Origin of the sequence: Streptacidiphilus cavernicola (genome assembly GCF_042510955.1) — a bacterium.
Taxonomy (GTDB): Bacteria; Actinomycetota; Actinomycetes; order Streptomycetales; family Streptomycetaceae; genus Streptacidiphilus; species Streptacidiphilus cavernicola.
Genome location: NZ_JBHFAB010000029.1, coordinates 55,911 through 106,149 on the forward strand (window position 1 = coordinate 55,911; position 50,239 = coordinate 106,149).

The 50,239-nt window shown below is 72.9% G+C and carries 47 protein-coding genes (1 of these 47 running past the window's edge); 22 read left to right on the forward strand and 25 right to left on the reverse strand.

Annotation, left to right across the window (positions count from 1 at the left end; translation table 11 throughout):
- Both ACEZDE_RS29370 and ACEZDE_RS29375 read left to right on the forward strand, forming a co-directional pair.
- On the forward strand, positions 1-152 hold the 3' portion of the coding sequence (locus ACEZDE_RS29370; protein ID WP_380542492.1) for a hypothetical protein. 40 nt of this gene lie to the left of the window's left edge; only the last 152 of its 192 coding nucleotides appear in the window; its start codon lies off the left edge, out of view; it ends in the stop codon at positions 150-152.
- Between the two features lie 267 nt (positions 153-419).
- Positions 420-1,469, forward strand: coding sequence for a fatty acid desaturase family protein (locus tag ACEZDE_RS29375; RefSeq protein WP_380542495.1), 1,050 nt, complete (start codon positions 420-422; stop codon positions 1,467-1,469).
- Between the two features lie 25 nt (positions 1,470-1,494).
- On the opposite strand, the gene ACEZDE_RS29380 is transcribed toward ACEZDE_RS29375, so the two are convergent.
- Positions 1,495-2,031 carry an NUDIX domain-containing protein gene (locus tag ACEZDE_RS29380; RefSeq protein WP_380542498.1) on the reverse strand — a complete coding sequence of 179 codons (537 nt, stop codon included), beginning with the start codon at positions 2,029-2,031 and terminating at the stop codon, positions 1,495-1,497.
- Positions 2,032-2,250: 219 nt separating this feature from the next.
- On the opposite strand from ACEZDE_RS29380, the gene ACEZDE_RS29385 reads away from it, so the two are divergent.
- Complete coding sequence (locus tag ACEZDE_RS29385) at positions 2,251-3,123, forward strand: ATP-grasp domain-containing protein (RefSeq protein WP_380542501.1); 873 nt, start codon at positions 2,251-2,253, stop codon at positions 3,121-3,123.
- 71 nt (positions 3,124-3,194) lie between these two features.
- Here the strand turns inward: ACEZDE_RS29385 and ACEZDE_RS29390 are convergent, their stop codons facing one another.
- The 3 genes from ACEZDE_RS29390 to ACEZDE_RS29400 form a co-directional block, all read right to left on the reverse strand.
- Complete coding sequence (locus ACEZDE_RS29390) at positions 3,195-4,052, reverse strand: SCO6745 family protein (RefSeq protein WP_380542504.1); 858 nt, start codon at positions 4,050-4,052, stop codon at positions 3,195-3,197.
- Between the two features lie 16 nt (positions 4,053-4,068).
- Positions 4,069-4,746 carry a lysophospholipid acyltransferase family protein gene (locus ACEZDE_RS29395; protein WP_380542507.1) on the reverse strand — a complete coding sequence of 226 codons (678 nt, stop codon included), beginning with the start codon at positions 4,744-4,746 and terminating at the stop codon, positions 4,069-4,071.
- 121 nt (positions 4,747-4,867) lie between these two features.
- Positions 4,868-6,412, reverse strand: a complete 1,545-nt coding sequence (locus ACEZDE_RS29400) for a SagB family peptide dehydrogenase (RefSeq protein ID WP_380542510.1) — start codon at positions 6,410-6,412, stop codon at positions 4,868-4,870.
- 269 nt (positions 6,413-6,681) lie between these two features.
- On the opposite strand from ACEZDE_RS29400, the gene ACEZDE_RS29405 reads away from it, so the two are divergent.
- Positions 6,682-7,065 (forward strand): DUF427 domain-containing protein, encoded by a 384-nt coding sequence (locus tag ACEZDE_RS29405; protein WP_380542513.1) that lies wholly within the window; start codon positions 6,682-6,684, stop codon positions 7,063-7,065.
- 68 nt (positions 7,066-7,133) lie between these two features.
- Here ACEZDE_RS29405 and ACEZDE_RS29410 read toward each other — a convergent pair whose 3' ends face one another.
- Together ACEZDE_RS29410 and ACEZDE_RS29415 are read right to left on the reverse strand one after the other, a co-directional pair.
- Positions 7,134-10,775, reverse strand: coding sequence for a discoidin domain-containing protein (locus ACEZDE_RS29410; RefSeq protein WP_380542516.1), 3,642 nt, complete (start codon positions 10,773-10,775; stop codon positions 7,134-7,136).
- Between the two features lie 181 nt (positions 10,776-10,956).
- Positions 10,957-11,967, reverse strand: a complete 1,011-nt coding sequence (locus tag ACEZDE_RS29415; protein WP_380542519.1) for a right-handed parallel beta-helix repeat-containing protein — start codon at positions 11,965-11,967, stop codon at positions 10,957-10,959.
- 208 nt (positions 11,968-12,175) lie between these two features.
- Here ACEZDE_RS29415 and ACEZDE_RS29420 point away from each other — a divergent pair, with 208 nt between their 5' ends.
- On the forward strand, positions 12,176-13,789 hold the full coding sequence (locus ACEZDE_RS29420; protein ID WP_380542522.1) for a cellulose binding domain-containing protein: 1,614 nt from the start codon (positions 12,176-12,178) through the stop codon (positions 13,787-13,789).
- 92 nt (positions 13,790-13,881) lie between these two features.
- On the opposite strand, the gene ACEZDE_RS29425 is transcribed toward ACEZDE_RS29420, so the two are convergent.
- Positions 13,882-14,379: a peptidylprolyl isomerase gene (locus tag ACEZDE_RS29425; protein ID WP_380542525.1), complete on the reverse strand. Its 498-nt coding sequence runs from the start codon at positions 14,377-14,379 to the stop codon at positions 13,882-13,884.
- A 37-nt stretch (positions 14,380-14,416) separates the two neighbouring features.
- A complete protein-coding gene (locus ACEZDE_RS29430) occupies positions 14,417-15,994 on the reverse strand; it encodes a glycosyltransferase family 2 protein (RefSeq protein ID WP_380542528.1) in 1,578 nt (525 codons plus the stop codon).
- Between the two features lie 214 nt (positions 15,995-16,208).
- Here ACEZDE_RS29430 and ACEZDE_RS29435 point away from each other — a divergent pair, with 214 nt between their 5' ends.
- The 4 genes from ACEZDE_RS29435 (at position 16,209) to ACEZDE_RS29450 (ending at position 20,780) form a co-directional block, all read left to right on the forward strand.
- Positions 16,209-17,249 (forward strand): glycoside hydrolase family 26 protein, encoded by a 1,041-nt coding sequence (locus ACEZDE_RS29435; RefSeq protein ID WP_380542531.1) that lies wholly within the window; start codon positions 16,209-16,211, stop codon positions 17,247-17,249.
- 164 nt (positions 17,250-17,413) lie between these two features.
- Complete coding sequence (locus tag ACEZDE_RS29440; protein WP_380542534.1) at positions 17,414-17,866, forward strand: nitroreductase family deazaflavin-dependent oxidoreductase; 453 nt, start codon at positions 17,414-17,416, stop codon at positions 17,864-17,866.
- A gap of 32 nt (positions 17,867-17,898) precedes the next feature.
- A complete protein-coding gene (gene recQ / locus ACEZDE_RS29445) occupies positions 17,899-19,911 on the forward strand; it encodes a DNA helicase RecQ (RefSeq protein WP_380542537.1) in 2,013 nt (670 codons plus the stop codon).
- Positions 19,912-20,000: 89 nt separating this feature from the next.
- Positions 20,001-20,780 carry an SDR family oxidoreductase gene (locus ACEZDE_RS29450; RefSeq protein WP_380542540.1) on the forward strand — a complete coding sequence of 260 codons (780 nt, stop codon included), beginning with the start codon at positions 20,001-20,003 and terminating at the stop codon, positions 20,778-20,780.
- Here the strand turns inward: ACEZDE_RS29450 and ACEZDE_RS29455 are convergent.
- The gene (locus ACEZDE_RS29455; RefSeq protein ID WP_380542543.1) at positions 20,758-21,888 is read right to left on the reverse strand and encodes a PP2C family protein-serine/threonine phosphatase; all 1,131 of its coding nucleotides are present in this window, start codon (positions 21,886-21,888) and stop codon (positions 20,758-20,760) included. The two genes, ACEZDE_RS29450 and ACEZDE_RS29455, sit on opposite strands and share 23 nt — an antisense overlap.
- Before the next feature lie 164 nt (positions 21,889-22,052).
- Here ACEZDE_RS29455 and ACEZDE_RS29460 point away from each other — a divergent pair, with 164 nt between their 5' ends.
- Positions 22,053-22,394, forward strand: a complete 342-nt coding sequence (locus tag ACEZDE_RS29460) for a hypothetical protein (protein ID WP_380542546.1) — start codon at positions 22,053-22,055, stop codon at positions 22,392-22,394.
- A 15-nt stretch (positions 22,395-22,409) separates the two neighbouring features.
- On the opposite strand, the gene ACEZDE_RS29465 is transcribed toward ACEZDE_RS29460, so the two are convergent.
- The gene (locus tag ACEZDE_RS29465; RefSeq protein ID WP_380542549.1) at positions 22,410-23,003 is read right to left on the reverse strand and encodes a transglycosylase SLT domain-containing protein; all 594 of its coding nucleotides are present in this window, start codon (positions 23,001-23,003) and stop codon (positions 22,410-22,412) included.
- Between the two features lie 423 nt (positions 23,004-23,426).
- Between ACEZDE_RS29465 and ACEZDE_RS29470 the strand changes: the two genes are divergently transcribed.
- Positions 23,427-23,708 (forward strand): hypothetical protein, encoded by a 282-nt coding sequence (locus tag ACEZDE_RS29470; RefSeq protein WP_380542551.1) that lies wholly within the window; start codon positions 23,427-23,429, stop codon positions 23,706-23,708.
- 64 nt (positions 23,709-23,772) lie between these two features.
- Here ACEZDE_RS29470 and ACEZDE_RS29475 read toward each other — a convergent pair whose 3' ends face one another.
- Entirely contained in the window at positions 23,773-24,219 is a 447-nt protein-coding gene (locus tag ACEZDE_RS29475; RefSeq protein WP_380542554.1) for a MarR family winged helix-turn-helix transcriptional regulator, read from the reverse strand.
- 52 nt (positions 24,220-24,271) lie between these two features.
- Between ACEZDE_RS29475 and ACEZDE_RS29480 the strand changes: the two genes are divergently transcribed.
- Positions 24,272-24,748 carry a universal stress protein gene (locus ACEZDE_RS29480; RefSeq protein WP_380542643.1) on the forward strand — a complete coding sequence of 159 codons (477 nt, stop codon included), beginning with the start codon at positions 24,272-24,274 and terminating at the stop codon, positions 24,746-24,748.
- Here ACEZDE_RS29480 and ACEZDE_RS29485 read toward each other — a convergent pair.
- Complete coding sequence (locus ACEZDE_RS29485; RefSeq protein ID WP_380542556.1) at positions 24,732-25,313, reverse strand: DUF998 domain-containing protein; 582 nt, start codon at positions 25,311-25,313, stop codon at positions 24,732-24,734. The two genes, ACEZDE_RS29480 and ACEZDE_RS29485, sit on opposite strands and share 17 nt — an antisense overlap.
- Before the next feature lie 218 nt (positions 25,314-25,531).
- Between ACEZDE_RS29485 and ACEZDE_RS29490 the strand changes: the two genes are divergently transcribed.
- Positions 25,532-27,577, forward strand: coding sequence for a phosphocholine-specific phospholipase C (locus ACEZDE_RS29490; RefSeq protein WP_380542559.1), 2,046 nt, complete (start codon positions 25,532-25,534; stop codon positions 27,575-27,577).
- Here the strand turns inward: ACEZDE_RS29490 and ACEZDE_RS29495 are convergent.
- Positions 27,567-28,178, reverse strand: a complete 612-nt coding sequence (locus ACEZDE_RS29495; RefSeq protein WP_380542562.1) for a TetR/AcrR family transcriptional regulator — start codon at positions 28,176-28,178, stop codon at positions 27,567-27,569. The two genes, ACEZDE_RS29490 and ACEZDE_RS29495, sit on opposite strands and share 11 nt — an antisense overlap.
- A 74-nt stretch (positions 28,179-28,252) precedes the next feature.
- Between ACEZDE_RS29495 and ACEZDE_RS29500 the strand changes: the two genes are divergently transcribed.
- Positions 28,253-29,530 (forward strand): MFS transporter, encoded by a 1,278-nt coding sequence (locus tag ACEZDE_RS29500; protein WP_380542565.1) that lies wholly within the window; start codon positions 28,253-28,255, stop codon positions 29,528-29,530.
- Between the two features lie 11 nt (positions 29,531-29,541).
- Here ACEZDE_RS29500 and ACEZDE_RS29505 read toward each other — a convergent pair whose 3' ends face one another.
- Together ACEZDE_RS29505 and ACEZDE_RS29510 are read right to left on the reverse strand one after the other, a co-directional pair.
- Positions 29,542-30,378, reverse strand: coding sequence for a CAP domain-containing protein (locus tag ACEZDE_RS29505; RefSeq protein WP_380542568.1), 837 nt, complete (start codon positions 30,376-30,378; stop codon positions 29,542-29,544).
- A gap of 175 nt (positions 30,379-30,553) precedes the next feature.
- Positions 30,554-31,114: a hypothetical protein gene (locus tag ACEZDE_RS29510; RefSeq protein ID WP_380542570.1), complete on the reverse strand. Its 561-nt coding sequence runs from the start codon at positions 31,112-31,114 to the stop codon at positions 30,554-30,556.
- A 35-nt stretch (positions 31,115-31,149) separates the two neighbouring features.
- Between ACEZDE_RS29510 and ACEZDE_RS29515 the strand changes: the two genes are divergently transcribed.
- Positions 31,150-31,872, forward strand: a complete 723-nt coding sequence (locus tag ACEZDE_RS29515) for a response regulator transcription factor (protein WP_380542573.1) — start codon at positions 31,150-31,152, stop codon at positions 31,870-31,872.
- Positions 31,869-33,368, forward strand: coding sequence for a sensor histidine kinase (locus tag ACEZDE_RS29520; protein ID WP_380542576.1), 1,500 nt, complete (start codon positions 31,869-31,871; stop codon positions 33,366-33,368). The genes ACEZDE_RS29515 and ACEZDE_RS29520 overlap by 4 nt, the downstream gene beginning before the upstream one ends.
- Before the next feature lie 148 nt (positions 33,369-33,516).
- Here ACEZDE_RS29520 and ACEZDE_RS29525 read toward each other — a convergent pair whose 3' ends face one another.
- The 3 genes from ACEZDE_RS29525 to ACEZDE_RS29535 form a co-directional block, all read right to left on the reverse strand.
- Positions 33,517-34,893 carry a ricin-type beta-trefoil lectin domain protein gene (locus tag ACEZDE_RS29525; RefSeq protein WP_380542579.1) on the reverse strand — a complete coding sequence of 459 codons (1,377 nt, stop codon included), beginning with the start codon at positions 34,891-34,893 and terminating at the stop codon, positions 33,517-33,519.
- A 197-nt stretch (positions 34,894-35,090) separates the two neighbouring features.
- Entirely contained in the window at positions 35,091-36,521 is a 1,431-nt protein-coding gene (gene rox, locus ACEZDE_RS29530; protein WP_380542645.1) for a rifampin monooxygenase, read from the reverse strand.
- A 156-nt stretch (positions 36,522-36,677) separates the two neighbouring features.
- Positions 36,678-37,439, reverse strand: coding sequence for an MBL fold metallo-hydrolase (locus ACEZDE_RS29535; RefSeq protein ID WP_380542582.1), 762 nt, complete (start codon positions 37,437-37,439; stop codon positions 36,678-36,680).
- Positions 37,440-37,490: 51 nt separating this feature from the next.
- Between ACEZDE_RS29535 and ACEZDE_RS29540 the strand changes: the two genes are divergently transcribed.
- The gene (locus ACEZDE_RS29540) at positions 37,491-38,186 is read left to right on the forward strand and encodes an alpha-ketoglutarate-dependent dioxygenase AlkB family protein (RefSeq protein ID WP_380542585.1); all 696 of its coding nucleotides are present in this window, start codon (positions 37,491-37,493) and stop codon (positions 38,184-38,186) included.
- A 76-nt stretch (positions 38,187-38,262) separates the two neighbouring features.
- Positions 38,263-39,105, forward strand: a complete 843-nt coding sequence (locus ACEZDE_RS29545) for an SAM-dependent methyltransferase (RefSeq protein WP_380542588.1) — start codon at positions 38,263-38,265, stop codon at positions 39,103-39,105.
- Positions 39,106-39,180: 75 nt separating this feature from the next.
- On the opposite strand, the gene ACEZDE_RS29550 is transcribed toward ACEZDE_RS29545, so the two are convergent.
- Positions 39,181-40,911 carry an MFS transporter gene (locus ACEZDE_RS29550; protein WP_380542591.1) on the reverse strand — a complete coding sequence of 577 codons (1,731 nt, stop codon included), beginning with the start codon at positions 40,909-40,911 and terminating at the stop codon, positions 39,181-39,183.
- Between the two features lie 237 nt (positions 40,912-41,148).
- On the opposite strand from ACEZDE_RS29550, the gene ACEZDE_RS29555 reads away from it, so the two are divergent.
- Both ACEZDE_RS29555 and ACEZDE_RS29560 read left to right on the forward strand, forming a co-directional pair.
- A complete protein-coding gene (locus tag ACEZDE_RS29555; RefSeq protein ID WP_380542594.1) occupies positions 41,149-42,060 on the forward strand; it encodes an SAM-dependent methyltransferase in 912 nt (303 codons plus the stop codon).
- Between the two features lies 1 nt (position 42,061).
- Positions 42,062-43,171, forward strand: coding sequence for a terpene synthase family protein (locus ACEZDE_RS29560; RefSeq protein ID WP_380542597.1), 1,110 nt, complete (start codon positions 42,062-42,064; stop codon positions 43,169-43,171).
- Here the strand turns inward: ACEZDE_RS29560 and ACEZDE_RS29565 are convergent.
- The 6 genes from ACEZDE_RS29565 to ACEZDE_RS29590 form a co-directional block, all read right to left on the reverse strand.
- Positions 43,140-44,588, reverse strand: coding sequence for a cytochrome P450 (locus ACEZDE_RS29565; RefSeq protein ID WP_380542600.1), 1,449 nt, complete (start codon positions 44,586-44,588; stop codon positions 43,140-43,142). The genes ACEZDE_RS29560 and ACEZDE_RS29565 overlap by 32 nt on opposite strands.
- Positions 44,585-45,202 carry a GTP-binding protein gene (locus ACEZDE_RS29570; protein ID WP_380542603.1) on the reverse strand — a complete coding sequence of 206 codons (618 nt, stop codon included), beginning with the start codon at positions 45,200-45,202 and terminating at the stop codon, positions 44,585-44,587. The genes ACEZDE_RS29565 and ACEZDE_RS29570 overlap by 4 nt, the downstream gene beginning before the upstream one ends.
- Entirely contained in the window at positions 45,183-45,590 is a 408-nt protein-coding gene (locus ACEZDE_RS29575; RefSeq protein WP_380542606.1) for a DUF742 domain-containing protein, read from the reverse strand. The genes ACEZDE_RS29570 and ACEZDE_RS29575 overlap by 20 nt, the downstream gene beginning before the upstream one ends.
- Complete coding sequence (locus ACEZDE_RS29580; RefSeq protein ID WP_380542648.1) at positions 45,587-45,973, reverse strand: roadblock/LC7 domain-containing protein; 387 nt, start codon at positions 45,971-45,973, stop codon at positions 45,587-45,589. The genes ACEZDE_RS29575 and ACEZDE_RS29580 overlap by 4 nt, the downstream gene beginning before the upstream one ends.
- 23 nt (positions 45,974-45,996) lie before the next feature.
- Positions 45,997-47,625: an ATP-binding protein gene (locus ACEZDE_RS29585; protein WP_380542609.1), complete on the reverse strand. Its 1,629-nt coding sequence runs from the start codon at positions 47,623-47,625 to the stop codon at positions 45,997-45,999.
- A gap of 191 nt (positions 47,626-47,816) precedes the next feature.
- The gene (locus ACEZDE_RS29590) at positions 47,817-48,257 is read right to left on the reverse strand and encodes a DUF5997 family protein (RefSeq protein WP_380542612.1); all 441 of its coding nucleotides are present in this window, start codon (positions 48,255-48,257) and stop codon (positions 47,817-47,819) included.
- 58 nt (positions 48,258-48,315) lie between these two features.
- On the opposite strand from ACEZDE_RS29590, the gene ACEZDE_RS29595 reads away from it, so the two are divergent.
- A complete protein-coding gene (locus tag ACEZDE_RS29595; protein ID WP_380542615.1) occupies positions 48,316-49,167 on the forward strand; it encodes a LysR family substrate-binding domain-containing protein in 852 nt (283 codons plus the stop codon).
- A 5-nt stretch (positions 49,168-49,172) separates the two neighbouring features.
- Positions 49,173-49,784 (forward strand): RNA 2',3'-cyclic phosphodiesterase, encoded by a 612-nt coding sequence (thpR, locus tag ACEZDE_RS29600; RefSeq protein ID WP_380542618.1) that lies wholly within the window; start codon positions 49,173-49,175, stop codon positions 49,782-49,784.
- The last annotated feature ends 455 nt before the right edge of the window (positions 49,785-50,239 follow it).

Below are 50,239 nucleotides of genomic sequence, written 5' to 3' on the forward strand. Positions count from 1 at the left end.
ACGGCCACGCCGACCACAGCGTCAAGGACGGCCGGACGAGCAAGGCCACGATGATCGACATGCACGAGGGCGACAGCAGCCCGGTGCTCACGCCGACCGCTGTGGTGCAGTCCGCGCCGCGGAAGAAGGAACGGCGCTACGGCCACAACTGACCCGGCCTGCCTGGTCTGACGCGGCTGTTGCGGCAGCGGCGAGGTGCGCGTCCTTGCGGGGACGCGCACCACAGGCATGTCAGGAGGGCGCCGCCGGCCGCGCGGGGGCCGTACGCGGGCCGTACGGGCTGGAGGGGGCTGGCCGCAGGGGGTTAACCCCCTGCGGGGGCGGGTGGGTGCTCCATGGTTCGGGGCGGGGGGTGATCCCTAGGTTGGCGAGGGCGGGGCGGCGGAGGGCCGTTGCGCTTGCCGATCGAGGAGATTCGGATGCCGACGCAGGTCAGTGCGACCCTGATCAGGGGTCAGGGGACCGATCGAAGCACGGACGAGGGCAGTGAGTTCAGTCCGCTGCTGCGGAGCGTCCGCGCGGCCGGGCTGCTGGAGCGGCGGACCGGCTGGTACACCCGCTCCATCGTGCTCAACCTGCTGCTGGTCGCCGCGACCTGGACCGCGGTCGCGCTGTTCGGCGGCTCCTGGTGGGTGCTGGCGCTGGCCCTGCCGGCCGCGGTGTTCGGCGCGCGGACCGCCTTCGTCGGGCACGACGCCGGGCACCAGCAGATCGCCGCGAGCCGCCGCGCCAACCGGGTGCTCGGCCTGATCCACGCCAACCTGCTGTTGGGGATGAGCGTCGGCTGGTGGACCGACAAGCACAACCGGCACCACGCCAACCCCAACCACGTCGACAAGGACCCGGACGTCGGCGTCGGCGCGCTGGTCTGGACCCAGCGCCAAGCGGCCGAGCGGGACGGCTTCGCCCGCTGGCTGACCCGGCACCAGGCCGGGCTGTTCTTCCCGCTGCTGCTGCTCGAAGGCGTCGCCCTCAAGCTGTCGAGCATCCTGGACCTGCGACGGCAGCGCGGGCGCGAACGGCTGGTCGAGGGCGGGCTGCTGGCCCTGCACCTGGCCGGGTACGCGACCCTGTTGCTGCTGGCGATGAACCCGCTGCAGGCGCTGGCCTTCGCCGCGCTGCACCACGCCCTGTTCGGGCTGCACCTGGGCTGCGCCTTCGCGCCCAACCACAAGGGCATGGAGATGCCGGACCCGGAAGGACCGCGACTGGGCCACCTCCGGCGCCAGGTGCTCACCTCGCGCAACGTCCGCGGCGGCCCGGTCACCGACTGGTTCCTCGGCGGTCTCAACTACCAGATCGACCACCACCTGTTCCCGAGCATGGCCCGGCCGAACCTGCGGGCTGCCCAGCCGCTGATCCGTTCGCACTGTGTCGCGCTGGGGCTCCCGTACACGGAGACCGGGCTGGTCGAGTCCTACCGGCAGGGGTTGCGGCACATGCACGAGGTCGGCGCCGAGCTTCGTTGACGATCAGTCAGTAATGGCCTTTCGGCTAGGCGTTGAGGGCGGCGAGGAGCAGTGCGGTGACGCTGCCGGCCTCGGTGACCGCGCCCTCGCGGACGGCGGCGACGGCCTCGGCGAGGGGGCGCCAGTGCAGGGTCATCCCCTCCTCGCCGGGCTCACGGGCCAGGACGCCGGGGGTGAGGTCGCGGGCGGTGAAGAGGTGGGCCCTGGCCGTTGTGGCGGTGGGGAGTTGGTCGATCACGCCGAGCGGCTCCAGGGTCCCGGCCCGCCATCCGGTCTCCTCCTCCAACTCGCGCCGGGCCGCCGCCGCGGGGTCCTCGGCGCGGTCGACGGCGCCGCCGGGGACCAGCAGCATCCGGCGCTGCTGGAGGTAGAACCGGTCCTCGACGAGGGCCACCCGGCCGTCCGGGTCGAACGCCACCACCCGGACCGCGTCGGACATCTCGAACCAGTCCCAACTGCCGGTGACCCCCTCGGAGATCAGCAGGTCGTCGCGGTAGGCACGGAGGAAGCGGCTCTCGGTGAGCTGGGTGCGGTTGGTCCTGGACCAGGGAGTACTGCTCATCGGCGGTGGCCGCCTTCCGGCTTCGGGGATCAGGGCCTGACCCGGAACGAGTCCAGGATCGACCAGGCCGGCCCCGGTGAACAGGTCGGCACCCGCGAAAGTCCTGGCAAAGACAGCAGAGGCGGGGTGCTGCGCCCGGCGGGTAGGTTGGTGTCGTACGGGTGGGTCGGGGCGGGTGACGTGGGACGGACGGAGAAGTCGATGGGCTCCGGTGGGCGTGTGGGGCGGGTGGTTCTGGCCACGTCGGCGGTCGGGCTTGAGCGGGATGTCGACCTTCCGCCGGTGCTGGACGCGCTGGGTGCGCTCGGGGTCTCCGCCGAGGCTGTGCGGTGGGACGACGAGGGCTACGACTGGGCGGCGTGCGACAGCGTGGTGATCCGCTCGACCTGGGACTACGCCGAGCGGCTGGACGAGTACCTCGGCTGGGTGGACCATGTCGCCGCCGTGGCCCGGCTGCACAATCCGGCCGAGGTGGTTCGCTGGAACAGCGACAAGCGGTATCTGCGCGACCTCGCCGCCCAGGGCCTGCCGATCGTGCCCACGGTCTTCCTCGCGCCGGGTGACCCGGTCGAACTGCCGGGCCACGAGCAGTTCGTGGTCAAGCCGTCGGTCTCGGCCGGGGCGCACGACACCGCCCGCTACACCGCCGACCAGGGCGCGCTGGCCGAGGCCCACATCCGCTCGCTGCAGGCCGCCGGGCGGACGGTGATGGTGCAGCCGTACCTGTCCCGGATCGCCGAGGGCGAGCGGGCGCTGGTGTTCCTCGGCGGGGAGTTCAGCCATGCCCTGCGCAAGGGTCCGGTGCTCACCGACATCGGCGTGATCGACAACGCCAGGGTGGCGCACCCGGATCTGGTGATCCATCAGCCGTCACCGGCAGAAAGGGAGTTGGCGGTGGCGGCGATCGCCGCCGCGCCCCGCTCCAAGGAGATCCTGATCGCCCGCGCCGACCTGGCGCTCGCCGACGACGGCACGCCGGTGGTGATGGAGCTGGAGTTGATCGAGCCGTTCCTCTTCTTCGGGCACACCCCGGAGGGGCTGGAGCGGTTCGCCCGGGTGGTGCGGGAGTGGACGGCCTCCGGGGTCGGCTGAGGCGGTCCACTCCCGCACCACCCGGTCAGGAGCGGGAGCAGCAGTCAGGGGCAGGAGCAGCAGAGCCCGGGTCAGCGGGTGGCGAAGACCCCGGGCGGGAAGGCGCCGTTGGCCAGCGCGGTCTGGGCGAGCCGCCCGGCGATCTCGGTCAGTCGGGCCACCCCGGCCTCGCCCAGGTGCTGGTACGGGCCGTGGCCGAGGGTGTCGGTGAGCGCCTCGACCTGGTGCCGCTGCTCCCGGCCCGGCTCGGTCGGCTTGCCCTCGGCGTCCAGCAGGCCGCGGTCGCGCAGCCGCTGCTCGCAGGCGCTCCACTCCTCCTCGGACCAGCCGCGGCTGGCGCGGGCGAACTCAGGGGTGAACGCCTTGCCGGTGGCGGTGTGGGTGACCAGCGCGTCGATGCCGTCCAGCTCGGCCGCGGTCAGCGCGGCCAGGTGGCCGTCGCCGCGGTGCTCGCGGAGCAGCGTGATCGCGTGCCACAGCGCCAGGTGCGGCTGGTCCGGGACGGGCAGTTCGGCGTGCGCCGCGTAGAGCGGGCGTCCGGCGGCGGAACAGGCGGTCGCGGCCTCCCCGGCCAGCTCCGCGGCCTCGGCCAGCGCCGGGTCGGCCAGCGCCTCCGCGCCGAACAGCCGGCGCAGGGCACGGTCGACGGCGCGCAGCCGGGCGTCCAGGACGGCGGCCGGCGCGGCCAGCTCCCAGGCCCGCGGGATGTGCTTGGCGACCAGCGCGGGGCTGAAGTTGAAGAAGGTGGCGGTCACCGTGCCGGGCCCGACCGCGCCCATGGCCGCGGACCGTCCGGCGAAGTAGCTCATCCGGCCGGGGCGCAGGCCGGCCGCGGTGAACTCCTCCTCGGCCTCCGGGGCGAAGTAGATCAGCGAGTGCAGCGGGTTGAGCGCCTGATAGCAGCGCCTACTCTCCAGTAGCGTCGTCATGGTGGCCACTCTAGGCCTACCGATGGCTGGCGCCGATGCCGGTGAGGCGGGCGGCGGCGACCCGGCGGGCCTCGGCAACGGCGGTGTAGGTCTGGGCGGTGGCCTCGGCCGCGGAACCGGTCAGCTGGATCGGCGCGCCGACGTGCACATGCAGCCGGGGACGGCGCAGCGGGGCGGTCAGCAGTCCGGCCCACTGCTTGGCGGTGCCGCCCGAGGTGATCCGGCGCGCGCCGACCTGACCCAGCGGGACCACCGGGGCGCCGGTGGCCAGCGCCAGCCGGGCCACCCCGGAGCGGAAGCCCTCCGGGTCGCGGTCGCCGGAGTCCAGCCGCCGCGGCAGCCGTCCCTCGGGGTAGATGACCACGACCCGTCCCTGCGCGATGGCTCGGGCGGCGGCGTCCAGCGCGTCGGCGGCCCTGCGGTCGCCCCGGTACACCGGGATGTGCCCCTCGGCCCTGAGCCTGCCGCTCAGCACCGGTATCCGCCACAGCCCGGCGGCGGCCAGCACCACCGGGCCGCGGACGCCGCGGCGGGCCAGCGCCGCGAGCACCACGCCCGGGTCGATCAGCGAGCTGTGGTTGGCGGCGACGATGCTGCCGGGCGCGATGCCGCTGGGCGCGGGGCCGGCGTCGTCGGCGGTGACGCGGAGGTGGCCGAGGACGGGGAGGACGCGGCGGGCGATGTCGCTGAGCATGGTGTCAGCGTGGCGCGTTCGCCGCCGCCGCACCTGAGCACGCGTACCCGAGTACCGCGCTCAGGAGTCGCAGGGCGTCGGCAGCGCCCGTCGCCGTCGCTGTCCGGCTGGTTCTGGCAGGTCAGTTGGCGCCCTCGCGGGATTCCGCGACCACGTCGGCGAAGCCCCGGCCGACCGCCCTCGGACCGTCCGGGCGGCTGCCGATCAGGAACTCGCCGACCGAGGACTCCGAGGTCCAGTCGAGGCCCAGTGCCCGCGCCGCCGCGTCGGTGTCGCCTGAACCGAGACCGCACGGGCCGAGCCCCATCGCCGTCGCCACCAGGTAGAGCGTCTGGTAGAGCACCCCGACGTGCTTGAGCGTCAGCGCGTAGGCGATCTGGCTGTACTTCCACGACAGCCTCCCGAACCGGGAGGTCACCGTGATCAGCACCTGCGGCTCGACCGTGCAGTCGGTCGCCCGCCAGGCCGCGGTCAGCAGTTCCCGGAACGCCGCCTCGTCAGCGGCGCCACTCCAGTGGCGCGGCTGCAGGCGGTGCGCCGCCGCGTCGTAGCGGTAGACACCCGGCTCCAGGCCTGCGCAGTCGGCGACCGAGAGGTAGACCTCCAGCTCGCCGGTGGAACCCCCGGCCGGGTAGGGCCGGTCGACGATGTCGTACGCGGTCGGCGACTCCGGGTCGCCGGGGATGATCCGGCGCACCCGGGCCGCCCGGTAGAGCAGCTCGCCGAGCTGATCCAGCGTCACCGGGGCGTCCCCGTAGGAGCGGACCGAGCGGCGGCCCTCCAACACCTCGCTGAACGCCGGGTCGCGGGCCACCACCTGGGCCCACTCCGGCACCGGCAGGTCCACGCCGGGACCGTCCTCGCGCGGTCCCGCGCCCGGGACGGCGGGCAGTTGCGGCTGGTCGGGGTGGGCGAAGACGCCGCCGCTCGGGTAGTCGTGCCGACCGGCCCGGCTGCGCGAGTGGAACAGCAGGTCGTGGAAGTCCCACAGCGCCGGGTCGTTGCCGGAGCCGGCCCCGGCCGCGGGCTCCAGGAAGCCGGTCCCGGCCAGCAGCCCGGCCAGCTGCTCCCCGGCGGCGACCGGCAGCCCGGCCACAGCCGAGGCCTGCGCCACGGTGCGCAGCGAGGTCAGCGCTGCCACGAAGGCCCCGGCCGAGGGCTGATGCAGGGTCACCCGGTAGTAGGCGAGCGGGGATTCCACCACGCAGGCGCCGGAGTTCTCCTCCGGAAGCCGGCGCAGGTAGGCGAACCGGGACAGCACCACCGGGGTCTGCGCCGGGACGTCCGGGGAGGCGGCGGGCGGCGAGGCAGCCGGTGACAGGGCGGCCGAGCGGGCGATCGGCACGGCGGTGGCCAGCGGGTTTCCGGCCGGGTCGGCCAGCACTGTGGTCACCAGGAACGGAAAGCGTTCCAGCAGTCGGGCCAGCCGTCCGCCGTCCGGGCCCTGGGCTGCGGCGTCGGCGTCCAGGTCCTGGGCGGCGAGCCGGGCCAGCCGGGTCACGGTGGCCGTGCCGAGGGCGCGCACCCGCTGGCGGCCCCACGGGTGGGTGAGTTCGACGTCGTCGCCGTCGGCCTCGACGACCACGTCGGGACGGAGCCGGAGCAGGCGGCGCAGCGGGGGGCCGCCGTCGGCGGCGGAGGAAAGCTGGTCCTGGGCGAGGGTCATGGCGCACCTCTCGGAGCGGTCGGCACGTGCGGTCCAGCCGGCCGGGCTTGACCGGAACGTCGTACAGCCTGCCAGGAGCGAACCGGGCCCAGAAGGGGCGCGTTCCGGGCACGACCGCCTTGGCCGCCGGAAGGCCCGCGTCAGGACGGGGCCGGGAGCCGCGCCGGGGCTGAGCGGCCGGGGCTGTGCTGAGCGGCCGGGCCGGGGCCGGGGCCGGGTGGCAGACTGGTGGGGCAACGGCATGTTCGCGCGACGGAGAGAGACCAGTCATGACCGACAAGCCCGTGCTCCAGCCCGGCCCGAACCACCCGATCACCGTCGACGCCAACCCGTCGCGGGTCGTCGTCACCGTGGCCGGCAAGGTCGTCGCCGACTCCCGCCGGGCGCTGACCCTGCGCGAGGGGAACTACCCCGCGGTGCAGTACCTCCCGATCGAGGACGTCGACCGCTCGCTGCTGGAGCGCACCGACACCAGCACCTACTGCCCGTTCAAGGGCGACGCGAGCTACTACAGCATCCCGGTCGGCGGGGAGCGCTCGGTGGACGCGGTCTGGGTCTACGAGCAGCCGCACCAGGCCGTCGCCGAGATCAAGGACCGTGTGGCCTTCTACTCCGACCGCGTCGACAGCATCGAGGAGCACCCCGCAGCCTGAACGGCAACGGCCGCCCACCCCTCCGGGTGGACGGCCGTTGCCGTGTCGCGCCGTGGATCAGCCGCGGATCAGGAGAAGATCTGCAGCTCGGAGAGCTGGGCCGCGGGCCAGCCGGTGTTGCCGGTGACGTTCAGCCGCAGGTAGCGGACCGAGGCGGTCGGCACGGTGATGGTGACGGTGTTTCCGGTGCTCGGGTCGAAGGTGTAGCCGGCCGAGGCCTTGAGCGTGGTCCAGTTGCTGCCGTCGGTCGAGCCCTGGACCGACAGGGTCTCGGTGCGGGTGGCCCAGGCCGCGGCCGGAGGCAGGTCCAGGACCAGCGTGGTGACGCTCTTGGCGCTGCCCAGGTCGGCCTGCAGCCACTGCGGGAAGGCGTTGTCGGTGCTCTCCCAGTAGCTACTGGTGTTGCCGTCGTTGGTGTTGCCGGGGGTGTAGTTCTGGGTGGAGCCGCTGGCCGACATGGTCGCGGCCAGCGCCAGGTCGGTCCCGGTGCCGCCGCCCCCGCCCGCCGCGTTGCCGGTGCCGCCGAGCGCGACCGTGAGCGGGCCCGCCGGGTCGTTCGAGGCGATGCTGACGGACCCGCTGCGGGCGCCCGCAGCGGGCGGCGTGGAGGTCCCGCTGACCGTGCAGGACGCGCCGACGGCCAGGCTCGCGCCGCAGGTGGTGGTGTCCTTGAAGTCACCGCTCGCGGTGACCGCGCCGAGGGTGGCCGCCGCGGTGCCGTGGTTGCTGACGGTGGTGCTCTGCGCCCCGCTGGTGCTGCCGACGGTCTGCCCGGCGAAGGACAGGCTGGTCGGCGCGGCCGACAGCGCCGGCGCGGTGGTGCCGCCGCCCCCGCCGCTGCTGCCGCTGCTGCCGCCGGGGAAGATCTGCAGCTCGGAAAGCTGGGCCGCGGGCCAGCCGGTGTTGCCGGTGACGTTGAGCCGCAGGTAGCGGGTGCTGGTCCCGCTCGGCAGGGCGATGGTGACGGTGTTTCCGGTGCTCGGGTCGAAGGTGTAGCCGGCCGAGGCCTTGAGCGTGGTCCAGTTGCTGCCGTCGGTCGAGCCCTGGACCGACAGGGTCTCGGTGCGGGTGGCCCAGGCCGCGGCCGGGGGCAGGTCCAGGACCAGCGAGCCGACCTGCTGCGACGAGCCGAGGTCGGCCTGCAGCCACTGCGGGAAGGCGTTGCTGTTGCTCTCCCAGTAGCTGCTGGTGCTGCCGTCGTTGGTGTTGGACGCGGGGAAGCCGCCGGTGCTGCTGCTGGCGGTCACGGTCGCGCCCGGCGCCAGGTCGGTGGTGGCGGAGACGCCGGTCCCGGAGAGCGTGGTGCCGACCGGGGTCGTGGTGGTGGAGTTGGCCACCGCCAGGGTGCCCGGCTGCGAGCCCCCCGCGGTCGGGGTGAAGGTCACGCTGACGGTGCAGGACGCGCCCGCGGCCAGGGTGCTGCCGCAGGTGTTGGTCTGCGCGTAGGGGCCGCTGACGGTGATCCCGGACAGCGTGGCCGCGGCCGGGCCCGGGTTGCTGACGGTCACCGTCTGCGCCGCGGTGGTGGTGCCGACCGGGACGCTGCCGAAGGCGAGCGAACCGGGGCTGGCGGAGATCGGGGTGTGCACCGTGCTGCCGCCGTCGGTGCCGATCAGCGCCACCGTGTGCGCGCCGCCGCTGTGGTTGTTCGGAACGGTCAGCGTGCCGGTGGTGATCCCCGAGGTGGGCGCGGTGTAGGAGACGTCGACCTGGCACCACATGCCCGGGTCGGTGTCGTTGGCCGCGTCCAGGCTGGTGCCGCAGGGCTTGGCCGGGTCCGGGGTGACGGTGAACCCGCCGGTGGCCGAGATGGCGCCGAGGGTCGCGGCCGAGCGGCCGGTGTTGTAAACGGTCACCTTCTGCACCGGGGTGGCCTGGCCGACCGCGGCGTTCTCGAAGGTCAGCACGCTGGGGAAGGAGGTGACCGGCGCGTTCGCGGGGAAGCCGCAGGTCGAGGTGGTGGACCAGCCGCTGTTGCCGCTACCGGCGTTGAGCGCGAAGCCGGAGGCGCAGTCCTCGACCCCGCCGACGCCGACGCCGGTCGCGGTGACCCCGGAGACGGTCGCCGAGCCCGAGGTCTGGTCCTGGAAGACATAGGTGCCGACGTTGGTCACGGTGTCGTTGCTGATGTTCACATTGCTGATCGGCTTGCCGCCCTCCAGCGTCCCCTGGAACTGGAACGCCTCGTAGGGGCTGTCGTCGATCTCGTTGCCGGTGACGTTGATGGTGCCGGTCATCGCCGAGTCCAGGGCGAAGAACCACATCGCGCCGACGCCGTAGTCCCAGCCGGGGTCGAACTGCCCGGTGCGGACCAGCTTGTTGCCGCTGATGGTGGTGGTCCCGGCCAGGGCGACCGCGCCGAACCGGTTGCCGACGTGGATGCCGCCGCCGCGGGTGACCGTGTCCTGGAGCAGGTTGTTGGTGGCGCTGTTGTCCGAACCGCCGTAGAAGGCGATGTTGTTGGCGAGCCCGGGGGAGTCCACGGTGTTGTGGTCGAAGACGTCGCCGCTGTCGTTGGTGGAGGACCACAGGGCCAGGCCGTCGTCCTGGGTGTTGCGCAGGAAGCTGTTGCTGACCGAGGAGTCGGCCACCCCGCCGTCGAAGTTGATGCCGTCGGCCAGGGTGTCCTGGATCCGCATGTTCTGCAGCTTCAGGTTGGTCGTCGCGCCGACGATCCACGCGCCGACCTTGGTGTTCTGGATCCACACGTTGGAGATGGTGGTGTTGTTGAAGCCGCCGTTGAAGCCGTTGACCGAACCGTCGCTGTCGTCACGGGTGTTGACGTTCCCGAAGATCGACAGGTCGTGCACGGTGACCCCGGTGGTCTGCCCGACGTTGCCCTGGAACTCCACGTTGTGGCCGGTCAGTTCGGTGTACCACTCGCCGGCCCCGGCCACCCCGACCTTGTTGAGCCCGATCGGCGCGGTGATCTTGTAGAGGCCCTGCGGCAGGTACACCCCGGTCCCGGCGGCGGAGGCGTCGTTGACCGCCTGCTGCAGCGCGGTGGTGGCGTCGGCGACCCCGGTCGGGTCGATGTCGTACGGCGCCTGGGTCACGTCCAGGTAGCCGGCCGGCTTGGGCAGCGGCGCGGCGACGTTCTCGAAGTCGGCGGTGTTGATCGCGTACCAGGGGGCGTTGTCGCCCGCGTCGACCTGGAGCTTGACCACGGTCCCGGCCGGCAGCACGGACGGGAACATGGTCCGCACGTTGTCGTAGAAGTCGTGCGGCACCGCGCTCTGCGGATCGCCCACGTCCGAGGGGGTGTTGGTGAAGGTGTAGGCCCCGTAGAGCCAGCTGTTCTTCGACGTCAGCTGGAGGTCCTGGGTCTTGGTGCCGTTGACGTAGACGCTCAGCGGGGCAGTCAGTCCGGCGCCGTCCAGCGAGTCCGGGATGGCGTAGTGGAAGTCCACCGCGTTGGCCGGCGCGGTCAGCGTGAACTGCACGTACTTGCCCTGGCCGACGAGTTGGACCGCCTGCCGGCCGGTCGCCTCGGAGGCGAGCGAACCGTAGGTGTAGTCGGGGGCGAGCACGGTGCCGTTGGTGGAGGCGTCGGCGGCCAGGTACTCGGTGAACGGGACTGCGGCCCCGGGCGGGGTGGCCGCGGCGGCCGTGGTGGCCGGCAGGGCCAGCAGCGGTGCCGCTGCGAGCAGCACCCCTGCGGTCAGTCCCGACGCCAGGCGTCGGAAGACACGGGCGGGTGCGTGGAACACGTACGGCTCCTCTGACTCGAGCCCTGCCGACACGGGTGGGGGACATCGGTCAGTGGCGGGAACACTAAACCATTTCTGACAGATGACGACAAGATGTCAATTATTCTTTGCAAGATATCGACAGTCTGTTGGGTATGGCTTTCGCCTGCCGAGTCGGGCCGAGTCAGGCCGGGCCGGGCCGTTACTGGCCGGGCGTCACCGGGACGGTGCTGACGCCCGATCCGGCGCCGGTGACGGTGTTGGACGCGTACACCGTGTTGGGGTTCCCGGCGCAGGCGGCCTGGTCGGTGATGTCGAAGCCGTAGCCGGGTGCGCCGCCCAGGTCCAGGATGTTCCGCGCGAAGGAGTTGCCGCAGCCGAAGCCGGGGTACAACTGCTCGACCAGGAAGCCCTGCTGGTAGGCGTGCTGGCCGGTGTTGCCGGTCACGGTGTAGTCGTTGCCCTTGACGTCGACCCAGGCGACCGCCGAGTTGGCGCCGGCCTCGCCGGTGGAGTCGAAGGAGTTCCCGGTGACGAAGCCGCCGGTGGTCCCCTCCTTGATGTCGATGTTCTCGGCGGTGATGTTCGGGCCGAGGGTGTTGCCGCTGATCGTGTCGCGGTCCGAGGCGTCCGGCAGGCCGCCGCTGTAGCTGCCCCAGTTGCTCTTGGCGGAGCCGACGTAGATGCCCTCGCCGTACCCGGCCTGGTACCTGCCGGTGTCGTGCACGCTGTTGTGCTCGATCAGGTCGTCGCTGCTGAACGCGCGCAGGTGGATGCCCTCGTCGCCGATGTTCGACACGGTCAGCCCGTCCACCGTGTCGTGGTTCGCGCCGTCCAGCACCACGCCCTTCTGGAAGGTGCTGACGCTGAAGCCGCGGAGGGTCACGTAGTCCGCCTCCAGGTGGATCCCGTAGGCGCTGGCGACACCGGTGCCGGTGATCACGGCGTCCGCCGGGCCCTGCAGGGTGATCGGCGCGGCGGCCGTCCCGCTGGTGCTGACGGTGAACTCCCCGGCGTAGCTGCCGGCCGCGAGCTGGATGGTCTCGCCCGGGACCGCGCTGTTCAGCGCCTGATGCAGCTGACTCCCGTTGGCCACCTGCACGGTGGCGTACGCGATGTCGCCGGGGTTGGCCAGTGGGACGGCCGTCGAGGCGGCGGCGGGTGCGCCGCCGACCGCTGCCAGCAGCCCGGCGGCGCCGGCGCTCAGTGCCACTGCGGTCGCGAACCTGCCCCGGTGCGTCATGGGCCAAGGATTGGTATGGACCATCCCGGCTGTCAAGTACCCGTCACTGCCCTTGACTCCGGGCATTGGTCTGGACCACCGTAGAGGGGCCGCGGCCGGTCGTCCCAGGGAGAACCCCCACATCTTCCCCTCAGCAGCACGGCTTCCGTGCTGCCCCCACGCCGAGGAGCACACGCCCATGAGGCGCGTCACCTTGCACGTCACCGCCGCCGCGGCGCTGTTCGCCGCCCCCCTGCTGGTCCCCGCCACCGCACACGCGGCCGGCGGGCTCACCGGGCTGATGGCGAACTTCGCCGTCACCTCGACCTGGGCCAGTGGCTTCGAGGGCACCTACACCGTCACCAACAACACCAACGCGACCGTCAGCACCTGGTCCCTCGGCTTCGACCTCCCCACCGGCGAAGCCGTCACCAGCACCTGGAACGGCACCCTCACCCAGTCCGGCAACCACTACACCGTCACCGCACCGAGCTGGGCCTCCCCACTGGCCCCCGGCGCCAGCGCGGACGTGGTCGGGATGGACTTCTCCACCGGGGCCACCCAGACCCCGCCGGCCAACTGCCTGATCAACAACGCCCCGTGCGCCGGCCTCCCGGCCGACACCGTCGCGCCGTCGGTCCCGACCGGACTGGCCGTCAGCGGCACCGGGCCCGGCAGCATCGCACTGTCCTGGCACGCGTCCACCGACAACACCGCGGTCACCGGCTACCACGTCTACGAGGGCACGGCCGTCGCCGCGACCGTCACCGGCACCACCGCGAACCTCACCGGACTGCTGGCCGGCAGCAGCCACACGCTCAGCGTCGCGGCCTTCGACGCGGCCGGCAACGAGTCGGCCAAGTCGGCGACGGTCACCGCCGTGGCGGGCAGCGGCACGGTGCCCGGCGCGTCCGCGCCCTACGTCGACCTCGGTTCCTGGCCCACCCCGAGCCTGCCCGCCATCGCGTCGGCGACCGGGCTGAAGCAGTTCTCACTGGCCTTCATCATCAACGGGGCCAGCCCCTGCACCGCCAGCTGGTTCGGCGCCTACGACCCGGCGACCGGCTGGGACAAGGCGGACATGGACGCGATCAGGGCGGCCGGCGGCGACGTCCGGCCCTCCTTCGGCGGGGCCAACGGCACCGAACTCGCCCAGTCCTGCACCACCGTGGCCAGTCTCGCGGCGCAGTACCAGAAGGTGGTGGACGTCTACGGCCTGGACCGGATCGACTTCGACATCGAGGGCGCCGCAGTGGTCGACCACGCCTCGGTCGACCGCAGGTCGGCGGCCATCGCCGCGGTCCAGGCCGCGCAGCGGGCCAAGGGCCGGGACCTCAAGGTCAGCCTGACCCTGCCGGTGCTGCCCACCGGGCTGACCGCGGACGGCGTCTACATCCTGCAGTCCGCCAAGAACGCGGGCGTCAACGTGGACGTGGTCAACGTCATGGCGATGGACTTCGGCGACTCGACCGCGCCCAACCCGGCCGGGAAGATGGGCGCCTACGCGATCCAGTCGGCGCAGTCGACCGAGGCCCAGATCGCCTCGGTCTGGACCGGTCTGACCACGGCCCAGGCCTGGCGGATGGTCGGGGTGACCCCGATGCTCGGGGTGAACGACAACACCAGCGAGGTGTTCGGGCTCTCCGACGCCCAGCAGCTGATCACCTTCGCCCAGCAGAACCACCTGGGCGAGCTTGCCTTCTGGGAGGTCACCCGGGACGCCCACGCCTGTCAGGGCGGGCTCTCCAGCTGCACCAACATCACGCAGACGCCGTACCAGTTCTCCAAGATGTTCGCCGGCTTCACCGGCTGAGTCGACCCGCACGACCGTTGACGCACGACCGCTGACACACGACCGCGGACGGCGGGGCCGGGCCCCGCCGTCCGCAGCGCGGAGCAGACGCGTCAGCTGGCGCCGGACTCGGAGATCACGATCTTGGCCTTGGTGGTGCCGCTGCGCGAGCCCAGGGCCTCGATCTTCTTGACCAGGTCCAGCCCGTCCTGGTCGGCGACCTCGCCGAAGACCACGTGCTTGCCGTCCAGCCACGGGGTCAGCACCGTGGTGATGAAGAACTGCGAGCCGTTGGTGTTGGGTCCCGCGTTGGCCATGGACAGCAGGCCCGGCTTGTCGTGCTTGAGGGTGAAGTTCTCGTCGGCGAACTTCTCGCCGTAGATGCTCTTGCCGCCGGTGCCGTCACCGCGGGTGAAGTCGCCGCCCTGCAGCATGAAGTCCGGAATGACCCGGTGGAACGCGGAGCCGGCGTAGCCGAACCCCTTCTCGCCGGTGGCCAGGGCGCGGAAGTTCTCCGCGGTCTTCGGGGCCACGTCGTCGAACAGGTTGAAGTTGATCCGCCCCGCGGGGGCGCCGTCAATGGTGATGTCGAAGTAGGCCTTGATCGTCATGTTCCTATCTTGGCATTGTCTGCTCCTCCTTCGAACATCATCGGGCTTCGGCGTTTCGGGGTGGGATCAACGCCCGGAACACGGTGGCGGCGTAGGCCAGGCCGGAGACGGTCAGCAACAGGAAGTCCTCCGGGCGCAGCGTGCACAGCCGCCACACCGCCGCCGAGAGCCACAGCAGCGCGGTGCTGCCGCTCCAGGCGGCCAGCCCGGTCCGCAGCCGGTCCTGGCCGCCCCGGGACGAGGCCGCCCCGGTCGGCTGCCAGCCCTCCGGCCTGCGGCGGAGCAGGTCGGTGATCGCGAAGACATGGGCCCAGCTGCAGATCAGCCGGGCCGACCAGGCCTCCAGCCGGTAGGAGCAGCGGTGCCACCAGGGGTAGACCACGGTGGTGTAGAGCAGTGCGGGCAGCGCCAGCAGCGAGCAGCGGAAGCTGACCTGGTGCGGCAGCGCGAGCAGCAGGGTCAGCGGGACCAGCGGCGCCATGAACACCGACACCGCGGTCTGCAGGTAGTGCATGAAGCCGGACAGGTAGCAGAGCCGGGCCACCGGCCGCAGCCTGGTGCGCCAGAACGCCGGGTTGGTCATCATCGACAGCGATCCGGTGCACCAGCGGTACTGCTGCCGGTAGAAGGCGGTGAGGTTGTCCGGGCACAGCCCGGTCGCCAGCACCAGCGGGATGTAGCGCAGCTTCCAGCCGGCCGCCCCGAGCGCGAAGCCGGTGTGCACGTCCTCGGAGTGCTCGATCAGCGCGGTGCCGCCGATCTCGTCCAGCGCGGCCCTGCGGTAGACCGCGCAGCTGCCGACGCAGATGGCGGCGCCGTGGTGCTGCCGGGAGACCTGCACGCTGCGGTAGAACAGCTCCTGGATCGCCCCGGCCCCGCGCTCGATCCAGTTCTGCTGTTCCCGTAGCACCCGGAAGTGCTGCGGGGACTGGACGATCCCGATCCGCGGGTCGGCGGCCAGGTAGGGCAGCATCTCGTCCAGCAGGTCGGCGCTGGGGGAGAAGTCCGCGTCCAGGATCAGGATGAAGTCGCCGTCGCTGTGGGCGAAGCCGTGGCGCAGGTTGCCGGCCTTCTTGAACCAGCCGCGGTTCGGGCGGGTGGTGTAGTCGAAGCCGAACTCCGCGGCCAGCTTGCGGACCGCGGCGGAGGCGGAGTCGTCCAGCACCAGCGGCCGTACCGGGCCCGGGTAGCGGTGCGCCAGCAGCCGTACGTGGTGCCAGGTGTTGCGCAGCACCGGCAGCGGCTCGCCGCAGACCGGGAGGAACACGTCGACCGAGGGGTGGACGTCGGGCTGCCAGGCCGCCGCCACCTCCTCGTGCGCGGACAGCCGGAAGCCGCGGCCGAAGGTGTTCACCCACAGCGAGGCCAGGTAGTACAGCGCGGTCATGGCGAAGAACGGCAGGAAGGCCAGCAGCCAGCGGGAGGTCCCCATGAAATGGATCTGGGACACCGCCAGGCAGCCGAAGCTGACGAAAGAGCAGAGTGCCAGAACGCCCGCGTTCCGGCGCAGATAGGTGAAGCGCTCGGCCACGCTCGGCGCCGGGAAGAGCGGCGCCGGTGCGGCCGGGACGGTGGTGCTGAATTCTGATGACGAGAGGTGAGTGTTGTCATCCACGCGCTCTTCCTATCAGGCGGATAAAAGATGGGGAGGAGTGTGCGGCGAGGGGCGGAGGAGAGTCACTCGCGTGGACCGCAGGGACGGGTCCCTTTGGCGGCACCGGGAAAATGTGATGATGGGATCGATGGAACAGGCCGGTGTCCGGGGAGAATTGACCTCCTTTTCGGGATACATTTCCGGGAAACCCGCCCCGATAGGGAAAGGACCACGGATGGCCCTGCTCGAACGAAGCCGCCGATGGGCCGTCGGCGTGTCCGCCGCGGTGCTGGCCGCCCTCGCCCTGGCCGTTCCGGCCCTGGCCGTTCCGGCCCTGGCTGTGCCCGCCCCGGCCGCGGGCGTCTCCGCCGCCCCGGCCTCCGGCCGGTCGGTGCCCGCGCCCACGCTGCTCGACCCCGCCGCGAAGTACCTGGGCCTGGCCCAGGACCGGGTCCCGCAGGACGCCGGGCTGCTCGCGGCGGCGGCGACCCGGCTCGGCAAGGCGCCCAACCTGCTGGAGTACTACGCGAGCTTCAACGAGGAGTTCAACGCCGCGGCGACCAGGAACGCCTGGAACAGCGGGGCGCTGACGCTGCTGACCTGGGAGCCGTACACCGTCTCGGTGGCCGACATCGCGGCGGGCAAGGACGACGCCTATCTGCGCAGGTTCGCCGGGCAGGTGCGGGCGGCTGACCTGCCGGTGGCGCTCAACTTCGGCCATGAGATGAACGGCGGGTGGTATCCGTGGGGCAGTGCCAAGTCCAAGCCCGCCGACTTCGTCGCCGCGTACCGGCATATCCACCAGGTATTCCAGCAGGCCGGTGCGAAGAAGGTCATCTGGGTCTGGACCGCGAATATCGTCAACCACGTTCCCGGGGTGCCGCTCGAACCGCTCTACCCGGGTGACTCCTATGTCGACTGGATCGGAATGTCCGGATACAACGAGGCCTGGGAGCACTGGACTTCCGCCGACGTTTTCGGGAAGACCGTCCAGGAGGTGCGCGGATTCAGCCGGAAGCCGCTGCTGATCGCCGAGACCGGCGTCGACGCGGGTCCCACCCAGGCGACCCGGATCAGTGAACTCTTCGACTACGTGGCCAAGAGCAGGGACGTCATCGGGCTGGTCTACTTCGACTACGACCAGCGCATGGACTGGCGCTTCGAGACCGCCGCCGACTCCCTGGCCGCGGTCCAGCGGGGCGCCGCCGCACCGCAGTTCGGCTTCGATGTCCGCACCACTGCGCTCCGCCCGGCGGCCAAGCACCTGACCAGGTAGTCCGGGGGCAGGGCGGGCGAGCGGCCGGAACAGCGGCGTCCCGTCCTGCCACGAAGCGGGGCGCCGCTGTGTGCATCCAGGGCCAAGTGGACACCCGCAGATAATGTCATGTACGCGGCTTGGTTGCCAGGGCCGTGCGGAACGATCTGACTAGGATGGTTGGTATGCCTCTTGACGGTGAGTACGAGCCGAGCCCGGAGAAGTGGGTGCGCGAGCAGGTCGCGCTGTACGAGGGTTCCGGTGGGACCGAGGGGACGACGATGCGCGGCATGCCCGTGATCGTCCTCAGCACCCGCGGCGCGAAGAGCGGGAAGATCCGCAAGAACCCGCTGATGCGGGTGGAGCACGACGGCGCGTACGCCGCCGTGGCCTCGATGGGCGGCGCCCCCAACAACCCGACCTGGTACCACAACGTGCTGGCCGACCCGCACGTGGAACTCCAGGACGGCCCGGTCCGGCAGGACATGACGGCCCGTGAGGTCACCGGCGCGGAGAAGCAGCTGTGGTGGGAGCGCGCCGTCGCGGCCTACCCGGACTACGCCGACTACCAGCTGAAGACGGACCGGCAGATCCCGGTCTTCGTGGTGGAGCCGACCCCGGCGGACCACGACCGCTGAGGACTGTCGGCGGGGCTCGTTACAATCGCCGGATGAGCGTTCCGAGCCCCGCCGAGACCGCCCCCGCCACCCCCGACGACGACGGCTTCCCCGACGAAGACAGCGCCTTCCCCGGTGAGGACGCCTTCCCCGAGGACGTCTACCCCGGCGACGACGCCGCCGCCGAGGCCCACGCCGTCTTCGCCGACGCCGCCGCCGCCCCGGCCGAGGCCGAGGGCGCCACCGCGCTCTCCGTGCTGCGCCGGGTCTTCGGCTACGACGCCTTCCGCGGCAGCCAGCAGGAGGTGGTCGAGCACGTCATCGGCGGCGGCGACGCGCTGGTGCTGATGCCGACCGGCGGCGGAAAGTCGCTCTGCTACCAGATCCCCGCGCTGGTGCGCCCCGGCACCGGCGTGGTGGTCTCGCCGCTGATCGCGCTGATGCAGGACCAGGTGGACGCCCTGCGCGCGCTCGGCGTCCGGGCCGGATTCCTCAACTCCTCGCAGGGCTACGACGAACGACGGCTGGTGGAGGCCGAGTTCCTGGCCGGTGAGCTGGACCTGCTCTACCTGGCGCCGGAGCGGCTCCGGGTGGAGGCCACCGTCCGGCTGCTGGAGCGGGGCGCCATCTCGCTGTTCGCGATCGACGAGGCGCACTGCGTCGCCCAGTGGGGCCACGACTTCCGGCCCGACTACCTGGCCCTGTCCGAGCTGCGGGCGCACTGGCCGGACGTGCCGCGGATCGCGCTGACCGCGACCGCCACCGAGGCCACCCACGCCGAGATCACCTCCCGGCTGGGCCTGGAGGACGCCCGGCACTTCGTGGCCAGCTTCGACCGCCCCAACATCCAGTACCGGATCGCGCCCAAGGACGAGCCCAAGAAGCAGCTGCTGCACCTGCTCCGGACCGAGCACCCGGGCGACGCCGGGATCGTCTACTGCCTCTCCCGGGCCTCGGTCGACAAGACCGCCGCCTACCTGGTCGAGCACGGCATCGACGCGCTGCCCTACCACGCGGGCCTGGACGGGCGGGTCAGGGCCGAGAACCAGTCCCGGTTCCTGCGCGAGGACGGCATGGTGATGGTCGCCACCATCGCCTTCGGCATGGGCATCGACAAGCCGGACGTGCGCTTCGTCGCCCACCTGGACCTGCCCAAGTCGGTCGAGGGCTACTACCAGGAGACCGGCCGCGCCGGCCGCGACGGGCTGCCGTCCACCGCCTGGCTGGCCTACGGGCTGCAGGACGTGGTGCAGCAGCGCAAGATGATCGACACCTCCGAGGGCGACCAGGCGCACCGCCGCCGGCTCGGCGCGTACGTGGACGCGATGCTGGCGCTGTGCGAGACGGTGGAGTGCCGCCGGGTCCGACTGCTGGACTACTTCGGGCAGAAGAGCGGCCCCTGCGGCAACTGCGACACCTGCCTGACCCCGCCCGACTCCTGGGACGGGACGGTGGCCGCGCAGAAGTTCCTGTCCACCATCGTGCGGCTGCAGCGCGAGCGGCGGCAGAAGTTCGGCGCCACCCAGATCGCCGACATCCTGATGGGCCGCAAGACCGCCAAGGTGATCCAGTTCGACCATGACGGACTGAGCGTCTTCGGCGTGGGCGCCGACCTCTCCGAGGCCGAATGGCGTTCGGTGGCACGGCAGTTGCTGGCCCAGGGGCTGGTCGCGGTGGAGGGCGAGTACGGCACGCTGGTGCTCACCGAGGACAGCGCCGAGGTCCTCGGCGGACGGCGCCCGGTCGCGCTGCGCCGCGACCCGGAGAAGGTCCGCGCCGCGAAGGCCAGGTCCGGCGGCGGCTCGGGCCGCAAGGCCGCGCCGGTGGACCTGCCCGCGGAGCTGCTGCCGGTGTTCGAGAGCCTGCGGGCCTGGCGTGCCGCCACCGCCAAGGAGCAGGGCGTGCCCGCGTACGTGGTGTTCCACGACGCGACGCTGCGCGAGATCGCGGCGTCCGCGCCGACCACCCTGGCCGAGCTGGCCGCGGTCGGCGGCGTCGGCGAGAACAAGCTGGCGACCTACGGCCAGCAGATCCTCGACCTGCTGGCCGACGGCCGGCAGGGCTGATGTCCCGCCGGGCTGATGTCACAGACCGCGGGGCTGTCCGGTCTTCCCCGCGGAGCAGCTGACACGGACGAGTCCGAGAGGGTGGCGGTATGAGGATCGCGGTGGCCGGCGGGACCGGTGTGGTCGGACGGCATGTGGTCGAGGCGGTGCGGGCGGCGGGCCATGACCCGGTGGTGCTGGCCCGTTCCACCGGGGTCGACCTGGCCACCGGGGCGGGCCTGGACCGGGCCCTGGCCGGGGTGGACGCCGTGGTCGACGTCAGCAACCGGATGACGGTGAGCCGGGCCAGGGCGGTCGCCTTCTTCGAGGCGGCGACCGGGAACCTGCTGGCCGCGGGGAAGCGGGCCGGGGTGGCGCACCATGTGGCGCTGTCGATCGTCGGCGTCGACCGGGTCGGCTACGGCTACTACCAGGGAAAACTGCGCCAGGAGGCGCTGGTGCTGGCCGCGGGCGAGTCCGTCGGCGTCCCCGGAAGCGTGCTCAGGGCCACCCAGTTCCACGAGTTCGCGGCGCAGATGCTGGAGCGCGGCGGCCCGTTCGCGGTCGCCCCGCGGATGCTGACCCAGCCGGTCGCCGCCCGCGAGGTCGGCGTCGCGCTGGCCGCGCTCGCCGCCGGGGAGCCGGTCGGCCTGGCGCCGGAGCTGGCGGGCCCGGAGCAGCACCAGATGGGCGATCTGATCCGTCGGCTGGTGCGGGCCCGCGGCCTGCGCAGGCTGGTCGTGCCGCTGTGGATGCCGGGCGCGGTCGGGAAGGCGATGACCGGTGGCGGCCTGCTGCCGACCGGCCCCGGGCCGCGCGGCAGCCAGACCTTCGACCAGTGGCTGGCCGACGACGCGGCGGGGTCTGTCAGCGGCGGCGCAGGGTCGTGATGGCGACCATCGCCGCGTCGTCGGCAAGCGGGCCGGTGACGTAGTCGTCGAGGTCGGCGTTGAGCCAGGCCAGTAGCTGGTCCGGGTCGCTCTCGGCGCCGTGTTCGAGCCGGTCCGGCAGCGGATAGAACCGCCCCGCCGGGTCGCGGGCCTCGGAGATCCCGTCGGTGTAGAGCAGCAGCAGGTCACCGGCCTGGAACGGGAACGCGGTGGGGGTGTAGCGGGTGTCCGCGAGCCGTCCGAGGCCCAGTGGCGGGGCTGGCTCCCGGACGTCGAGGGTCACCGCGCGGCCGTGGTGCAGCAGCAGTGGGGGCGGGTGGCCGCAGTTGATCACGGTGACGGTCGGCCGGTCGTCCGGGATGTCGATGATCACGGCGGTGACGAAGCCCTCGCCGATCTCCAGGTGGTCCGGGTCTCCGCCGTTGACCGAGGCCAGCTCGGCCAGGCCCCAGGAGACGCTGCCCTCCAGGTAGGCGGCCAGCACCGGCAGCGGGGCCTGCTGGTGGGCCGCCGCCCGGAACGCGCCGAGCAGCAGCGCGGTGTCGCCCAGCGCCTCAAGGCCCTTGCCGCGTACGTCGCCGATGATCAGGCGGGTGCTGTCGGCGGTGCGCGCCGCAGCGAACAGGTCGCCGCCGACATGGGCGTCGGTTCCGGCCGCGCGGTAGCTGGAGCCGATCAGCAGCGGGCCGACCCGGTCCGGCAGCGGGCGCAGCAGCACGCTCTGCGCCGCCTCGGAGACGGTGCGCACCCGGGCCAGCTCATGTCTGCTGTTCTCCCGCAGGTAGTCGAAAAGCACCACGAAGGCCGAGATCGCGATCAGGGCCGCGATCTGGACCTCCAGGTTCTCGGTGGTGAGCACGTCGCGGGTGGCCCCGATCGCCACCAGCGCCGCCACGGCGAGTGCGCCGACGGCGGCGGTGGTCCTGGGACCGGCGAAGGAGGCGGTGATGGCCGGGGCGACCACCAGCAGCGGACCGAGGTGGACGTCGCTGGGCGAGAGCACGTCCACCACCGCGATCACCGTCATCAGCACCAGCGGGATCAGCAGCAGCACCCGGGGTGCGCGCCGGTCCTCGCCGTCCGGGCGGAGTGCGCGGCTTCGGGCCATGGATCCTCTTTCCCCAGCGGGCTCCTCGTGCCCCTGCGGGAGGAGGTTCCCGCCCTTCATCGCACGCCCGCGCGGCCCGCCCCGCAACCCGGGGTCGGCGGCGCTCCGGATGCCCGGCCCCGGGCCGGGCCTTAGCGTGTGGGCACAGGCGGAAGGAATGCGCGATGGAACCCGATGCTCGGCAGAGCGACCGACTCGATCCCCAGCGGATCCCCGGAATGGCCCTCGGGGCGCTCGGGCTGCGCCTGCTCGCCGAGGCGGCGGCGGACGCGGACCAGGGGGAGCCGACCGGCATCGACGTGACCGCCGAGACCGGCCGCTACGGTCAGGACCCGGCGGTCAGGGAGGCGGTCATCGAGGCCTGGGCCTGGCTGCACGCCCAGGGGATGACCGTGATCACCTCGGGGTCGGGCTCCAGGATGGTGGTGTCGGTCACCCGGCGGGGCCGGAGGGCGCTGGCCGAGGGGATCGACTGGGCCCGCCGGAATCCGTTCCACGAGGCGTGAGCGCGGAGGTCCGGCTCAGTAGCCGGCCTTGGTGTAGGCGATGGTCTCGAAGGTGCCGTAGCGGTCGTTGGCGTAGCGGACGCCCGCGATGATCGAGTCGACCGGGTCGAGGATGTCCTTGTGGCCCGGCAGGCTCCACTGCGCGAACGTCGGCTTGATGGTCTGCAGCAGGCCGAAGGTGCCGCCGTACAGCGCCTCGTTGGAGTCCCAGTGGTTCTCGGCGCGCGGGTTGCCGGAGGACTCGGTCATCGCCCGCGCGTGGATCGCCGAGGCGGACGGGACCCGGTCGCCGTGCTGCGCCAGGACCTGGCGGGCCTCGGCGATCCAGCCGTTGAGGTTGTTCGGGTAGACCGGCTTGGCCGGTGCGGGCTTCGCGGCCGGGGCGGCGGGCTTGGCCGGGGCGGCCGGGGCCTTCGCGGCGGGCTTCGCCGGGGCGACCGGGACGACCGGCTTGGCCGCGGCGGGCGCCGCGGCGTCCTGGGAGACGGTGTGGGCCGTGGGCTGCGGGTGGGACGGGCCACTGGCCGCGAACGCCGTGCCGGCTGCCATGGTGGACGCGAGCACGATGTAGGCGGCGACACCTGCGGACGTACGGGCATGGAAACGCATGACACTCCAGGGGACAGGCTGCCGCGGGCCGCACTGTTCCGCGGGCTGGCGGCCGGGGCGGCCGGGAGTCCGGGATGCGGGGACGACAGGTGGGGTTCGGCGCTCAGCGGCTGTTCTTCGACAGTCCCGACCGAGCGGCGGAGCGGCAGCGGCGTTGGAAACGGCCCGTGGACGGGCCTGTCGCTTCGCTGTGCTCCGGGCAGGCGTCTCATCGGCCTGCTTCTCCACCGTCACACGCACCGGGGGCAGGAACAAGGAACCGCGGCCAAAAGTGCCGGAGGCCACATTTCCGCAGGTGAGCGGGGCCACATCGAAGGGAGCGAGGGTGGCCTGGGTCACTAGAATGGGAGGAAATAGCCCGAATCGTCCCCCCGCTTCGGTCGGATCGGCCGGGCCGGGCCGGCGAACGACGGAAGGACCGCGATGACCAGGCAGACGACCAGCCAGCCGTCCCCCAGGCAGCAGCGTCAGGCCGAGGACTTCCTGCACGACCGGGGCCTGCTGGGCCCGACGGCGTCCATGCCGCCGCTGCCCGCCGCGGGCAGCCTCGGCACCGGCCGGGACGCCGCCGCTCCGGCCGCCGCCGCGTTCGCACACCGGGGGATGGGCGCGGCGTCCGTACGCCCGCTCGTCTCGGCCGAGGCCGCGCACGCCGAGCAGCCGGGCCACCGGCACCGTGGGGCCGAGCGGCACTCCGCCCACTGACCCTGCGTCAAGGAGCCACCCCCCGACCCTGGAAACGATCGGGGGGTGGCTCCTTGACGGAAGGTCAGTCCAGCGCGGGCCGGTCCAGCAGCAGTTCCAGCACGCCGAGGGCGGACCACAGCGTCTCCCGCTGCTCGCCGCTGAGCTCGGCGACCCGGTCGGCGAGCAGTTCGGAGCGCTCCCGGCGCACCCGCAGCATCAGCTCCCGCCCCTTGGCGGTGGCGCTGACCAGGGAGGACCGGCCGTCGCTCGGGTCGGCCTCGCGCTCGATCAGGCCGCCGTAGCTCAGCGCGGTGAGGGTCCGGGTCATCGAAGGGGCGGCCACCGACTCCCTGGCCGCCAGCTCGCCCAGCCGCAGCGGCCCGTGCTCCTCGATCCGGGCCAGCGCCGACAGCTGGGCGAAGGTCAGGTCCTGGCCGTGCGAGGCCTGGGCCATCTGCCGGTACAGCCGGGCGACGGTGAGGCGGAGCCGGGTGACCTGGGTCTCCTGATCGGCCATGGAATGTGACATGGGGATGCTCCCTACCACTTACTTCTGGGTACTTAGCGCACGTAAACTAAGTATCGCCCGGCCCAGGAGGGGTGGCGAGGTGTTCGAACGCGGGACGGACGGTCCCAAGGTGATAGTCGTCGGTGTGGACGACTCGGAGGCGTCCTGGCGGGCCGTCGCCTACGCGGTGGGTCTGGCGCGCCGCCAGGGCGCGCTGCTGGCCATGGTCCATGTGCGGCCGGTGTCGGCGATGGCGGCCGTGGCCGGGGTGTCCGTGGTCACCGCCGAGCCCGGCACGGCGACGGCCGAGCGGATCTGCGGACGGCTGCGCGCCGGGCTGGCGTCGATGACCGAGGTCCGGTCGCTGCGCTGGGAGTTCCACAGCGTGGTCGGCGGCGACGTGGTGGCCGCGCTGTCCCAGCAGGCCGACGAGCTGAAGGCGGACGCGGTCGTGGTCGGGGCCTCGCACGGGCTGGGCCACCGGTTCGTCGGCTCGGCCGCGGTACGGCTGGTGCGGGCGCGGCGCTGGCCGGTCACCGTCGTCCCCTGACGCAGGCGGCCACCACCACGAAGGGCCACAGCGCCTCCAGCCCGGTCACCAGGCGTTCGGCGACGCCGGCCGGGCCGTCGCCGCGCAGCGAGACCAGGAACCACAGGGCGGAGAGCAGGCACAGCCCGGTCACCGCGGCCGCCAACCAGGGCCTGAGCACCCAGCGGGCGGCCGGGCCTCGCTCCGAGGCCAGCAGCGGCCACACCGCGAGGGCGACCACCCCGACCACCGCGGCGGCGGTGTGCCGCAGGGTGGGGCCGGCGGCCGGTTCGGGGGACAGCGCCACCAGCACCGACGCGGCCCCGCCGCAGGCCAGCGCGATCCGGCCGGGCGCCGCCACGCCGCGCAGCCCGGCCGCGGTGGCGGCGTAGCAGGCGCCGACGGCGAACATCACGCCGGTCATGATCCAGCGGTAGGCCGCGCCGTATCCGGCCAGGGCGCTGATGGTCTGGGTGAGCGGGTCGTAGCCGGACCGTTGGAGCGCTCCGGCGACGGCCCAGCCGCCGACCAGCAGGACCGGGGCGCTCCCCGACGACAGCAGGGCCCACCGGGGGAGTGGTTGCATCCCGCCACGGTAGGCACGGGCCCGCTGCCGGAGGCCGGAGGACGCGCGGAGGACCGGCCGAACGGGGGACGGGCTCCATCGATAACAGTAGGGCAACGAGTCCAGTCCAGTTGTGGGCTCTCCTTCATGTCCCTGCCATCTTTGGCGGGGGCCTGCGACACCTTGTTACTGGAGAGTCGGTCCCCGCATCGAGCCGCACCATCGATCCGGAGGACTCCGTGGCGCCCGTCACCCGTCGTACATTCCTCGGTTCCGCCGCCGCTCTCGGCGCGGCGCTCGGCCTGGAGGCCGTCCCCGGCTCCGCGGTGAGCAGCGCCGCCGCCGCGACCGGCACCATCGCCGACGTCAAGCACGTGGTCGTGCTGATGCAGGAGAACCGCAGCTTCGACCACTACTTCGGCTCGCTCAAGGGCGTGCGCGGGTTCGGCGACCGCAGCGGGATCACCCTGCCCGGCGGCTACTCGGTGTTCAACCAGCCCAGCGGCAGCGGCCGGCAGTACCCCTGGCAGCTGAGCGCCACCGGCACCTGGTACTTCGGCGCCAGCGGCGAGACCCTGGCACAGTGCGACGGCTCGCTGGACCACGGCTGGTCCACCCAGCACGGGGCCTGGAACAACGGCCTGATGAACAGTTGGGTCTCGGCCAAGGGCTCCAGCCGGACCATGGGCTTCCTGAACCGCTCGGACATCCCGTTCCACTACGCGCTGGCGGACGCCTACACCGTCTGCGACGCGTACCACTGCTCGATCCTGAGCGCGACCGGCCCCAACCGCACCTACCTGTGGGGCGGTTCGATCGACCCGGCGGGCAAGGCGGGCGGGCCCGCCTACGACGGCGGCGACGAGTCCGGGCTGAGCTGGCAGACCTACGCCGAGGCGCTGCAGAACGCCGGGGTCAGCTGGAAGGTCTACCAGAACGCGAGCGACAACTACGGCGACAACGGGCTCGCCTACTTCAGCCAGTTCGCCGGCGCGGCCTCCGGCAGCGCGCTCCACCAGCGCGGGATGTCCTCGGTTCCGTCCACCGGCTCCACCCCGGACGACATCGCCGCCGCGATCAAGGCGGACGCGCTGGCCGGCACCCTGCCGCAGGTCTCCTGGGTGGTCGCCAACCAGGCCTTCTCCGAGCACCCGGACGCGCCGCCGAACGACGGGGCGCACTTCGTCAACCTGGTGATCCAGGCCCTGGCCGCCAGCAGCAGCGTCTTCGACTCGACCGTGCTGTTCCTCAACTACGACGAGAACGACGGTTTCTTCGACCACGTCCCGCCGCCGGTCGCCCCGGCCGGGACCACCGACGAGTCGTACGACGGGACGCCGATCGGGCTCGGCTTCCGGGTGCCGATGGTGGTGGTCTCGCCGTGGACCAGAGGCGGCTGGGTGGACTCGCAGGTGTTCGACCACACCTCGGTGATCCGGTTCATGGAGACCTGGACCGCGGCCCTGGGCACCCCGGCCACCTGCGGCGCGATCAGCGCCTGGCGGCGCAGCGTCTGCGGCGACCTGACCAGCGCCTTCGACTTCGCCAATCCGGTGCACGGGCTGCCCGCGCTGCCGTCCACCAGCAGCACCATCGGCCAGTCGTACTGCAATGTGATGGTGAACCCGGCCCCCGGAACCAACTCCCTGCCCGTGCAGGAGAGCGGGACCCGGCCCGCCCGCGCGCTGCCCTACCAGCCGAACGGGTCGGTCGACCACATCGAGTTCGACAGCGGCGGCAAGACCCTGGTCTGGATCAGCATGGCCAACCAGGGCGCGCAGGCCACCGCCGCCGCGCACTTCTCGATCTATGCCAACGCCGACCGCACCGGCGGCCCCTGGCAGTACACGGTCGCCCCGGGCGGCAGCACCAGCGACTTCTTCAACGTCGGCACCGGCTACGGCAACGGGAAGTACGACCTGACCCTGGTCGGCCCCAACCGCTTCCTGCGCCGCTTCGCCGGGGACACCACGGCGGCCGGGCACGCGGTCGAGGCCGTCTCCTCCTACGCGCCGGCGCCCGACACCGGCAAGCAGGCGGTCTGGTTCGCCCTGGCCAACACCGGGACGACCGCGGCGACCTTCACCATCAGCTCCACCCAGTACCGCTCGGACGGCCCGTGGACCTACCAGGTCCCGGCCGGGGGCAGCACCTCGGACTACTTCAACGCGGTCGCCTACACCAACGGCTGGTACGACTTCACCGTCACCGTCAGCACCGACGCGTCCTGGAGCCGCCGCTTCACCGGCCACATCGAGACCGGGGCCGCCAGCGTCAGCGGGTAGCGGTGAGCCCGGTCAGCAACTGCCGGACCAGGGTCGGGGCCAGCTGGTCCGCGAGCGGTTCGTGACGGAGCATCAGCCGGTGGTAGACCGGGGCGAACAGCTGGTCGGCGGCGGTGGCGGGGTCGGTGTCCGGCGCCAGCTCGCCCCGCGCCACCGCCTCGGCCAGCAGCCGCAGCGCCACCTCCCGGCGCGGGCGCAGCCACTGCTGGTCCAGGGCGGCCCGGATGTCCGGGTCGGCCTGCGCCGCGGCGATCAGGTCGGCCAGCTGCGGGCCGCTGCAGGTGTCCCGGAACAGCTGTACCAGCGCCAGCAGTTGCTTGGTCAGCGCCTCGGCCAGGGAGTCCGCCGGGTCCACCGCGAGGGTGCCCCTGCTGCGCTCGAAGAAGCTCTCCAGCATCACGTGCGCCCTGGTCGGCCACCACTTGTACACGGTGGCCTTGCTGACCTGGGCGCGGGCGGCGATCGCCTCCATGGTGACGGCGTCGATCCCACCGTCCAGCAGCAGCTCCGCCGCGGCGTCCAGCACCGCCGCGCGGGCCCGCTCGCTGCGCGGGCGTCCGCGCCGGGGGTGCTCCGCGCCGTCCCTGCCGTCGCCGGTCATCCGGTCGCCTCCTTCGGCCCATATAATGGTCGCACCGTACAGTAAAGAGCGAAGGATCGAGGGCGGCCACGACCATGACCATCGGACGACACACGCGGGCGACGGCGGCGCTGGCCGCGCTCGCCGTCGGCGCCTTCGCGATCGGCACCGGCGAGTTCGCGGTCATGGGCATCCTGCCCGACATCGCCGGGAACCTGTCGGTCGGCATCCCGACCGCGGGCCACCTGATCTCCGCCTACGCCCTCGGTGTCGTGGTCGGCGCCCCGGTGCTGGTGGCGCTGTCGACCCGGCTGTCCCGGCGGGCCACCCTGGTCCTGCTGATGGGCGCCTTCGCGGTCGGCAACGGCCTCTCCGCCGCCGCGCCCGGCTACGGCTGGCTGCTCGCCGCCCGCTTCCTGGCCGGACTGCCGCACGGCGCTTACTTCGGGGTCGGCGCGGTGGTGGCCGGCGGCCTGGTCGAGCCGTCCCGGCGGGCCCGCGCCACGGCGATGATGTTCACCGGGCTGACCGTCGCCAATGTGGTCGGCGTCCCGCTGTCCACGCTGGCGGGGCAGGAACTGGGCTGGCGGGTGGTGTTCGCCGGGGTCGGCGTGGTCGGCGCGGTGGCCGCCGCCGGGGTGCTGCTCACCGTCCCGAGGGACGGCGAGCACACCGCCGCGCTGCGGCTGGGCGCGGAACTGCGGGCGCTGCGCCGCCCGCAGGTGTGGCTGGCCCTGGTGGTGGCGACGCTCGGCGGGGCCACCCTGTTCACCACCTACAGCTACATCGTGCCGATGCTCACCCGGGTCAGCGGCTTCACGCCGTCCGGGGTGACCTGGCTGCTGGTGGTCTTCGGGCTCGGCATGACCGCGGGCAACCTGGTCGGCGCCAGGCTCGCGGACCGGGCGCTGATGCCCTCGCTCTACGCCTTCCTGGTGCTGGAGGGGCTGGTCGCGGCGCTGTTCCTGGTCACCCTGCACAACCAGGTCACGGCCGGGATCACCCTGTTCGTCTTCGCCGCGGCCACCTTCGCGCTGGTGCCGGTGCTGCAGACCCGGATCATCACCCAGGCCGCCGGGGCGCCCAACATCGCCTCGGCCGCGGTCCAGGCCGCCTTCAACATCGCCAACGCGCTGGGCGCCTGGCTCGGCGGCCTGGTCATCGCGGCCGGGCTCGGCTACGCCGCGCCCAACGCGGTCGCCGCGGCACTGGCCGGCTGCGGCCTGCTCGCCGCGGCCTACGCCGGGACCCTCGCCCACCGCCGCCCCCGGACCACGATCCCGGACGGCCCGCCCCCCACCCTCCCCGACCCGCGCCGGCCCGAAGCGGAACCCTCCGCCCCGGCCCTCTGGTCGGGCCCGGACCACCGCTGAACCGCACTGGGTCAGCTTGCGAAGTCCTGGGTGAGCCAGACGGTGCCGGAGCTGTCGCGGTAGACGGCTATGCCGACCCGGGTGTAGCCGGAGTTGAGGATGTTCTTGCGGTGGCCGTCGTCCGGGGGCTTCTCGTCCAGCATCATCTGGGTCAGGCCGACCGCGCTGGCGGCTATCGCCGCCTCGGTGTTCGCGACGCCGCCGCCCTCGCCTATGTTCTCCCCGGCCGAGGTCCAGTGCACCCCGGCCGCGGTCTCCCGGTCGCCGAAGGCCGCCTCGCCGGGGCACTGGTGCGAGAGTCCGCAGCCGGAGGCCATCACCTGGTTGTGCGCGGCGGCGCTGGTGTTCAGGCCGGAGAACAGGGTGTAGGGGGCGAGGCCCTGGGCGGTGCGGTTCTTGTTGATCAGGGCGAGCACCTGCTGCACCGCGCCGTCGGCGGTGCTGCCGCCGCCGCTGCCGCCCGAGGCCGTCGTGGGCGCGGCCGAGGCCGCGGGGGACGAGGGCCGCGGGGCCTGCGTCGTCGGTGCGGGTTTGACGGTGTGCCGGGCCGGGGCCGGGCGGCGGCTCGCCGTGGACGTCGATGGCGCCGCGGTCGGCCGGGGCGAGGCGGTGCTGGTCAGCCAGCCCGCCTTCTGCGAGCCGAGCCGGTACGCCCCGTGCCGGGCCGCGTCCGCCACCGGGGAGCCGCCGTGCAGCGGCATGCCGGTGCCCAGGCAGGCGAAGGCCGTCCCGCCGCCGAGTACGGCGAAGGCCGCCGCGCCGGTGAGCGCCAGCCGCAGCCGCGGCTTGCGCCGCGAGCGGTGCTGACCGGCGGCGCCGCGCGAGCGGGAACGATGGGGTGCGGTCATCAGGGACACCTCGTGAAGGGGGAGAAGCGTTCTGCGGAGCGGTCCTGCGGGCATGACCCTAGGCGGCTTCCGCGCCCGGGAACCCCCGCGAGCGCCAACTTCAGGTTGCGCTAAGGAAGGCCGCACCCTCCGCTGCGCCGGACCGCACCCGTGGCGCACGGGCGGTGACGCCGCGTCACCAGGAGACCTCGCGGGTGACCTCCTGCGCCTGCGGCTGCAGGCTCGCGGTCAGCTCCGAACGGTGGTGCGCCCCGGTGAAGGTCACGGTCAGCGTGTCCGCCGCGGACTGCGCGGTGCCGGTGGTGAAGCCCAGCGCGGGCACCGCGGAGACCAGGCACACCGCCGTGGCCCCGAACCGGACCGTCACCTGGCCGCCGGTGGACTCGAAGCTGTGCGTCCCGGCCCCGCCGGAGCAGTCGGCGGAGGACGGCCGCCCGGCCGCGGTGTGCGGGGCGGGCGGCGGCGACGGGTGCGCGGCCGGGGCGGACGGTGTCGGCGGACGGCTGCTGGTCGGCGGCGCGGTGTCCGGCGTGGACACCGGCGCCCCGATCGCGGCCGGCGTGGTCGGACCGGCCGCGGACCCGGTGGCCTGCGCCAGCACCGTCGACACCCCCTGCGCGGTCGGCGGCAGCGGCGCGGTGGAGCCCACCACGAAGGTCACCGTCAGGAACACCGCGGTGGCGGTGAGCGCGGTGCAGGACAGCCAGACCAGGAAGAAGCGTATGAACCGGGGCACGGCCCCATGATGGCCGATCGGCTACGGTGTCCCGCATGGCCAGCCTCCTCGTCGTGGAAGACGACCCCGGCATCCGCGCCGAACTCATCGACATACTCACCGGGGACGGGCACGTGGTGCGCAGCGCCGCCGACGGTTTCGGCGGGCTGCGCGAGGTCACCCGGGGCCCGCTGGACGCGGTGATCCTCGACCTCGGCCTGCCCGACCTCGACGGCAGCGACGCGCTGCGCATGATCCGCGGCATCTCCCGGGTGCCGGTGCTGATCGTGACCGCCAGGGACGAGGACGCCGAGATCATCCGGCTGCTCAACGCGGGCGCCGACGACTACCTGGTCAAGCCCTTCTCCGGGGGCCAATTGCTGGCCCGGCTCGGCGCGGTGCTGCGCCGCGCGGCCCCGCAGCCGGGCCCCGCCGCGGACGCCCGCACGCTCCAGGAGGGCCCGGCGCCGCTGCGCGAGCCGGTCAGCGTCGGCCCGCTGCGGATCGACCCCGGCTCCCGCACCGCCCATCTGCGCGGCCAGGAAGTCCCGCTCACCCGGCGGGAGTTCGACCTGCTGGCGTTCCTCGCCGCGAACGCCGGGCTGGTGGTCTCCAAGCGGCGCATCCTGGACGAGGTGTGGCGCGAGCCCTACGTCGAGGACCAGACCATCGACGTCCACCTGTCCTCGCTGCGCCGCAAGCTGGGCGAGACCGCGGCGGCGCCGGTGCTGCTGCGGACCGTGCGCGGGGTGGGCATCAAACTGGTGCCGCCGCGATGAGACGCACCCTGGCCGGGGTGGCGCTCGCGGTGACCTCGATGGTGGCGCTGTCCTTCCTGATCCCGCTGGCGCTGCTGGTCCGCTCCGAGGCGCGGACCCAGGCGGTCACCGCGGCCGAGCAGCGCGCCGCCGCGCTGGCGCCGGTGCTGACGCTGACCGCCGACCCGGGGCAGCTGCGGCAGGTGCTCTCCGGGCTCGACCCGACCGGCCGGCTCGGCGTCCACCTGCCCGGCGGGCAGACCGTCGGCTCGGGCCGGGCCCCGGCGGCGCTGCTGCTGCGGGCCCAGCAGGACGGCGAGTCGCTGGCCCAGGGGCTGCCGGATGGCGGCTGGGTCTACCTGCAGCCGGTGGTGCTGGGGCAGGGGCGGGTGGCGGTGGTGGAGGAGTCGCTGCCGAAGGCCGCGCTCGGCCGCGGGGTCACCGCCTCGCTGTGGGTGATGGCGCTGCTGGCGCTGGGCCTGGTGCTGGGCTCGGTCCTGGTCGCCGACCGGCTGGCGGCCCGGGTGGTGCGCTCCTCGCGCGGACTGTCCCGGGCCGCGCACGCGCTGGGCCGGGGCGACCTGGAGTCGCGGGTGGAGCCGATGGGCCCGCCGGAACTGCTGGAGGCTGGGCAGGCGTTCAACGCCATGGCCGAGCGGATGCTCGAACTCCTGGCGGTGGAACGCGAGTTGGTGGCCGACCTGTCGCACCGGATGCGCACCCCGCTGACCGCGCTGCACCTGGCCACCGAGCGGATGCCGCCGACCGCGGACGCGGCCAGGATCACCGCCGCGGTCACCCACCTGGAGTCGGAGCTGCATGCGGTGATCACCGCCGCGCGGACCCCGCTCGCGGTGGGGCCGATGGGCGGCTTCGCCGACGCCTCGGGTGCCGCCGGCTCCGCCGAGCGCCGGTCCGGTTCCTCCGGCCGCCCGTTCGGCCGTGGCGGGCGCGGGGGCGTGGGGCAGTTTGCTGACGGTGGGTCAATTGACGGTAAGTCAGCGGGTGCGGCTCCGGGGCGGGAGCGGGTGCTCTGCCCGGCCGCGGAGGTGGTTCGCCGCCGGGCCGGATTCTGGTCCACCCTGGCCGAACAGCAGGACCGTCGCTGCCTGGTGGAGGTGACCGGCGAGGACGCCCCGGTGGACCTGCCCGAGGACGACCTCGCGGCGGTGGTCGACGCACTGGTCGGCAATGTCTTCCGGCACACCGCCCCCGGCACCGGCTTCGCGGTCCGGCTGGCCCGCGCGGCGCAGTTGGTGCTGCTGACGGTGGAGGACGCCGGTCCCGGCATCCCCGATCCGGACGACGCGCTGGTGCGGGGCGCGAGCGCGGCCTCCACCGGGCTCGGCCTGGACATCGCCCGGCGGGCCGCGGCGGCGACCCGCGGGTCGGTCCGGATCGACCGCGGCCCGTTGGGCGGCGCGCGGATCGTGGTGACCTTCGGCCTGGCCGCGTCGCCGCCGCGCGGAGGCTCGCTGAACCGCCGCCGCGGGCGGGCCCGCCGGGCCCGGAGCTGAGCGGCGCGGAGCCGAGCGGGAACCGGGCCGAGTGGGCGCGGGGCGGGGCACGGAGCGGGCTCGGAGCGGGGGCACGGAGCCGGGCGGGCTCAGGGCGGGGCCCCGGTCGGTGTCGGCCGGGGCCCCGCAGGGTGTTATTGATGATGCGTCAGGCAGGGAGTGACCACTGCTGGTTGGCGCCGCCGGTGCAGTCCCAGATCTCGACCTGGGTGCCCGGTGTGGTGGACCAGCCGGTGTCGTCCAGGCACTTGTTGGACTGCGGGTTGTAGTAGGAGCCGTTGGACTGGTGGATCCAGACCTGGGCCGCCGTGTTGTTGCAGTCGTAGAGGTCCACGGCGGTGCCGTCGGCCGTGCCGCCTCCGTTAATGTCCAGGCACTTGCCCAGCACGTGCAGGGTGGTGCCGGCCTGGACGTAGGTCCACTTCTGCGCGGCGGTGCCGTTGCAGGTGTAGACCTGGACCGGGTTGAAGTTGGCGGTGCTGGCGGCACGGTCGTCCAGGCACAGGCCGCCGTAGCCGGTGATCGCGCTGCCGCTGCCGGTGCCCCCGCCGCCCCCGCCGCCACCGCTGCCGGTGGTGGTGTACGCCGCGACGTAGCCGACGCTCATGGTCCCGCCGGAGCTGGTCGAGGAGCTGGGGCTGGTGCAGCCGCAGACGCCGTTGGGGAATCCGCCGCCCATCGCCAGGTCGAAGATGATCGACAGGTTGTGGTCGAAGGCCGCCTGCCAGGTCGAGGTGCCGACCTGGCTCTCGTTCACGCTGAAGTACGAGGTGCCGTCGAGGTAGAAGGTGATGGACTCGGCCGAGGTGTTGGTGCGGTCGAGGATCATCGTGTAGGTGTGGTAGCCGGTCTGGCAGCCCGAGCAGCCGCGCAGACCGCTGCCTATGCCGTTGCCCTCGTTGCACACGCCGCCGGGGTAGGTGCCGCAGTGGATCGTCCCGGCCACCTGGGAGAGCGCGTTGACGTCCTCCATGATGTCGATCTCGCCGTTCTCCGGCCACTGGCCCGGACCCAGCATCCAGAACGCGGGCCAGTAGCCGAGGCCGTTGCCCGGGTTCGGCTGCTGGATCGACGCGGTGACCTCCAGCTTGCCCCCGGCCGGTGCGCCGACGTTGGCGCTGGGGGTCTGGATCCGGCCCGAGGTCCAGTTGCCGCCGTTGTTGATGGCGGTGATGTTCAGGTGGCCGTTGCCGTCCAGGTGGACGTTGCTGGTCGAGTTGGTCATGGTCTCGATCTCGCCGGTCCCGAAGTTGGAGCCGGGACCGGTGTCGTAGATCCAGTTGGACGACGAGGGCGCGCTGCCGGAGGCTCCGGCGAAGCCGTCGCTGAACACGGTGCTCCAACCCGACGGCGCCCCGGGCACGGTGACCGCGCTCGCGCCGGTGGGGAAGGCGACGAACGCGGCGAGCAGGCCCACCGTGGCCAGCACCACGGTGCTGCGGGCGCGGTGGCCGCGTCCACGGCCGCGCCGGAAGAGGGAGAGTCCGCGCCGCGGGGTGCGGCGGGCTCGTTCGGTACGGATCATCTGCGGCTCCCAGAGTGTGGGGGAGGGAGGAGATACGTCGTCCTGGGAGCGCTCTCTTTTTGCTGCGAGACGCTCCTCGGAGCGACGGTGGGTGTATCAGGGGAACTATCGACCTTGGCATGGACACGCGTCAATGGTTGTTCATCATGAGGTTTTTGTCGGTCCGTTGGCTTCACCTTGTGAAGGCAGCGGACCGCTCACCCGGAGGCGGCGCCGAACCACACGGGCAGCTGGCTGAGCAGGTCCTGCTGGTCCTCGCCGACCCAGGCGACATGGCCGTCCGGGCGCAGCAGCACCGCGGGCGGGTCCAACTCCTCGCTGACGTCGGCGACCAGGTCGACCCGGTCCGACCAGCCCTCGACCGAGAGTCGTCCGGTCTGGTCGAGCAGCAGCCCGCGGCCGGCGTGGGTCAGCCCGTAGAGGTGGCCGTGCTGCTTCAACTCCAGGTCCCGCAGCCGCCGTCCGAGCAGGTGGTGGCCCTCGCCGAAGTCGTAGCGGATCCCGGTCGCGGTGATCTTCTCGGTCAGCCGGCGGTTCACCTCCTCGAACTCCATCAGTTCCGCCAGCAGTCGGCGCACCGCCTGGGCGCCAGGATCGGTGGACATCAGCTGCATCATCGCCCGGGTGCTGTCCAGCACCTCGACGGCCACCGGACGCCGTTCGTCCTGGTAGCTGTCCAGCAGTCCGGCGGGCGCCCAGCCGTCGACCGCCGCGGCCAGTTTCCAGCCGAGGTTGAACGCGTCCTGGACGCCGAGGTTGAGCCCCTGGCCGCCGGCCGGCGGGTGGACGTGCGCCGCGTCCCCGGCCAGCAGCACCCGGCCGCTCCGGTAGCGTTCGGCCAGCCGGGTGGCGTCGCCGAAGCGGGAGAGCCAGTGCGGCGCGTGCGCGCCGAAGTCGGTGCCCGCGATCGCCCGCAGCTGCTCCTTGAACTCCTCCAGGGTCGGCGGCGCGCCGCGGCCCTCGGTCACCCCGGCGGCGGGGACGACCACCCGGTAGCGCCCGTCCCCGAGCGGCCCGGCGCCGAACCGCAGCTGGGTCTTCCGGACCTCGGTCATCACCGCGGTGATCGTCTCGGCCGGGGCGGTCAGCTCCATCTCGCCGACCAGGGTCTCGACCTTGCTGGCCTCGCCGGGGAAGCCGATCCCGAGCAGCTTGCGCACCGGGCTCCGGCCGCCGTCGCAGCCGACCAGGTAGCGCGAGCGCAGCGTGCTGCCGTCGGCCAGCTCGGCGGTCACCCCCTGGTCGTCCTGGCTCAGCCCGACCAGCTCGCAGCCGCGCCGGATCTCGGCGCCCAGCCCGACCGCGTGCTCCTCCAGCAGGCGGTCGGTGACCGGCTGCGGGATGCCGAGGACGTAGGGGTGCGCGGTGTCCAGCTCCTTCGGCGCGGACTTGGGGATACCGGCGAAGAATCCGCCGACCGGGTACGTCCGGCCGAGCGCGAGGAACCGCTCCAGCAGGCCGCGCTGGTCCATCACCTCGATGCTGCGCGCGTGCAGGCCCAGCGCCCGGACCACCCTGGTCGGCTCCGCCTCCTTCTCCAGCACCAGCACCCGCACGCCGTGCAGCCGCAGTTCGGCGGCCAGCATCAGGCCGGTCGGTCCGGCGCCGACCACGATCACGTCCATCATCAAAACGCCCATTCAACGATCAATCCGATGAACCCGGCATTTACCCAGGTTCCGGTCTCGGCCGACCATTCTGCGGCACACCGGGGGCCTTGCCGCAAGGCCCCCGGTGCGCTATATCTTGGTAGTGGCAGGGAGTGTGCGAACTCCTTGCCTTTGTCATTTCCCGGGGAGGTTCTCGGTGCGCCGCAGGTACCCGGCGGCCAGCTCGCGGAGCCGGGCCCGGTCGAAGCCGCGGCCGTGGCCGGGGTGGACCCGGGACACGTCCAGTTCGGCGAGGTACTCCATGCTGCGGCGGTAGGCGGGCACGTCGGAGTCGGGCAGGTCGTCGATCAGCTGGCCGTCGTAGACCACGTCGCCCGAGTAGAGCGCCCCGGTGTGCTGCTCCAGCAGGGCGATGCTGCCGGGGGAGTGCCCCGGCAGGTGCAGCACGGTCAGGGTGCGGCCGCCCAGCTCGACCAGGTCCCCGTGCTCCAGCAGGCGGGTCGGCGCGACCGGGCGGACCCGGTAGCCGGCCGGGTCGTAGCCGGGGTGCGGCAGCGACCTGAGCAGCAGCTCGGGGACCGGCTCCGCGGCCGGGTCCAGGCCGAGCAGCCGGTACAGCTCGGGTCCGTTGAGGCTGGCCGGGACGCCCGCGGCGAGGACCGCCGCGTCGGCGGAGTGCGCGGCCCGCTCGCGGAACTCGTACGCCCCGCCGACGTGGTCCAGGTGGGCGTGGGTCAGCAGCACCAGCGGGTCGCGTTCGAACATGCCGGGGATCTCGTCGCGCAGCGGGACCACGCCGAGCCCGGCGTCGACGACGAGGTCGCGGTCGGTGCCGCGGAGCCACCAGAGGTTCGCCGACAGCAGCGGGTCGACCCGGGGCTCCGAGATCCGGACACAGCGGTCGTCCAGGGTGGTCTGCCGGTACCAGAGGGCCATGTCGGACAAGTGTACGGAGCGTGGACCGGCGCGGCGGGGGAGGATGGGGGGATGACCGATGTCCCGCTGTTCGGACCGTCGCCGGAGCCCAGGGCGCGGGCCGAGCCCGCGCCCGGGGCGGTGCACCTGCCCGGCTGGCTGACGCCCGATCAGCAGCGGCTGCTGGTACGGGAGTGCCGCGGCTGGGCGACCGGCCCGGTGCCGATGCGGCACACCCGGCTGCCGCGCGGGGGAGTGATGTCGGTGCAGACGGTGTGCCTGGGCTGGCACTGGCAGCCCTACCGCTACACCCGCACCGCGGACGACGTGAACGGCGCGCGGGTCGCCGAATTGCCCGGGTGGCTGGTCGGGCTGGGTCGGCGGGCGGTGGCCGACGCCTACCGTGATCCGGCCGCCGCCGCGGACTACACCCCGGACACCGCGCTGATCAACTTCTATGACCGGGACGCCCGGATGGGCATGCACCAGGACAAGGACGAACGCTCCGACGCCCCGGTGGTGTCGCTGACGGTCGGCGACAGCTGCGTGTTCCGCTTCGGCAACACCGAGGGCCGGGGCCGTCCGTACGCCGACGTCGAGCTGCGCTCCGGGGACCTGTTCGTGTTCGGCGGACCCTCCCGGTACGCGTACCACGGGGTGCCGACGGTCCGTCCCGGCAGCGGGGACCCGGCGGTGACCGGGCTGCCGGGAGGGCGCCTCAACATCACCCTTCGGGTCACCGGGCTGGAGCCCCGAACCGTCAGGTGATCAGCCTTGTTTTGGTCAAGTCGCAAGCTAGGATCGGCCCTTGATGATTCGTGGGACTGGTGTGCGAGGGGATGCGATGTCGGACAGCACCGATTGGATGAAGCGCGGCCTGGTCGAACAGCCGTTGGAGCCGGTGGATCTGCGGACCGACATCCCGCATTCGGCCCGGATGTACGACTACTGGCTCGGCGGCAAGACCAACTTCCCGCCGGACCGGGCCATGGGCGAGCTGTTCGAGCAGGTGATCCCCGGGATCAAGGTGATGGCCAGGGAGAACCGCAGGTTCCTCGGCCGCGCGGTGCGGTACCTGGCGCAGGAGGAGGGCATCCGCCAGTTCCTGGACATCGGCACCGGGATTCCCACCGAGGGGAACACCCATGAGGTGGCCCAGGCCGCGGCGGAGGAGAGCCGGGTGGTCTACGTCGACAACGACCCGATCGTGCTGGCGCACGCCCGCGCGCTGATGGACAGCAGCAGCGCGGGACGGACGGCGTACATCCACGCCGACCTGATGGAGCCGGAGAAGATCCTCGCCGACCCGGCGCTGACCCGGACGCTGGACCTGGACCGGCCGGTCGGCCTGACCCTGGTCGCGATCCTGATGCTGATCGCCGACCAGGACGACCCGTGGGGCCGGGTCCAGGTGCTGCTGGACGCGCTGGCGCCGGGGAGCTGCGTGGCGATCACCCACCCCGGTTCTGACTTCGACCCGGTGGCGATGGACGCGGTGGTCGCCGCGGCGGCCAAGGGCGAGATGGTCCTGGTGCCGCGGACCCGCGCGGAGGTGGAACGGTTCTTCGGCGACTGGGAGCTGCTGGAGCCGGGTGTGGTCCCGGTCCTCGGCTGGCGCCCGGACGGCGAGGCCCCGGCGGACCCGGCCGCGGCGTTCTACTGGTCGGGCGTCGCCCGCAAGCGCTGAACGCTTGGCGCGGGGCCTGGCGGCAGGCGTCTGTGCTGACCCGAGCCGGTGGTGCCGCTGCCCCGTCCCCGGGCCCTACCGGCAGGGCGTGCCGCGGGGGAGGGTGTAGCGGGCGCCGACGGTGTAGGTGCCGGCGGCGACGGCGGTGAGGCGGGTCCAGTGGCCGTCCTGGGTGAGGCAGCCGCCGCCCGCGCCGCCGAGCAGGTCGAGCCAGGGGGACCAGGCGATCCGCAGCACCGTGCTGCCGGCCCCGCTGAGACGGAGGGTCAGTTCGGCCGCCCCGGCGTGCAGCACCCTCGCCGGGGCGGAGGCCAGCGGGGCCGCGTCGGCCACCCGGTAGACGGTCCAGTGCGGGTCGCGCCACACCGGGTGGAGCCAGGACGGTCCCGCGGCGACGATCCGGCTCTCGGCCGCCGAGCCGTAGTCCGGCACGGCGTCGGGCAGCACCACGTAGCCGACGGCCCAGGTGGCCAGCCAGGCCCGGTAGCCCGCCGCGGTCAGCGCGCCGTCGTAGAACAGCGGGTTGCGGGCGATGTCGACCTGGCGGTTCCAGCCGCGGGCCAGCTCGACGAACGGGGTCAGGCTGGAGGCCTCCACGTGGGAGGCAGCGCCGACCACCTCCACCCGGGCCCGGTCCGCCCCCAGCCGCTCCAGCTCGGCGCCCAGCGGCTGGGCGTACCGGGTCCACCCGGCCGCGGGCACCGTGTCGGCCAGGTCGAACACCGGCTGGACGGTCTGCCAGCAGAACGCCACCGCGAAGGCCAGCCACAGCACCCGGGCCCGCCGTCCGCCGCTCGCCCTGGCCGCGGCCAGCAGCACCGTCGCCGCGAACAGCAGCGCGAGCCGCTCCACATTGCTGCCGACCGGCGACGGGATCGCCAGCGCGAGCAGGTTCCCCAGCACGTAGATCCAGGCGCCGAACCGCACCGACCGCCAGGAGCGGGGGCTGAACAGCGCCACCGCCAGCGCGGTCACCAGCACCAGCACCAGGTCGAGCGAGCTGTTGGGCTGCACCCCGTAGAAGGGGAAGAGCAGGGTGGTGGTCCCCACCACCAGCGGCGGCCCGACCGCCAGCGCGACGGCCTCGGCCCGGCGGCCGGTCAGCGCCAGTGCGGGCGCCGCGACCAGCAGGAACAGCCCGTCCACCGGGCTGGCCAGGGTCGCCAGCACCCCGAGCAGCCCGGCGGCCACGATCCACGGCGCCCGTCTGTCCCGCCGCTCCTGGACCGCCAGCACCGCGCCGAGCGCGAAGCAGGCCCCGACCCCGAAGGTGACCCGGCCCGAGGCGGTGTCGCAGGCCAGCCCGGCCGCCCCGCAGAGTGCGGGCAGCAGCGGGCGGTCGATGCCGGAGCGGGTCAGCAGCCGCGCCAGCAGCGCGGCGGCGACCGTCCCGGCCAGCACGGCGCTGGTGCGCACCCCGAGAAAGGCCATCAGATACGGGGTGAGCACGCTGTACGAGACCGGGTGCATACCGCCGTACCAGGCGAGGTCGTAGGCCGATCCGGGGTGGGCGGCGGCGAACTGCGCCCAGGCGTACTGGGCGGCCATGTCGCCGCCGTTGGTGGCCAGGAAGCAGGCCCACACCAGTTGCAGCACGGCGGCGAGCAGCACCGCCGCCAGCACCGGACGGCCCGGCCGCCACCAGGGCGGGTGCGCCGAGGCAGCCGGTGGGTCCAGGACCGCGACAGCGGCCGGGGCGCGCTCCAGCAGCTGCGAACGACCGAGTGCCGCACTGTCGGCGGCGAGTGCTCGCAGGACGGTGGGCTCCTCGGTCGGCGTGCTGACGGGCTCGGTCCGATGGCACACCGGACCAGCGAACTCTCCCTGCCCGAACCTAACACTGCGGTAACACCGACGGTGAATCTGCGATGCTCGGGGCATCTGAGCGCGCAGTCTTCGTCGGCCAACGAGCGTTCAGATTCGGTCAATTCATCGATACATATGCTCTAGGTATGTGCAGGGTGTGACTATCCATGATCATCTGGGCAGGCAGCTGAGACGGGGACAGACATTGCCAGCGCGGAGACTGACCAGAGGAGACCCGTGGACCACAGCACCGCACTCCGGCCCCCGACCACCGCCCCCGAGGTGGGTTTCGACGAGCACCAGGTGCCGCTCTACTACTCGAAGAAGACCGCCGACATCGTCTACAAGTACGGGCCGGGTCCGCGGATCCACTTCCACGTGGGGCTGTTCGACGCCGCCGCGGCCCCGAACACCACGGTGAGCCAGGCCGTGGTGAAACAGCGGCTGGTCGCCTCGCAGGAGCGAATACTCCGTCACATGGCGGACTCCTGGGGCGTCGCGGACGCCCCGCCGGCCAGCCTGCTCGACGTCGGCTGCGGCCTCGGCGGCGGCTCGATCCACTGGGCCCAGGAGTACGGGGCCCGGGTCACCTCGCTCACCAACACCGCCGAACACGTGCCGCTGATCGCGGAGTTCGCCCGGCGGGCGGGCGTGGACGGCCGGGTGTCGCCGGTGCTGGGCGACGTCCACACACTGGGCGAGCTGCGCCGCTACGACGCCGCCGTGGCGGTGGAGAGCTCCGGCTACATGGACCGGACCCGGCTGTTCGAGGTGATGGCCCAGGCGCTCAGGCCGGGCGGCTGGTTCGGGATCCAGGAGCACTTCCTGTGCCGCCCGGAGTGGACCGACTTCATCGACGGCTACTACAAGACCCGGCTCGGCACCCTGACCGAGTACATCACCGCGGCCCGCGCGGCGGGCTTCGTGCTGGAGCAGGACGAGGACGTCACCGACCGGGTCCGCGAGTTCTGGGTGCAGAGCATGGCCTGGAACGCCCAGGAGCTGGAGCGGCTGGAGGCGGGGGAGGCCTCGCCGGTCGCCCGGGACCGGCTGCTGGACTCGGCGCTGGCACACGGGAAGTTCTTCCGGGTGTGGCGCGACCACGCGGTGGAGACCCGGCTGCTGCTGTTCCGTCTGCGGGCGCGCTGAGATGGGGACCGGCCTGTTCCTGCCGCCCTTCTACTGCCCGATCGAGTCCGCGATCCACCCGGCGGCGGAGCGGATCGAACGCGAGGCCGTCGCCTGGCTGGACGCGACCGGCATCTTCACCGACGCCGCCGACCGGGCCTGGAACATCGCCACCCACGCCGCCGAGTTCAGCTGCCGACTGGCCCCGGAGGGGGACGAGGAGAGGCTGCTGCTGTTCGCGATGTGGAACCACTGGATGTTCGGCCTGGACGACGCCCGCCTCGACAACAGCTCCCGGCCGGTCCGGGCCGCCGAGACGGTCGACCTCAGCCTGCGGATGATCCGCTGCATCGAGGCGCCGGGCTCGACCATGCTCGGCGCCAACCCGGTCGCCGACGCGCTGGCCGACCTGGTGGTCAGGACCCGGGCACTGACCACGCCGGTGCAGTTCCAGCGGCTGGCCGAGGGGGCCAGGGACTTCCTGCTGGGCGTCGCCTGGCAGAACGCCAACATCGAACGCGGCGTGGTGCCGCCGCTGGCCGACTTCGTCCCGGGGCGGATCGCCGACGTCGGCGGCCGGTTCGACGCGGCCTTCATCGAGATCGCCAACGACATCGAGGTCCCCGCCGAGCAGCTGTACGCCGACCCGGTCCGGGCGGTGACCGAGGCCGCCGGATTCATCGTGGGCTGCGACAACGACCTGCTCTCCTACGCCAAGGAGGACCGCGGCGGCGGCGCGGGGCAGAACATCCTCGATGTGCTGATGCACCACCACCGCTGCTCGTTCGCGGCGGCGCTGGAGCAGGCCACCGCGGTCAGGGACCGGGCGATGACCCTGTTCCTGCGGCTGCGCGAGCAGGTCGCCCGGGAGGCGGGCCCGGACCTCCGCCGCTATCTCGAAGGCCTGGGCCACTTCATCGCCGGCAACATCCAGTGGTCGGACACCGCCCCCCGCTACGCCAGCCCGCGCAACCGCCATCTGCTCCCCGACCCGCTGGCCCGGCTGAACGTCAGCCTGCGGGACACCCCGTCGGACCCCCGGACCGAGCCGCTGCCCATCCCCACCGTGGCGTGGTGGTGGACCCAGCTGCGGACCACCGCTAGCGCGACCGCCGGGTCAGCAGCCTGGTGAGCCCGGACCACCAGCCGGTGCGGCGCGGCGGCTCCGCCCGGTCGGTGGCGGCGGTGGCGGGCGCCGACGCGGCGTCCGCCGTCGCTGCCGCGGTCGCTGCCGTCGTTGCCGAGGCCGCCGGGCCGGTCTGCTTCGGCCTGCCCGGGGTGAACTCGACCGGCAGCGCCACCAGGTGACGGGACATCAGCGTGGAGACCCACCGCAGCTCGGTCTCCGGCACGGCCAGCCGCAGGTCCGGCAGCCGCATCAGCAGGGTGTCGATGCCGGTGTCCGCGATGGCCCGGCCGATGTCCTGCCCGGGGCACTCGTGCGGGCCGCCGCTGAACGCCAGGTGCGAGCGGTTGCCGTGCACCGGCACGGTCGGGTCGGGGCGGATGGCCGGGTCGACGTTGCCCGCGGCCAGGCCGAGCAGCAGCAGGTCGCCCGCCTTGATCCGCTGGTCGCCCAGCTCGGTGTCGCCGGTCGCCCAGCGGCCCAGGATCGTGGTCAGCGGCGGCTCGTCCCAGAGCACCTGCTCCAGGGCGTCCGGCAGGGTCATCCGGCCGCCGGCCAGCGAGGCCCGGAAGCGCCGGTCGGTGAGCACCATCCGCAGGGTGTTGGCGATCAGGTTGGCGGTGGTCTCGAACGCCGTGATCAGCACCAGCCGCAGGTGTTCCACCACCTCGTTGTCGCTGAGCGCGGACGAGTGCGCGATCAGCCAGGAGGCGAAGTCCTCGCCCGGCTCGGCCCGCCTGCGCTCCACCAACTGCCGCAGCGTGCCCACGATGTAGTCGTTGCTGGCGAGGGCGGTCGGGGTGCCCTTCATCATGTCGCGGGCCGCCTCGACCAGTCGCGGACCGTACTCCTCGGGCATCCCCAGCAGCTGGGTCATCACCAGCATCGGCAGGTGCGCGGCGAACTGGCCGACCAGCTCCGCCTGGCCCACCGGGGCGAACTCGTCGATCAACTGGTTGGCGAAGCGGGTGACATGGCGGCGCACCCCGCGCCGGTCGAACCGGGCCAGACCGTCGTTGACCGCGCCGCGCAGCCGCTCGTGCTCCTTGCCGTCGACGAAGTTGCACAGCGGCTGCCAGGCGGCGATCGGGGCCAGCGGGTGGGCCGGGCCGACCCGTCCCTCCTGCATGTCGCGCCAGCGGCGCGGGTCCCGGGAGAAGCGGGACGGGGTCCGGGCCACGTCCAGGTTCTCCCGGTGGCCGAGCACCAGCCAGGCCGGAAGGTCGCCGTGCACCAGGACCGGTGCCACCGTGCCGTGTTCGGCCCGAAGCTTCTCGTAGAGGCCCATCGGGTCGGCCTCGGCCTCGGGGCCGTAGAGCCGCCGTATCGCGTCGGAGCCCAGGCCGTGGGCCGGGCATCCCGGTGGCGGGACGGCGGGTTGGGCCGGGTCGGCACCGGTCTGCTCCGGCGGGGGGACGGTCACAGTTGCTCCGAGGTGGTGAGGGAGTGGAGGTGGCGCATGAGGGTCAGCAGGACGTCACGGCTGGACTCGCGGCTGCGCGCGTCGCACGCGACGATCGGCACCTGCTCGGGCAGGTCCAGCGCGGCCCGCAGCTCGGCCAACGGATAGGAAGGAGCCCCGGGGAAGGAGTTGACGGCGACCACGAAGGCCACGCCGCGCTCCTCCAACCGCCCGATCACATCGAAGCTGACTTCGAGGCGGCGGGTGTCCACCAGCACCACCGCGCCCATCGCCCCGTCGAACAGGCCGTTCCAGAGGAACCAGAAGCGCTGCTGGCCGGGCGTGCCGAACAGGTAGAGCACCAGTTCGTCGTTGATGCTGATCCGGCCGAAGTCCATCGCCACCGTGGTGGCGGTCTTGCGCTCGATCCCGGCGACGTCGTCCACGCCGACACCGGCCCGGGTCATCGTCTCCTCGGTCGTCAGCGGGCGGATCTCGCTCACCGCGCCGACCAGGGTCGTCTTGCCGACGCCGAATCCGCCGACGATCACTATCTTCACCGCGGCGGTGGCCGAGGCCGGCAGAACGTCCTCCTTCCGCGGTCCCACCAGCGTGTCAGAGCCTTTGAAGTCCATGCATCACCGCCTCGATCAGTGCGACGTCAGGAAGGTTGGCCAGCTGGAAGGGTGCGCGTGCCTGCACCCTCCCGTCGGCTAAGAGGTCCGCCAGCAGCACGGTGACCACGCTGAACGGCAGGCCCAGGTAGGCCGAGAGCTCGGCCACCGAGAGCGGGAAGCGGCACAGCCGCAGGATCGCGGAGTGCTCCGGCTGCAGCTCGGGCTGCGGCTCGGCGCGCGAGACGATCAGGGTGACCAGGTCCAGCGCGTCGCGCTGGGAGGCGCCGCTGCGGCCCCCGGTGATCACATAGAGCCGCTCGGGGTTGCCCTCGTCCCAGCCCTGGTCCCAGCCGTCGTCCCACTCCTGGTCCGCGTCGTGGCCCCTGCCCTGGTCCGATCCACTCATGGGGCCTGCCCGTCGTCACGCGGCCCGGTGCTCAGGTGCTCGCCGATCCGGGCCACCAGGTCCCGCATCCGCGCGCCCATCAGCCCGGCGTCGACGCCCTCGTCGGCCAGCACCGCGAGGTAGGCACGGGCGCCGGCCGCCATCAGGTAGAAGAAGCCGCCCGACATCTCGATCACGACCAGCCGCATCCGCCCGTCGCCGTGCGGCAGTTCGGTCGCCACCGCACCGGCCAGGCTCTGCAGCCCGGCGCAGGCCGCGGCCAGCCGGTCGGCGGTGTCGGTGTCCGTGCCGTACTGGGCCATCCGCAGGCCGTCCGCGGACAGAACCACGACGTGGCGGGTCTGCGGCACGCCGTCTGCCAGATCCTTGAGCATCCAGTCCATATTGGCTCGCTGCTGAATCACAGCTATTCCACCTCATCCGACACGACGTCACTGACAGGTCCGACCGGCGCGCTCGTCGACACCTGGCCGTTCGCGCCGTCCTGGAAGGCGGACAGCCACAGGCCCGGCGCCACCGCCGGCTCCTCGGCCGCCTCGACGGCGACCGCGGCGGGCCGGGGGACCGCCGTCGGGCGGCCCTGGGCCGGGGCGGCGTGCCGACGGCGCTGCGGAAGTCCGCTCGGGGTCCGCTCGGTCACCACCGGGACGTCGTCCTCCTCCGCCGACCAGGGCCGGTGCTGCTGGGCGGCTGCGGCGGCGACCGGCACCGCGGGGGCCTGCTGGGGGACCGCCGGCGCGGGGGCGCTCGGTGCCGGGACGGTGACCGGCGAGGCCACCGGGACGGGCTGCGCCGGGGCGCTGGGGACGGCCTGCGCCGGAGCGCTCGGGACGGCGGCGGACGACTCCTCGCTCGGGCGCAGCCCGGACGAGGCGCCGATGCCGTGCGCCCGGCCGGTCGCCGGGGCGGTGGTGATCAGGTCCTGAGGGATGATCAGCACCGCGCGCACCCCGCCGTAGGCCGAGGGCCGCAGCGAGACCTGGAAGTCGTAGGCGCGGGCCAGTCGGCCGACCACGGCGAGGCCGAGCCGGGGCGTCTCGCCGAGGTCGGTCAGGTCGATCCCGGCCTGAGCCTCCCTCAGCATCCGCTCGGCGCGGGCCCGGCCCTCCTCGGTCAGGCTCAGGCCGCCGTCCTCGATCTCGACCGCGATGCCGGTCTGCACGTCGACCGCGGTCAGGTGCACCCGGGTCTGCGGCGGGGAGTAGCGGGTGGCGTTGTCCAGCAGTTCCGCCAGCGCGTGGATCAGCGGCTCGACCGCGGGTCCGACCACCGCGACCTCGGAGACCGAGTGCAGCTCGACCCGCTGGTAGTCCAGGATCCGCGACATGGCCCCGCGGAGCACGCTGTAGAGCGGCACCGCCTTGCTCCACTGGCGCCCGGGACGGGCCCCGCCGAGGACGGCGATGCTGTCGGCCAGCCGGCCCACCAGCGCGGTGCCGTGGTCGAGCCGCAGCAGGTCGGCGAAGACCTCGGGGCTGCGGCCGTGCCGGTGCTCCATGTCCTGCAGGTCCTGCGCCTGCCGGTGGACGATGGCCTGGACCCGGCGGGCGATGTTGACGAAGGCGCGCTGGGCGGACTCGCGCAGGTCCTCCTCCGCGGTCACCGCCTCCAGCACCGAGCGCAGCACCACCTGGTGCGCGGCCTTGAAGTCGGCGGACTCGTCGGCGTCGGCCGAGGCCGCTTCCCTGAGCACGTCCTCGATGTACTCGCCCTGCTGGATCCGGGCGACGGCTTCGGGCAGCAGCACCTGGCCGAGCTGCGCCGTGCGGCGCTCCTGCTGGGCCAGCCGGCTGTCCAGAGCCGCCTCCCGGGCGCGCAGCGCGGCGAGCACCCGACCGCGGCGGGCGGCCTCGGCCGCGAGCACGGCGACGGCGACCGTGGCCACCGCGCCGCAGACGGCGACCTGCGCGCGGGCCGCGTGGGCGACCAGCGCCACCGCGACCACCGAGGCGGCCGCGGTCAGGACGGCGGGGAGTAACCAGGCGAGGACGGACTCAGATCGCCGCCCTCGGGGAGACGCTCCAGCACGAACCATCGGTGTCCTCAAGAAGTGGGGAGAATGGGGGGCGACCAGCGGAAACTACGGCGCCGGTATGATCAGCCGCAGGCAGCCTAGCCGATTCTGTGAACCCCTCGACACTTCAACGGGCATATTCCGCAACGCGATTGACTAAATTTGACATGTACCCTCAGGGAGCGGTAAAGGCCCTGCGGGAGACCGGGCGACTACCGCGACTGGCGGTCCGAACCGGTCCTGGCGCGCTGCTTCGCGGCCTCCTGCTGGTGCTTCTCCTTGATCCGCGCGGTCTCCTTGCGGACCTCGGTCTGGGTGGCCCGCTCGTGCTGGAGCCAGAGCGGTCCCTCGGCCAGCAGCGCGTCGATCTGCTCGGTGGTGAGGGACTCGGTGATGCCGCCGCGGGCCAGCCCGGAGATCGAGACGCCGAGCTTGGCGGCGACCACCGGCCGGGGGTGCGGGCCGTTCCTGCGCAGGTCCGCCAGCCACTGCGGCGGGTCGGCCTGCAGGGCGTTGAGCTCGTCGCGGGAGACGACGCCCTCCTGGAATTCCACCGGAGCGGCCTGGAGGAGGACTCCCAGCTTCTTCGCCGCGGTCGCGGGCTTCATGGTCTGGGGGGTCTTCGCGGGCGTCTTCGGCTTGGGCGTCGTCATGGGGTCAAGGGTACCGAGCCGGAGCACCCGCCCTGGTCACGGCCGGTACTCTGGCCGTGTGACAGACAGCGACGCGACCTCCCCGTCCTCGTTCCCGGCCGCGTTCCGGCTGGCGTACGTCCCGGGCGTGACACCCACCAAGTGGGTCGGGGTCTGGAACGAGCGGCTGCCCGGGGTGTCCCTGACCCTGCTCCAGCTGCCCGCGGCCGAGGGGGAGCAGGCACTGCTGGACGGCGCGGCGGACGCCGGACTGGTCCGGCTCCCGGTCGACCGGACCGTACTGAGCGCCATCCCGCTCTACACCGAGACCACGGTCGTGGTGCTGCCCAAGGACCACGGCGCGGCGGAGGCCGCCGAGCTGACCGTCGCCGACCTGGCCGAGCTCCTGGTGCTGCACCCGCTGGACGAGGTCCTCGACTGGGGGGACGACCGTCCCGGGGTCGCCGCGAAGGAGCGCCCGGCCACGACCAGGGACGCGGTCGAGCTGGTGGCGGCGGGGATCGGGGTGCTGGTCGTCCCGCAGTCGCTGGCGCGGCTGCACCACCGCCGCGACCTCACCTACCGTCCGCTGACCGACGCGCCGCAGTCGCAGGTGGCGCTGTCCTGGCCGGAGGAGCGGACCACCGACCTGGTGGAGGAGTTCATCGGCATCGTCCGCGGCCGAACCGCCAACAGCTCCCGCGGCCGAACCGAGACCGCGCCGCAGCCCAAGCAGCAGCGCGGCAAGGCGGGGGCCAAGGGCGGCGACAAGGCAGGCGCCAAGGCGGGGGCCAAGGCAGGCGCCAAAGCAGGCGACAAGCGCCGCCAGGCCAAGGCCACCCCGTCCACCCGCACCTCCGGCGGCCGCCCCCGCACCGGTTCCGGCAAGCCCCAACCGGGCAAGCGCGGCAAACCCAAGCGCCGCTCCTGACCCCGATGACCGACCAGCCCCAGCCCCAGCCCCAGCCCCTTCCTCCCCACCCCCCGACCGTGCGGGTGTTCATCGCCCTCGCCCCGCCCGACGAGGCGAAGGACGAACTGGCAAGCGCTCTGCAGCCGGTCTACGAGCAGTTCCCCCAACTGCGCTGGAACCGGATCGAGGACTGGCACATCACCCTGGCGTTCCTCGGCGAGCTCCCGGTGGCGACCGTCCCGCTGCTGCGCCCGGCCCTCGCCGGCCTCGCGGCCTCGCGCCCGCCGCTGCGGCTGGGCCTGCGCGGCGGCGGCCACTTCGACGAGCGGCTGCTGTGGAGCGGGGTCAAGGGCGAGCTCGAAGGACTCCACCAGCTCGCCGCCGAGGTCCGCAACCTGGTGCGGGCCTGCGGGGTCGCCTTCCAGGAACGGCCGCTGCGCCCGCATCTGACACTGGCTCGGGCCCGCCGCAACGAGCAGCCCAGCGTCGTACGGGCGACCGCGGACCTCACCGCCTTCGACGGCCGCCCCTGGCAGACCGACCGCCTCCACCTGGTAGGAAGCAACCTCGGCCGCGGCCCAGGCATGATCCGCTACCGCGACATCGAATCCTGGCCCTTCAACGGCGATGCCTGACCACCTGCCCGCCCGCCGGCCGGGGCATCGAGGCCGGCTTCCAGCCTGACACTGCGACAACTGGCCCCGCCCTTCGGCGTTTCGAAGCCGGCCGGTTGTCACAGTCGGCCGGCCCGTGCCCACCGCCATCGCCGATGGCGGCTGTGTCTGTCACCCGGGGTGAAGCCCCTGTACCGCCGAGCTGGCGTCATGGGAGATGGGGGAGGACGCATAGCCTCGCAGGCGGGAGTGGGCCCCGGTCGAACTCCGGGGCCCGTTCCGTTCGTGGGCTGGCTGGGTGTGGGTGGGTGTTCGTCAGAACGCGGGGTCGGTCTTCTGGTTGTAGATTTCCTTGCCGGATGTGTTGTAGGCGTGGATGTAGGGGGTCGGGGTCTGGGTGTTGGGGCTGTGGGGGGTGGTGTCGGTGGACAGGGCGATGGTGTAGGCGAACGCGCCGCCTGCCATGGTGGCCGGGT

Excerpts from the sequence above, each read along its gene's own strand:
- ACEZDE_RS29570 (WP_380542603.1), bottom strand. The coding sequence starts at position 45,202 with ATGGACTTCAAAGGCTCTGACACGCTGGTGGGACCGCGGAAGGAGGAC.
- ACEZDE_RS29575 (WP_380542606.1), bottom strand. The coding sequence starts at position 45,590 with ATGAGTGGATCGGACCAGGGCAGGGGCCACGACGCGGACCAGGAGTGG.
- ACEZDE_RS29395 (WP_380542507.1), bottom strand. The coding sequence starts at position 4,746 with ATGCTCAGCGACATCGCCCGCCGCGTCCTCCCCGTCCTCGGCCACCTC.
- ACEZDE_RS29375 (WP_380542495.1), top strand. The coding sequence starts at position 420 with ATGCCGACGCAGGTCAGTGCGACCCTGATCAGGGGTCAGGGGACCGAT.
- ACEZDE_RS29505 (WP_380542568.1), bottom strand. The coding sequence starts at position 30,378 with ATGACCGCACCCCATCGTTCCCGCTCGCGCGGCGCCGCCGGTCAGCAC.
- ACEZDE_RS29460 (WP_380542546.1), top strand. The coding sequence starts at position 22,053 with ATGGAACCCGATGCTCGGCAGAGCGACCGACTCGATCCCCAGCGGATC.
- ACEZDE_RS29540 (WP_380542585.1), top strand. The coding sequence starts at position 37,491 with ATGACCGATGTCCCGCTGTTCGGACCGTCGCCGGAGCCCAGGGCGCGG.
- ACEZDE_RS29485 (WP_380542556.1), bottom strand. The coding sequence starts at position 25,313 with ATGCAACCACTCCCCCGGTGGGCCCTGCTGTCGTCGGGGAGCGCCCCG.
- ACEZDE_RS29390 (WP_380542504.1), bottom strand. The coding sequence starts at position 4,052 with ATGACGACGCTACTGGAGAGTAGGCGCTGCTATCAGGCGCTCAACCCG.
- ACEZDE_RS29455 (WP_380542543.1), bottom strand. The coding sequence starts at position 21,888 with ATGGCCCGAAGCCGCGCACTCCGCCCGGACGGCGAGGACCGGCGCGCA.
- ACEZDE_RS29470 (WP_380542551.1), top strand. The coding sequence starts at position 23,427 with ATGACCAGGCAGACGACCAGCCAGCCGTCCCCCAGGCAGCAGCGTCAG.
- ACEZDE_RS29420 (WP_380542522.1), top strand. The coding sequence starts at position 12,176 with ATGAGGCGCGTCACCTTGCACGTCACCGCCGCCGCGGCGCTGTTCGCC.
- ACEZDE_RS29590 (WP_380542612.1), bottom strand. The coding sequence starts at position 48,257 with ATGACGACGCCCAAGCCGAAGACGCCCGCGAAGACCCCCCAGACCATG.
- ACEZDE_RS29500 (WP_380542565.1), top strand. The coding sequence starts at position 28,253 with ATGACCATCGGACGACACACGCGGGCGACGGCGGCGCTGGCCGCGCTC.
- ACEZDE_RS29560 (WP_380542597.1), top strand. The coding sequence starts at position 42,062 with ATGGGGACCGGCCTGTTCCTGCCGCCCTTCTACTGCCCGATCGAGTCC.
- ACEZDE_RS29585 (WP_380542609.1), bottom strand. The coding sequence starts at position 47,625 with ATGGTTCGTGCTGGAGCGTCTCCCCGAGGGCGGCGATCTGAGTCCGTC.
- ACEZDE_RS29535 (WP_380542582.1), bottom strand. The coding sequence starts at position 37,439 with ATGGCCCTCTGGTACCGGCAGACCACCCTGGACGACCGCTGTGTCCGG.
- ACEZDE_RS29475 (WP_380542554.1), bottom strand. The coding sequence starts at position 24,219 with ATGTCACATTCCATGGCCGATCAGGAGACCCAGGTCACCCGGCTCCGC.
- ACEZDE_RS29450 (WP_380542540.1), top strand. The coding sequence starts at position 20,001 with ATGAGGATCGCGGTGGCCGGCGGGACCGGTGTGGTCGGACGGCATGTG.
- ACEZDE_RS29380 (WP_380542498.1), bottom strand. The coding sequence starts at position 2,031 with ATGAGCAGTACTCCCTGGTCCAGGACCAACCGCACCCAGCTCACCGAG.
- ACEZDE_RS29545 (WP_380542588.1), top strand. The coding sequence starts at position 38,263 with ATGTCGGACAGCACCGATTGGATGAAGCGCGGCCTGGTCGAACAGCCG.
- ACEZDE_RS29440 (WP_380542534.1), top strand. The coding sequence starts at position 17,414 with ATGCCTCTTGACGGTGAGTACGAGCCGAGCCCGGAGAAGTGGGTGCGC.
- ACEZDE_RS29495 (WP_380542562.1), bottom strand. The coding sequence starts at position 28,178 with ATGACCGGCGACGGCAGGGACGGCGCGGAGCACCCCCGGCGCGGACGC.
- ACEZDE_RS29405 (WP_380542513.1), top strand. The coding sequence starts at position 6,682 with ATGACCGACAAGCCCGTGCTCCAGCCCGGCCCGAACCACCCGATCACC.
- ACEZDE_RS29425 (WP_380542525.1), bottom strand. The coding sequence starts at position 14,379 with ATGACGATCAAGGCCTACTTCGACATCACCATTGACGGCGCCCCCGCG.
- ACEZDE_RS29580 (WP_380542648.1), bottom strand. The coding sequence starts at position 45,973 with ATGGACTGGATGCTCAAGGATCTGGCAGACGGCGTGCCGCAGACCCGC.
- rox (WP_380542645.1), bottom strand. The coding sequence starts at position 36,521 with ATGATGGACGTGATCGTGGTCGGCGCCGGACCGACCGGCCTGATGCTG.
- ACEZDE_RS29520 (WP_380542576.1), top strand. The coding sequence starts at position 31,869 with ATGAGACGCACCCTGGCCGGGGTGGCGCTCGCGGTGACCTCGATGGTG.
- ACEZDE_RS29525 (WP_380542579.1), bottom strand. The coding sequence starts at position 34,893 with ATGATCCGTACCGAACGAGCCCGCCGCACCCCGCGGCGCGGACTCTCC.
- recQ (WP_380542537.1), top strand. The coding sequence starts at position 17,899 with ATGAGCGTTCCGAGCCCCGCCGAGACCGCCCCCGCCACCCCCGACGAC.
- ACEZDE_RS29465 (WP_380542549.1), bottom strand. The coding sequence starts at position 23,003 with ATGCGTTTCCATGCCCGTACGTCCGCAGGTGTCGCCGCCTACATCGTG.
- ACEZDE_RS29515 (WP_380542573.1), top strand. The coding sequence starts at position 31,150 with ATGGCCAGCCTCCTCGTCGTGGAAGACGACCCCGGCATCCGCGCCGAA.
- thpR (WP_380542618.1), top strand. The coding sequence starts at position 49,173 with ATGACCGACCAGCCCCAGCCCCAGCCCCAGCCCCTTCCTCCCCACCCC.
- ACEZDE_RS29400 (WP_380542510.1), bottom strand. The coding sequence starts at position 6,412 with ATGACCCTCGCCCAGGACCAGCTTTCCTCCGCCGCCGACGGCGGCCCC.
- ACEZDE_RS29435 (WP_380542531.1), top strand. The coding sequence starts at position 16,209 with ATGGCCCTGCTCGAACGAAGCCGCCGATGGGCCGTCGGCGTGTCCGCC.